Below are 57,671 nucleotides of genomic sequence, written 5' to 3'. Positions count from 1 at the left end.
CTTTTAACTTTACGTCTATTGCTGCTAATTTACCAGCTTCAGCAGCATTAATGGGTAATGTTGTTGTTTGGAAACCTTCTGATCATCAAGCCTATTCTGCTCAAGTAATTGTAGATTTATTTAAAGAAGCTGGTTTACCAGATGGGGTTATTAATGTTGTTTATGGTGACCCTGTAATGATTACAGATACAGTTTTAAGTTCTCCTGATTTCTCAGGATTACACTTTACTGGTTCTACTTTTGTTTTTAAAGAATTATGGAAACAAATAGGTAATAATATTCATACCTATAAAACCTATCCAAGAATTGTAGGAGAAACTGGAGGTAAGGATTTTATTTGGGCACACAATTCCGCAAACCCTTTACAAGTTGCGACTGCTATTACTAGAGGTGCTTTTGAATACCAAGGTCAAAAATGTTCTGCTGCTTCTAGAGCTTATATTCCTGTTTCAATTTGGACTGATGTTCGAAAACATCTAGAAGTTCAAACATCTGAATTAAAAATGGGATCTCCAGAAGATCCCAGTAATTTTGTAAATGCGGTTATTCATGAAGGCTCTTTTGATAAAATCTCAAAATATATTGATGCTGCAAAAGCAGATTCTGATGCAGAAGTTATTATAGGTGGAAATCATGATAAATCTAAAGGATATTTTATTGAACCCACTGTAATTTTAGCAAAATCTGCTACATATGCAACCATGACAACTGAGTTGTTTGGGCCAGTAATTACAATTTACATTTACGAAGATGCAGAATGGGAATCTTCATTAAAATTAGTGGATGAATCTACAGAATATGCTTTAACTGGTGCTATTTTCTCAACTGACAGGTATATCGTGGAGCAAGCATCTAAAGCTTTAGAAAATGCAGCAGGAAACTTTTATATTAATGATAAACCTACAGGAGCAGTTGTTGGTCAACAACCTTTTGGAGGCGCAAGATCATCTGGAACTAACGACAAGGCAGGTTCTGCTCAAAATTTATTACGTTGGACATCAGTAAGGTTAATTAAAGAAACTTTTGTAAGTCCTCAAGATTACAAATATCCTTTTTTAGGATAAAAAAATCTTAAAAAAAAGCCTCAATATCAACTATTGAGGCTTTTTTAATAGTAAAACTCATTAATCAATAATTAGTTTTCTTGTAGTCTGTTTATTTCCATTAATAACTTTTAACAAATACAATCCGCTAGAAGCTTTTTGAAAGAAAATTTTCTTTGAAAAATTAGTTACAGTATTTACATAGTTTTTCTCATCTATCAACCTTCCTCTTACATCAAATAATTGAACAGAAACTTTATCAGTATTTATGACTTTTAGATTTAAAGTAAACTCTCCTTTTGTTGGGTTCGGAAATAAATTAAACCCCTGAAAAACAACATCTTCTATAGAAGCAGTATTATCAACAATTATCGAGTAATCTTCTGTCTCTCCCCACTCTGTCAAGTGATCTGCATCACAAGGCCCGTCGCCAAAATTATCAGTTGGGTCATCATATTCAACAACTACTCTCATTCTCGTTCTTCCGAATGCAGCATCATTAGGCACATTAATTGAAAATGTTATTGTACTTTCATCTGTTGTACTTGTATTTCCATCTTTATCAAATCTAGAACCCAAATCGTAACGTTCTTCATCTTTATCAAAGATGTAATCTTGATTCCAATCAATAAAAACATAGCAATGATCTTGATACCCTCCTGTATTAAAAGTTACACTAACTTGATGTGCATCTCCTCTTTTTACATTAGTAGTTATCGAAGAAAAGTCTTGATATCCATCAACAGTATCATTTCCTGAATCATTATTGATTGTATTAAAAGTAACATTTGTAATATGTTCTGAACCACCTGCTTCATCTGTAAAAGTTGACACACAATATGATGGGGTTAAAGTTTTATAACTAAAAACATTAGAAAAAGTACCTTCTCCACAACTGTTCTTAGGTTTTACTCTCCAATAATAAGTAGTGTTGCCAGATAGCCCAGAAGCTTTATAAGAATTTGTCGTAACATTAGTACTAATTAAAATAGTAGAAAAACCACTATCTGAAGCTACTTGAATATCATAAGAAGAAGCATTAGAGTCAGCTTCCCAATTAAATTCTGTACTTAAATTTACATTTTGAGCTCCATTAACAGGTGCAGTAAGTTTAACTTGGGTAAATGTACTGGATGTTAAATTAAACCCTAAATTAATACTTCGACTCAAACTATTTGCACTAGCCAAAACATTTATAATGTAGGCTTGAGGAGATTGCCCATTAAAATTAGAAACTTCCATCGTTACGTTTCCATCACTACTTATTGTGCTAGGATTAAAAGTTACATTAACCCCATTAGGATGACCTGTTGCAGATAATGTTACGGTTTCTGAAAAACCATTAATAAAATCAAAATTTAGGCTATAAGTTGCTTTTTCATTACCTGTATTACATGCATATTGAGTTCCACTATTTTCCACTAGTAAAAATGTAGGTTCAGAAGAATTTATAGTAATGTTTACAGTATTAACATTATAAAAAATGTTATCTGCCGCTTCTACCATAATTCTAACTTGAGTGGAAGGGGTATTAGGTATTAAAACATTTTCTGATCCATCATTTGGGGTGTTTGCTTTTAATGTAATTGGAAAAGTCATTCCACCATCGGTAGACATCTTAATATTTACATTGTTACAATTAATAGGCGCTGTATCGGTTGTTCCTTTATTCCAAGAAATAGTTTGAGAAGTTCCTACATCCCAAGAAACAGGAATATTAGGTGCAGTAACAGTAAATGGATTTGCATCAACAACCGTTACTTTCATATCATCTCTTGCTACAGATCCTCCTCCCACATGATTATCTCTTACTAAGAAAGAAAAATTCATATCTCTTGCTATAGAAGGAACCACCTCCCAAGTAGATGATGTACTTCCTCCAATTACCGTATTTAATGCAGGCATATATCTGTTAGGCGTTGTTTGAGAGGCAAACGATCTAAACATTGGTCCTCCAATACTAGTTTCTAATGGCGGCATAGTAGCAATTTGAGTATCTATTTGTTCCCAATTATAGGTTAGTCCAGAAGTTCCATCTGCATCCGTTGCTGAACCTCTTAATATAAATGGTGTAGATTTTGGGATTGAATAATCTAAACCAGCATTAGCCGTTGGAGCGCTATTACCAGTATTTGTTGTTGTATAACATGTAGCTGATGTTTGAATAAAGTTAAGCATTTCAGTAACACTTATGGAATGAAAATGATCATCACTACCACTTTGAACGTTAGGGTTACAGATACCTGCATACCCCATAATTGTAGAACCACTTCCAGGTTCTACTGCCGTACTTGACTCTCTATTATCTCCACACGAATTATTAAATGTATGATTTGCACCAAATTGATGCCCTAGTTCGTGTATTACAAAATCGATATCATAAGCATCACCTATTGGTGATGTTCTTCCGGTAACCCCTTGAGCTTTACTGGATGAACTACATGCTGATCTAAATACAGCAATACCTGCATTATCTCCAGTGCTAAAAACATGCCCTAAATCATAACTTCCGTTACCTACCTTACTATCAATCACCGACTGAATTTCATTAATCAAAACACCTTCATTTGAATTGGTAAGGTTATCTGTATTCGGGTCTAAAAAAATGAGCTGATCATTATTATCAATAATTTTTAAATTTACTGATAAGTCTTTTTCAAAAACCCCATTAACTCTAGTTATAGAGGTGTTCATTGCTGATAGTACTGCTGCTTTTTTTACTTCTGAAGTTGCAGTATTTGGTACATTTTGTCGAGTTAAATGAAATTGAGCATACTCTCCTGTACAGGCCAAAGCTAAACGAAAAGTTCTTAAAACCCCGTTGTTTGAAGTCCTTGAAAACAAAGAACTTTGAACTCTATTTTCTTCAGATTGTTCAACCCTACAAGCAAACTGTTTGTTTTCTGGGCTCAAATCTTTTCTTGAATAAGAAATATATTTTTTTCTATCTTTCGAATAAGGGTCAACATATAAAGTTTCTTTTCCTGGAGAAAAAACAACTGCATGAAAGCCATCTGTTCCAATACTTATTTTAGCTATAGAAGTAGGATTGTCCACTCCATAAGCCGTATAAGATTTAATCATAGGAAATTTTCTTGATAACTCTGATGATAAATTAGATGTTTCTACTATTTGATATCTAGAAAAACCCCCTTCTGAATTGGGAAGCAACAATAAAGGTTTCTTTGCGCTTTTTATCTTTTTAGAAAAAATATTTGAGTCAAAAGATAACAAATCAAATTGTTTAGGGAAATTTTGCTTTTCTAAAATTTCATTTTCATTAAGATGGTACACTTCCTTATTGACTTTTTTCCAAACTTCTTGTGCCAATAAAGCACCATTATTGAGTATCGAAATTGCAATAACAAAAAGAAAGTATAATCTAATTTTCATAGGTCTTAGTATTAAAATCGAACAATTTGAATCTTTCAAATATAAGGAAATATTTATCTTTGCAATTGGAATTATGAATAGAAACATTTTACTAGAGGACTTATCTGCAAAAGATTATAAAGAAACTTGGGATTATCAAACGAATTTACTTCAAGAAATAGTTGATGTAAAGATTAATAATCGAAGAAATAATCTGAAAAACTTAACAAAAAATCATTTTTTGTTTGTCGAACATCCACATGTTTACACTTTAGGTAAAAGTGGAGATATGAGTAATTTGTTATTAAACGAAGAACAATTATCTGAAAAAGGAGCAACTTTTTACAAAATAAATCGTGGTGGAGACATTACTTATCACGGTCCTGGGCAAATTGTAGGTTATCCTATTTTAGATTTAGAAAATTTTTTTACAGATATTCATAAATACCTTAGACTTTTAGAAGAAACGATTATTCTAACTATTGCTGAATATGGAATAAAAGGAACTAGAAGCGAAGGAGAAACAGGAGTTTGGCTAGATGTTGGCACTCCATTTGCTCGCAAAATTTGCGCTATGGGAATTCGTTCTTCACGTTGGGTAACCATGCATGGTTTTGCACTGAACACCAATGTGAATTTAGGTTATTTTGACAATATTATTCCTTGCGGAATAAAAGGGAAAGCAGTCACTTCTATGGAAGCTGAACTTAATCAAAAAGTAGATTTAGACGAAGTGAAAGGTAAAATTTTAAAGCATTTTAAAACTTTATTTGAAGTAGAAGAATTTATTATTTCTCCTCATTAAAATACACTTTGTAGTACTTCATTTTCTTTTCTTCATCATATCCTCTTTCTAAATATTCTGAAGCCGCTTCTGGTGCATCTACATCTAACTTAATATTGATGTTGGTATCTAACTTAATCTCTGTTTTTAACTTACTTTTTTCTTTTTTTAAAACAACTCCAGAAACATCAAAATTATTTCTGATTAAAACATCGTTTAAGGTTTCGAAATGTTTTTTATAGTCGTCAAACAATTCTTTATGCTTGTCTTCTTCAAAAACTTCATCTTTAAAATTATGATAGTCTAAAGCTTCGTGTTCTTTAAAATAATCTACCGTATTTGCTAAGAAATTACCTTGTTCGTGCATTCCTAATTCTGGTTTAATTACTTCTTCGGAAAATTCTTTACACAACTCTAAATAATTCTGAGTGTGTGAATTATAATCGTCTGCTAATTTTACCGATAAGAAATTTTTAATCCAATATTGTGCATCGTAATTGTTATTATCTACAGAAAAAACAACTGTTCCTTCTGTATCTGATGTATTTAAAATTAAACAACCTTTGTCTATCTTTTTTGTGGAGATTCCTTTTTGAACCACAACATCCCAACTTTCATTGTCGTCTAAATAGGTCTGAAAAAAATCGACTTTATTTTCTATTTTAAAAACACCGATTCCTTCTGTTAATACATCTTTATACTCCAAACCTTCTATAAAAACAACAATAACATCTCCTGTTTTTATTTGTGCCGAATTGGATTGTTCGTACAAATGATTGACAATGTTTTTAGAATATTCTATAAATGTATTTTCTTCCTTAAAAACTTCTGAAGCATAATTATTTAGTTCGTTTAAACGCACATCTGCATGATGTGTAAAACGATAACTTTGTGTTAAACTTCCAAATGGCTTTAACAAAAAACTTTTCATTAAATCATAGCTTTCTTGGTCGAAACGAATTAAATCTTCAGAAAAAACATTGTGTCCGCTATTGAATTTATTCGCAACTTTATGAAGGATACATTTGGTAATTTCTGCTCTTGTTTTTTTAATCATCATTTGAAAAATTTGGAAGGTAAAAATAGTAGAAGTTTTTTAATTTTATTGAAATAAATTAGTGAGATTCTAAAAGTTTATGAACAGGTTTAGCCCTGATTGAATGGCGTGTTTGAGCTCTTTTTTGAGGAACGAAAAAAAAGCGAGTAATGAAAGCAGGAAATAGCTTCTAAAAAAAGCTACAATGCTAACTTTAATTGTTCTGGCAGTAATTTAAAGGATTTTCTATGATAATCTGTAGCCCCAAACTCACGAATTGCATCTCTGTGTTCTTTGGTTGGATATCCTTTGTTTTTTTGCCAATTATACATTGGAAATTCTTGATGAATTTTGGTCATATATTCATCTCTATAGGTTTTTGCCAACACGGATGCTGCAGCAATACTCAGGTATTTTGCATCGCCCTTTACAATGGTTTCGTGAGGAATTTCTTTATAATTTCTAAATTTATTACCATCTACAATGATAAATTCTGGTTGGATTTTCAGAATCTCTATAGAACGATGCATTCCTGTAATTGAAGCCTGTAAAACATTGATTTTATCTACCTCTTCTTGCCACACAAAAGAAACTCCAAAAGCAATCGCGTTTTCTTCTATAAAAGGTCTTAACTCATCTCTTCTTTTTTCTGATAATTGTTTAGAATCATTTAAAAAAGGATGCGAAAAATCTTTTGGCAAAATTACAGCTGCTGCCACAACTGGACCCGACAAACAGCCTCTACCTGCTTCATCTGTGCCTGCTTCTAAAGAAAATCCGCTATGATTTGATTTTAACATACTACAAATTAACAGATTTCATCATAATTATTAACGATTATTTTCGTTTAATTATTTTACATTTGCCTTTGCAGATTTGTAACATGAATAAACGTTTAATATTCACTTTCTTATTTTTTATTTTTTCTTTGAGTATTACATATTCTCAGAGAATATTGCAATCGACAAATGGAAATTCTTTTCAAGATATTGGAAATGATACCATAAGAAACTCAGAAGCTATCAATGTTAAACTCTCAGGAAAAACAAAATACACAGATTACAAAGTATTTAGTCATAAAAGAGATACAACATACATAGACACTACATTATCTATAAAGAAAGAATATAAATTTAATTTTTTAAGGAGGGATAACTTTGAATTACTGTCTTTTCACAACCAAGGGCAAACTTTTAATAATTTAGGATACACTTTTGAAGACCTCTCTTTTTTTCCGGATATCGGTTTTAAAGCAAAGCAAGTAAGTTATTTAGGCATTGAAGATATTAAATATTACGAAGTACCCACTCCGACTACAGAAATATTATACAGAACAGGATTAGAACAAGGACAAGTTTTAGATGCCCTATTTACTTTAAATTTTTCGAAAAGATTAAATGTATCTTTATCTTACAAAGGAATTCGTTCTTTAGGTGCCTACAGAAGATCTTTAGTAAGTAACGGAAATTTTAGAGGAACTTTTACTTATAGAACCAAAGAAAATCAATACGAAATTCGAGGGCATTTAACAACACAAGATTTCTTTCATCAAGAAAGTGGTGGTTTAGATGCCAACTCTTTAAATAATTTTATTATTGATGATGAAAACTTTCAAAATCGTGGACGTTTAGATGTTAACCTTACAGACGCTGAAAATCAATTTGATGGAAATCGAATATACATAGAACATAGTTACAAACTAATATCAAGTAAAGATTCTATCAACAAAAAAGATTTTTCAAATTTAAAAATTGGTCATGTTTTAACTAACGAAAGTAAATCTTATAGTTTTACACAACCTAGTTCTTCAGCAATTTTTGGAACAACTAGTGACGCTAAAGCTAGAAATAATACTGCAAAAAGCATAATTACCAATAACGAGTTTAATTTAGAATTTAACTCTAAATATGTTTTAGGAAAATTTAAAGCAAAAACAGTATTAACATCTTACACTTATGGTTATGACTCTATTTTAAATAGTAGTAGCAAAATTAACAAAACACAACTTAAAGGGAATGCAATTTCTATCGGAGCAGATTGGAATGCAAAAATTAAAAATTTTCAATTAAATGCAACTAGTCTTTTAACACCTGGAAATAGTAGGTTGTCTGGAAGCTTCATTAAAGGAGAAGCTGTCTATAAAAAAGATAGTGTCTTTAGTATAAAAGGAAGCTTGGTACTCAGTTCTAAATCTCCAAATTTTAATACACTTTTACATCAAAGCAAATTCGATGATTACAATTGGCAAAATGATGTTTTTAGTAATGTAAACACTAGAGATTTAGGCTTTGATTTACAATCCAAATGGCTAAATGGCTCTTTAAACCTTACCAATATAGACAACTACACCTACTTTGACGAAAACAATACGCCTCAACAATTTGCAAATCAAATAGTATATCTAAAAGCAAGAGTAAATAAAGAGTTCAAATACTGGAAACTAGCCTTGGACAATACTTTAATGTATCAAAATGTGAGTAGCGGAAGTTCTGTTTTTCGAGTTCCTGAACTAGTTACTAGAAACACTTTCTACTACACCGATTATTGGTTTAAAGGAAAGCCAATGTTAGTAAACATTGGTACTACGTTTAAGTATTTTACAAAATATAAGGTAAATGCTTACAATCCTTTATTATCTGAATTCACACTTCAAAACACCCAAGAAATTGGATTTCCAACTATTGATGTCTTTTTTAATGCACAAGTAAGAAGAACACGCTTATATTTTAAAATTGACAATGTAACTTCTAGCTTTTCAAAGAAAAATTATTTTTCTTCGCCAAATTATCCATACAGAGATTTTACCATTCGTTTTGGATTGGTTTGGAATTGGTTTATATAGTTTATGGATTTAAGATATCTATCATTCGTTTTTATTATGTTATGGGCAATTTTCATTATATATTTTACCTCGTGGAAAAAATTTTTAAGTTTAATCCTTTTTAATATATCAATAAGTGTTGTTTATTTTTCAATAATATTATTAATTAAAAACTTATTTTTAAGTGACAATAAATATGATTTTTATTTTGTCTTTGGATTGATAACATGCTTAAGTTTACACCTGATTATTTTATTTACCCTTTCAACCTTTGGAGTTTTTAAGAATAAAAAATATGAAAAATAACTGGAAACTTTTTTTAGTAGCAAGCCTAACTTTAGGGTTGGCACCTTTTAATCCTCCGCATATTCTAGGTAAAATTCAATGGGTTTTGGGTGGAAATGCTTTTTCAGGAGAAAATGCGATGCAAACACAAGATTGGTTTGATGTTGTATTGCACGGAACTCCTTGGCTATTATTAATTATCTCTTTATTTCTAAATTTTTTCAAGAAGAAATAATTACATATTCTCAAGAATTTCAAACTCCATTTCTGGTAAAAAACGACCAGGGATTGAACTCTCTCTTTCTGCAACAACTTTAAAACCATGTTTTGCATAAAAGTTCTTTGCATTAGGGTCTGATAAGACATTTAAGATTGTAGAACTTCCTTCAATACAATATTCAATGGCATGATTTAGTAATGCTGAACCAATTCCTAGTTTTATAAATTTTGGTGATATAAATAAAAACTCTAAAAAACTTGTTCTAATATTCACTCTATTTAAAATATAGAATCCTGCAATTTCTTCATCAATCACATATTTATGTATGTTCCATTCTTCGATCATTTTAGGAGTAACCGTTAAATCTTCTCGCCAACTTGCAATCAATTCATCAGAATATCCCCAAAAGGCCTTGGATTGTAAAGCTATCTCTGTAAGTTTTTTTACATCAGAAATATCTGCAGAAACAATCATTATTTTTTAACCAATTGTCTAATTTTAATATTTAACGCAGCAAATAACAAGGTTGTAAACGGACTTAAATAGTTAAAAATAGCATATATAAAATAGTCAGCTACAGAAACTCCTAAAACTCCTGACTGATAAGCTCCACAAGTATTCCATGGTATTAGAACAGAGGTTACTGTCCCTGAATCTTCTAAAGTTCTACTTAAATTTTCTGGCGCTAAACCTCTATCTTCATAAGCTTTTTTAAACATTTTCCCAGGAATTACCAATGCCAAATATTGGTCTGAAGCAATCACATTTAATCCCAAACAACTTATTACAGTACTTGCAAACAACCCGAATATTGATGTTGCTACCGCTAATAAACTTTTAGTGATTTTAGCTAATGCACCAATTGCATCCATTACACCACCAAAAACCATGGCACAAATAATTAAAAAGATAGTCCATAACATTCCGTTCATTCCTCCTGATGCAAATAATTCAGTTAACTTTTCATTATCCGTTTGAATTTGAGTATCCGTTAATACAGAATTTATAACAGTTCCTATTTTAGAATCTGACAAACTTGCTAAAACATCACTTTGAAAAATAAACGCAAATACTCCTGCCAAAACAACTCCAACACCTAAAGCTATTAAGGGTTTGGTTTTCTTTAAAATCATTGCAATCACCACTAATGGAACTACAAACAACCAAGGAGTAATGTTAAACGTATTATCAATAGAAACTAATAAACTACTTACATCTGCGCTACCTGTAGTATCTATTGTTCCACTTAAAATGGCAAACACAATTAAAGTTACTAAAATGGTGGGTACAGTTGTAAATGCCATATATTTTATGTGCGTAAATAAATCTGTTCCTGCCATTGCTGGTGCTAAGTTTGTTGTATCTGATAGTGGAGACATTTTATCTCCAAAATACGCTCCAGAAATTACTGCTCCTGCTATCATTCCTGTTGGGATTCCTAGTGCACTTCCAATACCAACTAAAGCAATTCCTACTGTTGCAGAAGTTGTCCAAGAACTTCCAGTTGCAATCGAAATGATGGCTGCTATAATAACTGATGCTGGTAAAAATATTTCTGGACTCAAAACTTGTAATCCATAATAAACCATTGCTGGGATAATTCCGCTCACCAACCAAGTACCTGCTAAAGCACCCACTAAAAAAAGAATCATAATAGGCACAAAAACACTTTTCCAGTTTTCCCAAACCTCAGCAATCATTGTTTTTAGAGATACTTTATTAAAAAAACCAACAGCACCAGCCACAACACCACCCAACAATAAGGTATATTGATTGGTATAGGCTCCAAACCACTCTTGCCCTTCAACGAAAAAGATATTGTAAGCTAATAATCCCATCAAAATAACAACCGGAATTAAAGATTCCAAAAGGTTTAGTTCTTTATTATCGATAATTTTTTGATTCTCAATATCTATTTCTGAAAGATTTTTTTGGTCTTGCATTCCTTTAATTTTTGTCTTGTAATGTTACGATTTTACAAGATGTTATGCAAATTGATTCTGTTAACTTACATTTGCCATAATGGATTCATTAACTCAAATTGTTTTGGGTGCTGCTTGTGGTGAGATTGCACTTGGTAAAAAAATTGGAAACAAAGCTTTATTGTTTGGTGCTATTGGAGGAACCATACCAGATTTAGATGTTTTTATTGGAAGATGGTTGTACAGCAATGAAATTGAAGCTATGGCTTTTCATCGTGGATTTATGCACTCCTTTCTATTTGCTATTCTAGGTTCTTTTCTCTTTGGATGGATTACTCATAAAATTTATAATTGGGGAAAAAGAAAAGATTCAACTACAGTAAAAGATTGGATTTGGCTCTTCTTTTTATCCATTTTTACGCATCCACTTTTAGATTGTTTTACGCCTTATGGCACACAACTTTTTGCACCATTTTGGGATTACAGAGTGGCTTTTAACAACATTTCTGTTGCTGATCCTTTATATACAGTTCCTTTTTTATTGTGTTTAATTGTCATGATGTTTTTCAAAAGAACAAGAACGCGAAGAACTTGGTGGTTAAAAGCAGGAATTTATATAAGTTCTGCATATATGATTTTTACGATTATCAATAAATTCTATATCGATAGCGTTTTTAAAGAATCCTTTAAAAAAGCAAACATTTCTTATCAACGTTTTTCTGCACAACCAACTATTTTGAACAATATTTTATGGTATGCAGTAGCAGAAACTAAAACCCAATATCACTTGGCGTTTTATTCTTTGCTTGATAAAAGTGCCACTTCAGAGAAGGTTATTACTGTTGATAAAAATCATGATTTGATTGATATGTCTGACAAAAATTTAAAAACTTTAGCTTGGTTTAGCAATCACTATTACAATCTTTCTAAAAAGGAAAAAGTGGGTACTTATAAGTATGTAGATTTACGCTACCCAATGTTAAATCCTGAAGACCCAAGTACATCCGTTTTTAATTTTACAATCTTTTTTGAAAATGGAAAATGGGATATTTTGCCTTTTGATGGAAGTCCACCAAACAAAGAAGATTTTAGCAAATTTGTTGAGCGAATTAAGGGAATTTAGTTAAATATGTCATTTCGACCTTATGGAGAAATCTAAAAATAGATTTTTAGACTTCATTTCATTTCGCTCAAAATGACAAACCTCCAACTTCAATTTTCATCCTTCAACCTTCATTCTTCTTACTTCCCACTTCAAACTTCATTATTCAAACTTCAACACTACAATACTCCAACCTCAATCATACATTTTTTCATCATTTGGTAGGTTCTTTCAATGTTATTATCCAAACCAATAGAAAAACGAATTAACCCATCACTTAAACCCATTTCTTTTTGTTCATCTTCTGGAATTTCTGATGAAGTAGAGCTTCCTGGAGCAGAAAATAATGTTTTATAAAACCCTAAACTTACTGCCAAATAACCTAAATTATTGTGCTGCATTAATTCCATTAATTCATTGGCTTTTTCTAAAGAACCAACATCAATAGTTAGCATTCCACCAAAACCATATTCTTTGTTCATCATACTTTTAAAAAGTTTGTGAGATGGATGAGATGCTAATCCTGGATAAACCGTTTTTAATCCCTCTTTTTCAAATTTATCTGCTAAATAAGCTGCATTAAAACTATGTTGTTTCATTCTAATATGTAAGGTTCTCATATTTTTTAAAACGGATGCAGCTCTTAAACTATCCATTGTAGAACCTAGCAACATACTAGCTCCATCATTAACATTTCGTAAATCATTGATGAATTCTTGAGTTCCGCAAACTACGCCACCAACACTATCTGAAGAACCATTGATGAACTTGGTTAAACTATGACAAACCACGTTCGCACCTAGTTTTGCAGGAGAAATTGACAATGGCGAAAAGGTATTATCTACAACTAACTTTAGCTTGTATTTTTTTGCTAAAGCTGATAAACCTTGAATATCTGCCACTTCCAAAAGCGGATTACTCACAGATTCGCAATACAGAACTTTGGTGTTTTTTGTGATGGCTTTTTCTACAACAGCTAATTTTGTAATGTCTACAAAACTGGTTTCTATACCAAACTTTGGAGTAAAATTCTTTAAAAATGCATACGTTCCTCCATAAATAGTTCTACTAGAAACGATATGATCTCCAGCTCTACACAATTGCACTAAAACTGGAGTAATTGCACCCATTCCAGAAGCTGTAACATTGGCGGTTTGTGTACCCTCCATAGCCGCTAATGCTTCACCTAAATATAAATTTGAAGGTGATGAATGACGAGAATACAAATAACAACCATCTGCATTTCCTTCGAAAGTATCGAACATGGTTTTTGCTGATAAGAATGTATAAGTTGATGAATCTGATATAGATGGATTTACACCTCCAAATTCTCCAAAATATTGTAAATCTTGAATACTCTCTGCTGGATTGAATTTCATAATTTTAGATTTTTATTATACAAATTGACGACTATTTAGAAATAATATCAATATAAACTATAAAATATAGATTATTTTTCTAAATTTGAATTGATTCATAATTTAAAAAACTAAAAAAAGTCTTTTAATTTTCAATTTTTAGAAATTTCATCATGTTAGATTCTACAGATAAAAAACTCATCAATTTATTGCAAACCGATAGTAAACAAACTACAAAACAGCTGTCTTTACAGTTAAATTTATCGGTAACCGCTGTTTATGAACGTATTAAAAAGCTAGAAAAGGAAAAAATTATAGAAAAGTATGTGGCCATCATCAATAAAAATAAAATTGAGAAATCATTTTTGGTGTTTTGCCACATCAAACTGATTCAACATTCTAAAGAATACGTAACTACTTTTGAACGTGAAGTATTAAAACTAGAGGAAGTTTCTGAATGTTTCCACGTAAGTGGAGATTACGATTATATTCTAAAAATCTACGTAAAAGACATGGAATCCTACAGAGATTTTATGGTAAAAAAGCTCACCGCAATTAAATATATTGGCAGCACACATAGTACTTTTGCTATTGAAGAAGTAAAAAATACTACCGAAATTACAGTATAAAAAAACCTCAAAACTTTTGTTTTGAGGTTTTAATATTCTACATTTTTACTAAAACAATTTTCTCGGACTGTTTTTTAACTAGTTGAGAGTAAAATTCTTTTAAATTATTATAATTTTCAGGAATTATTTTTGCTTTGTTAAATTGCAAAGTAGAAACCGTATTGATTTTTGACCCTTTTTGGATTATATCATATTTAAACGCAGCTAAATTATTAGGCAAACTTATAAATATACTTTCAGGAAGCTTTTCAACTTTATACCCTTTGGGAATTTGAATAGAAACAATATTTCTATCTTTCCATGGAGTAGCAAAATCTACAGGAAAATTTCTAGATTTTAATTTAAATGGATTATTATATTGTGTTAAAAACAATAATGGTTCTATATATAATTTACCATTAATTCCTTCAACAAAATTTTCACTTGAAAATTTTATACTTCTCACAATGGGTTTACCCAAATTAACTTTATTTTCAACCTTAAAATTATCTACTTCAATATTATAGTCTTCTTCAATTTTACTTAATACATTATCATCTTTTACATGGTTGTACCTCTTTCTATAATTCAGAGCATTTAAATTACTGTACTTAGTTCTTATCATACCATGTAGCATTAAATCTTCAGAAACTTTGACTATTAAATTATTTTCTTCTAATGCATGACTCGGAGCATCTAACCTTACCCAAGAAGAAATCCCTTCTTTAGTTACCTTTCTACCATTCCAATTTAAGGCTCTTGCTGGTAATATATTTGGAGGACTATAAGGCTCAGTAGCGTCCAATAAAACATATCCACCAGAGGGAAACTCTACCATAGAAATCACATAGTCAAAACCATCTAATGTTGGGAATAGCGGTATACCATTACCCTTGGAACTAACTAATACTGGATTCGAATTTAAACCTGCTGAACGTAACATTGAAATAAGAATAAGATTAATATCTGCTACATTACCTACTTTTTCTTTATAAGCTTTTACAACTCCTTTATCTGTATATTTTCCATATTTTCCATTCCATTTCATTCTAAACTTAACAAAATTGAAAATTAAAGCAACTTTTTCTAAATCTGAGTTTGTACTCTTTAAAAGGTTCTGCAAATCATTATTATAATATTTATTTTTAATTATTTCTCTACCAAAAAGTGAAGATTTAAATATTTGTTTACTCACTTTGCCCCATGAAGTAGAATAATATTTTATGGGAGAATTAGGAAACTTAACATAAGATAATTCAAATTTTGCCCCAGCTTGATATTGATTTATATTATAAACAAAAGGTTCTTTATCATCTAATGGTTGAATATCTTTTTCTCTAATTTCGAAAGTATTTTCATTTAAATCAACAGTTTCAGTATAGGAAGTTGTTTTTAACCTCCTTTTATTTGATTGCTCTCTGTAAGAATACTTTATTGACCTACCTACTTTACCTTTTTTAAAATATTTACCCAAATGTCCTTTATAGTGATTTTTAAAAAAGAAATACTCAGGAATCCTCACTTTTACTTCTAAGTTTTTTATAGGTATGGTACTTTGAAATTCGATATCATCAATATAATAGTAAAATGGGGATACCTTCTTATATTTCCATTCTATTATTGAACCTTTTTTAAGGTTTGGCATTGTGAACTTTTCTAAAATATAACTCTCTGTTAAACTTTCTTTAAAAACATCTTTACTTTTTAATTTAGTTTTTACAATTTTACTTCCTTCTAAATTATAAGTAGTTGCTTTTAAACCTACTAAAGTTTCTTTATTGCCTCTATTTTGATATAAACTTACTTTTTCAGTAGCAAATTCAATATCTTTTAAAGTGTATAATTTAATCCTTTCATGTACACTTTTAACAACAGTCCAACCTAATGTTCCATCATATTGAAACATAACATATTCTTTTTTATACAAATAAGCAGCATCAGCTGTAGAATCTAAAGGATAAAACTTCTCTTTTAATTCTTCTTTAGAAACTTTACCAAATTTATAATCTTGAGCTATTAAAGAGATTTGACTCAATAATAACGTAATAACTAATATCTTTTTCATAATTGATATTTCTACATTTTTACTAAAACAATTTTCTCGGATTCTTTAGACACCAATTGTCCGAAAAAATCTTTTAAAGCAGTATAGTGTTTTGGTCCAATAATCGATCTATTAATTTCAATCGAAGCAGTAGTATTAATATTATCACCCATTTGAACAACCTTAAACCTAAAAACACCCATGCTGTTTGGTAAACCTATTGCAATACTTTTTGGTATAGATTCTACTTTATACCCTTTAGGAATTGAAATAATTACTACATGTTTATCTTTCCATGGAGTAGCAAAATCTACTGGAAATTTTCGCTCTTCCAATTTAAAAGGGTTTTGATGCTCTGATAAAAATAATAATGGTTCTAAATAAAGTTTACCATTAATTTCTTCAATTAAATCTTCGCTAGTAAAACGAATATTTCTAATAATGGGCTTACCAATATTATCTTGATTCTGAATTTTAAAATCTTCAATTTCAAGGTTTTTATTTTCTTCTAAATTGGTTATTAAATCTTCATCTTTTTTATGATTGTTTCTTTTTCTAAAATTTAAAGCTTTTAAATTCGAGTATCTTGTTCTCATCATTCCCTCAACAACCTTATCCTCAGAAATTTTAACCATTACTGTATTTTCTTCTGTTGCAGGTTTAGAAGAACCTAACTTTACCCATGAAGAATAACCACTTTTTTCAATCTTTCTTCCATTCCAGTTTAAATCTCTTACAGGAAGTAAATTTGGCAAACTATAGGGTTCAGTTGCATCTAATAATACATAACTTCCATCTCTAAATTCTACAATAGAAATCACATAATTAAAACCATCCATTGTTGGAAATAAAGGAACTCCATTATCTCTAGTACTTACTAAAACAGGATTCGCATTTAACCCTGCAGAACGTAACATAGAAGTAAGCAATAAATTTACATCTGCTACATTTCCAAGTCTTTCTTTATAAGCTTTTTTAACCCCTTTTTCTGTATATAAACCATAAACTCCATCCCATTTTACTCTCTTTTTTACAAACTGAAAAATAGCACCCACTTTTTGAGCTGGAGTTTTTGCTACAGCTAATATTTGTTCTATATCTTTCTCATAAAAATTACTTTTATTTAATTCTGATCCAAACTTAGAAGATTTATAAATACTTTTACTAACATTATTCCAACTTGTAGAATAAGTTTTCAAATCACCTCCAATACCTATCATGTCTATATGCCTCAATTCTAATTTCAATCCAGCTCTATAATTTCTAACACTACTAACAAAGGGTTCGTCATCTCGAATTGCTGGAATATTATCGGCATTAAATTTAAAAATATCGATTACGTAAGTAAAATCACTTCCAATGGTTCCTGTTTTTGATTTTTCTTCCATTTTTACATAAAAATAACCTGTCGACCTCTTGTTAAAGCCATAGTATTCAGGTATTTCAATTTGATAATCTATTTTTTTTACAGGAATATTAAACTGAAATTTTAAATCATCTACCGACCAAAAACGTGGAGATATTAATTTATACTTTATTTCTAATACAACACCCTCCTTAACGTTTGGCATTGCAATTTTTTTGATGCTATAATATTGATTTCTTTTTTCTCTAAAAACAGATTTTTTAGAAAGTTTCTCTTTAACTACTTTTCCTTTTTCCAATGAAAAAGTATAACCTTTAATATTATTTACAGATTCTTTACTTCCTGAGCTTGGGGAATAGTAGGGAATTATTTTTGTAGCCAGTTCATAACCTTTTTTGGTATAAATTTTAATTCTCTCGTGATATTCATTTACAACATGAAAATTCCCTTCAGATAGTATAAAATCAAAATAAGTTCTTCTACTTCTATACAGGTATGCTGCATCTGCAGTAGAATCTAAAGGGTAAAACTTTTCTTCTAATTCTTGTTTTGATACTTTACCAAATTTATAATTTTGAGCAACTATAGAAAATTGACTTATTAGTAATAGTGTAATTAATATTCTTTTCATATTATGATTTTTTAATGATTGCAATTCTTAAATTTTCATATTTAGCAATACTTCTTCTAAAGCTTCTGTATGCTTTATAATCTTCTTTTGGATATACTCCTTCTTTAATCAAAATACTTTTTTTGTATTTAAAAGTAGTTTCATTAACTTTCTCAAAGTTCACTTTATATATTCCAAATTTTGAAGTAATTTCTTTTAACTGAGGTAAAAGAGGCAAGGTGTATCCTTTAGGAATCTTAAATACATACTCATCTATATCTTTGTAGCCTCTAGCTATTTTTAATGGCAATTTTCTTTTTCTATATCTCTTGGGGACAAAACTCTCTTTATTAAAAACATTAACTCTAAAAAGATATTCTGCTTCAGAAACAGTTGCATAATTACTTATATTTACTTTTAAATCTTCATTAAAAATGATGCTATCTTTATTGTTTTTAATACTAACAGACTCTATTTCTAGATTATTATTATAATTCCAAACTTTAGATTTATAATGTTTTATAAGTTCTTTTTCTCCTTGCTTTTCATAACCAAATTTATCATCATATTGAAGCCCTTTAGATACTCTTTCTAATTTTGCTTTTAAATCTCCATTCTCTAAAAGTTGAATTTTAGCAGATACATTTTGTAGATTTGTTTCATCTTTGTAAGACGCTGTTCTTTTTACCACACCTCCTTCTGGTGTAATTACCACAACATTTCTATCGTCAGTAAAATCACCTAAAAAACCAAAAGGCATACTCTGACTTGTGCACTCTAACCAAATATCTTTCCCTTTATTGGGTAAATTTAAAATAACGTGGTTTCCTTGCATTGAAGCAAAATCTTTATCAATATCTCTTTTTTCATCGGCATAAACTACAGTATAATAAGATGTTACACCTACCGCATCTAATAGAGCTTTTGTGTAATTTGTTAAACCTTTACAATCTCCATACCCAACATCATCTACTCTATTTGCTGCTATTGGTTCCCAACCACCAATTCCAACTTGTACACTTATATATCTGGTTTTCTCTTGCATATATTTGTAAACAATCTTAGCTTTTTCAATTGGGTCGGTTTCACCTTTGACCAACTCTTTCATTTTTAAAACTGTTTCTTCATCTAATTGATCTCTACCTGTTAGTAGTTTTTGGTACATCCATTTTCCAAACCCTTTCCAATTAGTATATTCACCTACTACCCCTTTTAATTTAAATCTATTTAAAGTTAAAGCTAGTTTAGGTAATATCTTTCTAGATGAAATCGCATTTCTTTCATATTTATATGCAAGTTGATTTTTTAATTGATAACTGAGTTTTACGTTAGATTCTGTTGTTGTAATATCAAAATTTTTAAAGTTTGTTTTTTTTATTCTCCAAGGGATTTTGTTACTGTTATGAATTTTATAAGTACTACTTTCTACTGAAACATAATAACCATTTACTGGAAACCACCCAGGTACAAAACCAGTTGTAGAAGTCTTGTATTCAGATTCAAAAACTACAGTATAAGGATATGAAATTGGAGTATAGTCTACATATTTCACTCTAGAATCAGAATATAAAGTACCTCCATTAACGGCACTTACATCTAAAAAATCTCTTTCTTTATATTTTTTTATTTGTTTTCCAAATGCGTTATATATATAAGCTGATAAATTGGTGATTTTAGTATCATTATCATAACTTTCTCCCATTCTCGCATCTACGTTTCCTAATTTATTAAGAACCGTAACTACCATTTTTTTTCGAACTATCATTTTATCTATAGATTCTATAGTAATTTCGATAGAATTATCTCTTACAACTGCATTAGCATCTTGCTTAAGTTCTGGTGGAATTAATAGTGAGGAGTAATTTCCTTTCTGACTAAAAATAATAGTAGCAGAAAAAAAATTAATGAATAGAGTGATATATATTAACTTTTTCATAACATAAATTTGATAGCTTTACAAAGTTAAAAAAAAGTTAAAAAAAAGAAGCCTAAAACATATAGTTTTAGACTTCAGTAATAGAATTTGAATTGATTCTAAATTAACATTTAGTTTTTATTTTTTTTTGAGTGAGATCCATCACAATATCCTTGTTTATCTGCTGTGTTTCCACAACCACATTTTGGTCTATCTGCTTTCATAATTATATTGTTTTAACTATGATTTTGTTTTAACTTCAAATGACAACTCCATATTATCATCAATAAATTTATCTTTTAAATTATCAAAGAAAGACTTTGAACCATATTTTACATTAAAATCTGCTCTGTTTACTACAAACGTTTCACTTTTAAAAGTTGTAACTCCATTTTCTGTTGATATTGTTGCAGGAATTGTAATACTTTTTGTTACATCTTTAATGTTTAAATTTCCCGTAACGTGAATTATATCTCCTTTGTCCTCTACTTTTGTAATCACAAATTTAGAAGTAGGATATACTGCAACGTCAAAGAAATCTGCACTTGTTAAATGTCCAACTAACTTTCCATTTCCTTTTTTATCGGCAGGAATATCCAATACTTTAATTGAAGCCATATCTATAATAAACTGACCTTTAGTTAATTTACCATCTTCTAATAAAATACTTCCACTTTTTATAGCTACCGTACCGTTATGACTTCCAGTAGGTTTTGTTCCTTTCCAATTTAATATTGAAGAAGAAGTATCTACATTGTTTAGTGTTTCAACATTTACAGCTACTTTTACAGCTTCTTTAGTTTCTACTTTTTCCTTTTTTTCTTTACAAGCAGTTAATACAGATGCAAAAACAATTAATGATAATACTAATTTTTTCATTTTATTTAAATTTGATTTGTTTTAAAAATTATTTTCCTAGGCAAATATAAGATTAAAATATTTTCCACGGAAAGTATTTCAACTCTTTTTAATAGAACTTTAACAAAAGTGAATTTATTCTTTGTTTTTAGAATCTATTATAATAGTTACTGGACCATCATTTAAGATCTCTACTTTCATATCTGCACCAAACTCACCAGTTTGTACTTTTTTGCTAATTTCTTTTTCTAAGGTTGATATAAAAGTTTCATACAAAGGAATAGCAACTTCAGGTTTTGCAGCTTTTATATAACTTGGTCTATTTCCTTTTTTAGTTGAAGCGTGTAAGGTAAATTGACTCACAACAATTACTTCTCCTTTGATATCTAACAGTGATGTATTCATCACTCCGTTTTCATCATTAAAAATTCGAAGGTTTGTAATTTTTCTGACCAACCAATTAATATCTTCTAGCGTATCTTCGTTTACAATTCCTATTAGAATGAGTAAACCTTTTTTAATATTTGCTACTATATTATTGTCTATAGTTACACTTGCTTTAGAAACTCTTTGAATAACTACTTTCATAACTTATTCATTATCATCTTCATTCCAAACATCAGTTCTGTAATGCTCTGTTTCTTCTTCGCCTTCTAAAATTTGCAAATAACTTCTGTATCTTGACCAAGAAATTTCTTCGTCTTCTAAAGCTTCTTTTACAGCACATTGTGGTTCTTTTAAATGCAGACAATCATTAAATTTACAATGTTGTTTTAACTCGAAAAACTCTGGAAAATAATCTCCTAATTCGTATTTATCCATATCTACAACACCAAAACCTTTTATTCCCGGAGTGTCAATAATTCTAGCATCGAAACTTAAATCGAACATTTCTGCAAAAGTAGTTGTATGCTGCCCTTGTTTATGTTGGTCTGAAATTGCTTTGGTTTTTAAATCTAAAGAAGGTTCAATAGCGTTTACTAAAGTTGTTTTTCCTACTCCAGAATGTCCAACAAACATTGATGTTTTGTCTAACATCATCTCTTTGATTATATCTACATTCTTATTTTGCGTTGCAGATACTTCTATACATGTATAGCCAATAGCTTCATAGATGTCTTTAAGGTATAAAATTTCTGCTCGCTCTTCTATTTCATAAGAATCAATTTTATTAAAGACCAAGACAGTATCTACTCTATACGCTCTAGATGTTACCAAAAAACGGTCTATAAAAGCGGTAAAAGTTGGTGGATTATTTATGGTGATTAACAAAAAAACCTGATCTACGTTTGCAGCAATGATATGAGTTTGCTTGGAAAGGTTTACAGATTTTCTGACGATAAAATTTTCTCTATCTAAAATGGTTTTAATTACACCAATTTCTTCATCACCTTTCTTTTCTAAATCGAAAACAACTTTATCTCCAACTGCAATTGGATTGGTACTTTTTATCCCTTTAATTCTGAATTTCCCTTTTATTCTACATTGATAAAAAGCTCCATCTTCAGATTTTATGTGATACCAACTCCCTGTAGATTTATATACGATTCCTGTCATTATTACAAAGATGAGAATAAAAAACCTTTTTAAAAAGAAAAGCCACGAATTCACTAATTATTAGAGAATTCGTGGCTAAAATATTATTGAGAAAATTCTATCCGTTAATAATCTTTTCTTGATGATTTATAGATTCTTGATGAATTGCTTTAAACATTTTTAAAACAAACTCTTCGCTTAAACCTTTACCGGTTCCTTCTATAACCATATTTCCAAGAATCTCGTTCCAACGTCTAGATTGAAGAACTGCAACATTTTGCTCTTTTTTTAAGGCACCGATTTTATCTGCAACTTCCATTCGTTTTCCTAACAACTCTATCAATTGGTCATCTACCACATTAATTTGAGCCCTTAAGTTTTCTAGTGGTTCTCTGTAACTAGATGCTGTTTCTGTTTCTTTCTTAATTTTTAACTCCTCCATAATTGATTTCAATTTTGTAGGTGTTACTTGTTGTGCTGCATCTGACCAAGCTTTATCTGGAGTATGATGTGTTTCTATCATTAAACCGTCAAAATTTAAATCTAAAGCAACTTGAGAAACATCTTGAATCATTTCTCTGTTACCTGTAATGTGAGATGGATCACAAATTAATGGTAAATCTGGAAACTTATTTTGGAATTCAATAGCCAATTGCCAGTTTGGATTGTTTCTGTATTTAGATTTATCATACGTAGAAAATCCTCTGTGAATTGCTCCTAAATTTTTAATTCCTGCTGTGTATAATCTTTCAATTCCACCCAACCATAAAGCTAAATCTGGATTTACTGGATTTTTTACTAAAACAATTTTATCTGTACCTTCTAAAGCATCTGCAATTTCTTGCATAATAAATGGAGATACTGTAGAACGAGCACCAATCCAAAGTAAATCTACATCATTCTCAAGTGCTAATTTGCAGTGTGCAGCATTGGCAACTTCTGTACAGGTTTTCATACCTGTTTCTTCTTTTACTTTCTTTAACCAACCTAATCCTAAAGCTCCAACACCTTCAAAATTTCCTGGTCTAGTTCTAGGTTTCCAAATTCCTGCTCTATAATAGTTTACATCAGAATCTTTTAATTCGTGTGCAATTTTTAAAACCTGCTCTTCGGTTTCTGCACTACAAGGCCCTGCTATTACTAGTGGATGTGGCAAATTCATATCATCCAACCATGTTCTCAATTCTTTTGTATTCTTCATTTTTAATAATAATTGTGTTGCGATTTCTGGACTATTCCAAAAATAACAACGATTGTGGCTTCTTATTTTATGCCGTTTAATATTTGTTTTATATAATTTGTGTTCTCCATTTCGTTAAAAATTTCAGAGAAATTATCTTGTTGCATCAGCTCTTTAAAATGTTGTAAATTGCTGATGTATTCTTCTAACGTTTCTATTACGTTATCTTTATTTTGTTTAAAAATAGGCGTCCACATTGCTGGCGAACTTTTTGCCAAACGCACAGTAGATGCAAATCCTGAACCTGCCATATCAAAAATATCGCGCTCGTTTTTTTCTTTGTTAATGACCGTTTTTCCCAACATAAATGCACTAATGTGAGATAAGTGCGAAACATACGCAATATGCTTATCATGTGAAACTGGATCCATATAACGAATACGCATTCCAATGGCTCTAAAAAGGTCTAAAGCTTTTTCTTGTAGCTTAAAAGTTGTTTTTTCAACTTCGCAAATAATGTTCGTTTTCCCTTTATACAAGCCAGAAATTGCAGCCGTTGGTCCAGAATTTTCTGTACCCGCAATTGGATGACACGCTAAAAAGTTTCGTCTATTTTTATGATGTTCAACAACTTTACAAATTGCTTTTTTTGTAGAACCCGCATCAACAACTAAAGTGTTGTCTGATATTTTATCCAAAATTGTGGGTAGTAATTTTACGGTGGCATCAACAGGAATTGATACAATTACCAAATCTGCATTCTCTAAATCGTCTAAAGTGGCTTTTTTATCAATTAAGCCTAACTCTAAAGCTTTCTCTAAAGTTGTCTCTTTTCTACTAATTCCGTGGATGATCACTTCTGGATTGTGCTCTTTAATATCGATAGCAAAACTACCTCCAATTAAACCAATACCAATCATATAAATATTTTTCATAATCTTGATATTGCTTCTTTAATGATTTCTGAGGTAACACATAGTGAAAAACGGATATAACCTTCTCCTTGACTTCCAAAAATTGTTCCAGGTGTAATAAAAATATCGTTTTCATACAATACTTTATCTGTAACTTCTTCAGACTTTTTTCCTTTAGGAATTTTTGCCCAAACAAATAACCCTGTTGCATTCTTGCTATATGTTGCGTCTAATTTATCTGCCAATTGCCAGATTAATTTTCTGCGTTCTTCGTAAATTTTATTTTGCTCTGAAAACCAATTGTCTGATAATTTTAAAGCTTCTATGGCTCCTTTTTGAATTCCGTAAAACATACCAGAATCCATATTAGATTTTACTTTTAAAACTTCGTTGATAAATGTTGCGTTTCCTAACAACATTCCTACTCTCCAACCAGCCATATTAAAAGTTTTGCTCAAAGAATTTAATTCTAAAGCAATTTCTTTTGCACCATCAACTTGTAAAATACTGATAGGATTATCATTTAAAATAAAACTATAAGGATTGTCATTGATGATTAAAATGTTGTACTTTTTTCCAAACGCAACTAATTTTTCGAACGTTTCTAAAGTTGCATCTGTTCCTGTTGGCATATGTGGATAATTAACCCACATAATTTTTACATCTGATAAATCTAATTGTTCTAATTCTTCAAAATTAGGTTGCCAATTTGATGCGTCATTTAAATTATAAAAAAGGGGTTCTGCACCAACTAATTTTGTTACGGATGTATATGTTGGATATCCAGGATTGGGAATCAACACTTTATCACCTTCATTTAAAAAAGCCATAGAAATATGCATAATTCCTTCTTTACTACCCATTAAAGGCAATATTTCATTTTCTGGATTAGCATCTACAGAAAACTTGTTTTTATAGAAATTGGCAATTGCTTCTCTTAACTCTGGTAAACCTTGATAAGATTGATATTTATGAGCAGTTGCATCACCCAAACTATTAGAAATTGCTTCTAAAACTTTTGCAGGTGGTTGTAAATCTGGAGAACCAATTCCCATATTAATAATTGGTTTTCCGGCAGCAACTAAGCCTCTAACTTCTCTTAATTTTTTAGAGAAATAGTATTCTTGAACTGTATCTAATCTTTTGGCAGGTTGTATCATTTTCTACCGTTTTTGTAGGTTCCTAATATCTTGAATTCTTCAGCCATAATTTCAATAATTGATTCGGCTTTTTTATAGTCTTGATAATCATCAAAAGTAACATCAACAAAAAATGAATACTTCCAAGGAGTTTCTATTACTGGTAAAGATTGAATCTTGGTTAAATTCATTTTACAATCGCTCAACACGTTTAAAATAGCTGCCAAACTTCCTCTTTTATGATTTAATTGAAATTTTAATGAAGCTTTGTTTATTTGATCAATTCCATTTTTTGGTTGATCAGTCTGTACAATTACAAATCTTGTTGAGTTATCTTTTATGGTTTGAATCTCGTCTTCAAGAATGTCTAAACCAAAAATTTCAGCAGCAATTTTTGGAGCAATTGCAGCAATACCTTTTAAATTTTCTTTTGAAATTCTTTTAGCAACTTCTGCAGTATCTACATCTTCTACTAATTTTATTTGAGGATAATTTTTAAAAAACTCTTTACATTGCAACAAAGCCATTGGGTGTGACCAAACTTCTTTAATATCTTCAATTTGTTGACCTTTTAAAGCCATTAAATGATGATGAATATTTAAGTATTCTTCGTTAGTAATATGTAAATTGTGTTTATCAATTAAAGCATAATTAGGAATAATTGAACCTGCGATGGTGTTCTCTAAAGCCATGACACCTAAATCTGCAGAACCATCCAACAAACTATCTACCAAAATATCAAAAGACATACATTCTTTTAACTTGATAGATGTTCCGTAAAAGTCACGAGCAACTTTATGATGATTTGAGCCTTCTGCTCCTTGTATGGCTATTATTTTATCCATTTTAATTTCAAAAAAAAAGCCTCGAAGTAAATTCGAGACTTTATATTTTATGAATGTTTCCTAACAACATACAAAGTCTCTCCTCTTATTGTAAAAATAAAAGTAAAAAAAGAAACGAGTATAATTGTTATTTAACATTTGTGTTCTCTTGTTTGAGGGACAAATCTAAAGATTATATTGTAACAAACAAATAATATCCTATTTTTTATAAAAGAATTGACAGATTATTAAAAACTGTTTAAAAAAAAACAATGATATTATGATATTCATTAATGAAAAAGAAATCTAAAAGAATATTCTAAAATTTAAACCACTCTTTCACCAATTCTTTCTCAATAGGCTCTATAGTTTTATGGAAATAATCGTTTTTAATAGCATTATATTGATAATCTTTTGACCAATCTTCAATATGAATTGAAAGTTCTTTTAAAGAATTACATATAAATTCTAATTCTTCTGAAGTGATTGTAGGATGAATAGACAAACGCACCCAACCTGGTTTATCTGTATTGCATCCGTGTAAAATTTCATCTTTAATTCTGTTGGATGTTTCTTGATCTACATTTAGTAAAAAATGTCCGTAAGTTCCTGCACAAGAACAACCGCCTCTTGTTTGAATTCCAAATCGGTCGTTTAATAATTTTACAACCAAGTTAAAATGATGTTTTTCAAAATAAAATGAAAAAATACTTAAACGCTCTTTATGATTAGGCGCTAAAATTTTTACATCTGGTAAACTTTCTAATGTTTTAAAAAGAATTTTATTGACTTCGTCTTCTCTCTTTTTGATGTTTTTTGTGCCCATTTTTTCTTTCAACTGAATGGACAGTGCAATTCGTATCGTTTGTAAAAAACCTGGTGTTCCACCATCTTCTCTTGTTTCAACATCATCAAAATAATCATGCTCTCCCCAAGGATTTGTATAACTTACTGTACCACCTCCTGGATTATCAGGTACTGTATTTTTGTACAAACTCTTATTAAAAACTAAGACACCTGAACTTCCTGGACCACCTAAAAATTTATGAGGAGAAAAGAAAATTGCATCTAACATTGCATCTTTATCTTCTGGATGCATATCAATATCTACATAAGGCGCACAACATGCAAAATCCACAAAACACAATCCGTTGTATTTATGAATTAGTTTTGCCACATCATGATAAGGAGTTTTAATACCTGTAACATTAGAACAAGAAGTAATTGACGTTATTTTAATGGTTCTATGTTGATGCTTTTGAATGCATTTTTCAAACTCTTTTAAACAAACCAAACCCGCGTGGTCACAAGGAACCACTTCTACATCTGCAATGGTTTCTAACCAAGAAGTTTGATTAGAGTGATGCTCCATATGAGAGACAAAAACAATGGGTTTTATTTCTTCAGGAACTACAGTGTGCTCTTTTAAATTCTCAGAAACCTTTAAACCTAAAATTCTTTGAAATTTATTGACAACACCCGTCATACCAGAACCGGTAGTTATTAAAACATCATCATCATTTGCATTTACATGTTTTTTGATAATCTTACGTGCTTCGTGATAGGCTAATGTCATAGCTGCCCCAGAAGTAGATGTTTCTGTATGAGTGTTTGCAACAAAAGGACCAAATTGATTTGAAAGTTTATCCTCAATAGGCGCAAACAATCTACCGCTTGCAGTCCAATCTGTATATATCAACTTTTGTTCTCCATAAGGAGATTGAAATGTTTGATTGATTCCTACAATATTTTCTCTAAACTGATTAAAATATTGTTCTAAATCTGATTTTATATTCGTTTCATTAGTTGAAATCATACCTCTTAAAAGTTTGATATTTACTTATCAAAAATAGGGATTTAAAATTACTCTTTTTTATTGCTTTTAAATACTTCTAATCCACATTCTAAAAACTGAGCATAATTGTTTTCATCAGGTGTATACCCAACTGCTTTATTTAAGATTTTTGTCCCATCAGAATTTAATAAAACATAATAGGGCTGAGAGTTTGTTTGAAAAAACTGTGTTTGAAAATTTGCCCATTTATGTCCGTAATTTTTTAATTTTCTTGTTCCTCCATTGGCACGATTCACTAAAATTTGTTCTTCTTCTGGTAAGAGCTTTTTATCATCAACATAGAGAGAAATTAATACGTAATTGTTTCTTAAATAATTATCTATCTTTTTAATTGGCCAAACATGTTCTTCCATCTTTCTACAATTTACACATGCATATCCCGTAAAATCGAGCAATATTGGTTTGTTTACTTTTTTGGCATATTCAACGCCCGTTTTTAAATCTTTAAAGCAATCTAAATTATTGGGGCAATCATTTGGATACATAAAACTATACCCTACAGGCGGTGCTAAACCACTTAATAATGTTAAAGGCGTAAACGTTTTTGTTTCTTGATTTACTCTAAACCCAGAAGCCAAATAAATAACAAAAGATGCAACTAGAATACCACCTGCAATTCTTGAGAAAGATAATTTCTTAATTGGCGAATCGTGTGGAAATTTTAATTTACCAAATAAATACAAGGTTAAACCTGCAAAAATTAATATCCATAAAATTAAAAAAGGCTCAATTTTTAAGAGATTCCAGTGTGCAACTAAATCTGCATTTGATAAAAACTTGAATGCTAATGCTAATTCTAAAAAACCTAAAATTACCTTTGTCGTATTTAACCATCCTCCAGATTTTGGCAAAGCATTCATCATATTAGGAAACATTGCAAATAATGCAAATGGCAAACCTAATGACACTCCAAATCCTGCCATACCTGCTGTAAGTTGCCACGCACCTCCATCAGCAGTTAATGAGCCCGCTAGTAATGAACCTAAAATAGGTCCTGTACAAGAAAATGACACAATTGCTAAGGTTAATGCCATAAAAAAGATTCCTATAAATCCTCCAGAACTTTCTCCTTCTGTAGTTTTAGACGTCCAACTAGAAGGAAGCGTTAACTCATAATATCCGAAGAATGAAAAGGCAAAAAACACAAAAATGGCGAAGAAAATAATGTTGAGCCAAATATTGGTTGATATTTCATTTAATATATCTGGATTTACAGAATCTAGCAAATGAAATGGCACACTTAAAATTACATACACAGCAAAAATAAAGAAGCCATATAGTAAGGCTTTAGAAATTCCTGCGCTTCTATTCTGCCCACTTTTTTTGGTAAAAAAACTAACAGTTAAAGGTATCATTGGAAAAACACAAGGTGTTAACAGTGCTAACAATCCTCCTAAAAAACCTAAACCAAAAATACTCCATAAGGAATTTCCTTTATCTTTAATTTCTGATGTAGTGGTAATTAATTCGTCTTTACATTTTTTCATTGATAAAGACATATCACTTTTCCTCATTCCGTAGAGTAAGTTATTTGTCTCGTTATTATTTATGATTATTGATTTGTTTGAATTGTTAGTATTTCCTTTTTTTAAATTGAAAACTAAATCAATTTCTGTTGGCGCTAAGCATTTGGTATCATCGCAAACCATAAACTCTACAGAAGCATTTATACTTGTAACTTCGCCCAAGACTTTGATTCTTTGTTCAAATATTGCTAAGTTTTCGAAAAATTTGATCTTCATTCCAAATACTGGATCATCAACGGTATGTCCTTTTTCTTCTGTTGTTTTATCGATTAGAGAGAAATCTCCTTTTGATACATCATAAAAAAAAGTAGTTGGAATTGGACCATCATCGGGTACAGATTGAGAGTACAAGTGCCAACCTTTATCAATTGTAGCGGTAGTAATTAAAGTGTACTCTTTCTTTGATTTCTTTTGAACTGATGTCTCCCATTTAATTGGATCTTCTATTTGAGAAAAGAGAACAATAGTAAAAAGAAAAAAAAAGACAGTAAGAATATTTTTCATACTCGATAATTTCAAAATTAAAAAGACGAATATAGTAGCCTTTTTTTATTAGTACGAAATTATTGATTATTTATGATTTTTTTAATTAAAAATTTCATAAATAATTATGGTTCAAAATGTAAGTAATTCCAAAACTACAAATTATTTCTATTTTACATAAAAGAGCCGATAACTAGATATATCGGCTCTTCTTTATTTAGATAATTTCTTGGTATTCTATTTTAGAATTATTTTTTTATTCATTTTACCATATTTAGAAGAAACCTTTACTACGTATACTCCTTTTGATAATTTTGGAATAAAAATATCTTTAACATTTTTGTTTTTAAAATTTAAATCCATCATTTTTTGTCCAAATACATTAAACATTTTAACATTCGCATTTCCTGATTGTAAACCCACAATCCTCAAAGTATGGTTATTCACTTTAAAAACACTTATATCTTTCAATAAATCATCTACAGAACTTAAAGTAAAAGATGGTTTTGTATGTAGAAAAAATCGACCTATACCATTTATAGATTCTGAAAGTGTAATTTTGTATGATGCGTTTGTTTCATCTAAACGAGTAATAGTATTGGTTAATTTATCTTCTAAAAAAACTTTTATTCCTTGAGGCAGATTTAACGCCTGAACAGAAAAAGTGATTTCTTTACCATTTCCTGCTATTACTCCTACTGGTAACACCATAGATTCTAAGTCTGAATTTGGTAATGATTGAATTTGATAATTTACTCCTTGATTATTTTCTAATAACTGCGTAAAAACATCCAAAGAATTTGAAGCTCCCGCAAATGTTTCACCATCATAACCATTATCAAAACCTCTTGTAGCATTCTCTAAATAAAAAACTTTTGTAAATCTCTCTAAGTTACCATCGGTTATATTTAATTGTATTTCTGGTATAGCCTTTGACTTTAAGAAAGTATCTGAATTTTGATGACTCTGTATTTCCTCTTTAAATTTTAAATCTCCTGCAACTGCACATTTAACAAAAAAAGCTTGACCTGGTGCCACCTTAAAAGCATTTAGAGTAATCTTACTCTCATAATTTTTAGATGTTGGATTCCAAATCCATATCGTTTGACTTGTTAATTTATTAGAATTTTCTGTCAAACTTAAAAATGCACCACTATTAATAAACGTAGTAAAAGGGTTGCTAATTAAATTATATGCAGACCCAGCTCCAATAGTGATACCTTTATTTACTTCATTGGTATTTAATGAGCCTGTGAATGAAATATCTGTTGTTTTACTCGTTTTAATAGAATAGCCTGTTCCTACTCCAAAAGTTCCACTATTACTGTCATTATTTTCAAGATAAGACCAATGATTAGTTAAAGATTCATTGTTATGGGTTGCTATACCTCTTTTAGTCCCAGCAGACGCTATAGAATTAGTTGTTGCAAAAGCATTATTATATACCTGACCTGATACTGGAGATCCTACTAAATGCCATCCTTCTCCATTACCTGCCATATAAGAAAGGTTTCTATTGTAGGTTACATTACCTGTAACTGTAGCACTACCATCTGCTTTAAAGGTTGCCCCAGAAGCGATAGAAATACTATTTACGTTCAAATTTGTTCCACTAGTTAGTGTTGGATAATTTGTTAAACCAGCAGGAATCGCTATGTTATTTGCATTACCTACAGGTGCTGCTTTGGTATCCCAATTTGCAGGTTCACTAAAATTAGAATCAGTACTACCATCCCAGGTATTTGACAGAGGTTTATTTTGGGCTGTAAATTTTAAATCTGAAAAATAAAAAGTACCATTTACTTGATTAGCATCACCATCTGCAGCGTTTCCAACGTAGTGCAAAGCAAGAGTTACTGTAGTACTATTATTGTAAGAGCTAAGATCTACAATTCCTTTGACATATTTTAGGTGATCTACTTCATTACCAAACTTGCCTGAGTGTAGAGGTATTGGAGACCAAGTTGCTGTAGCTACATCTCCAGAATAATCTGTAGAGACTTTAAGTGAAATATTTGCTCCAGCATCTTTACCATATCTTAATTGCGACCAAAAACTTGCATATATATAATCATCGTCAGCTCCAATAAGTCCGTTAGAACTCGTTAAATCTAATGTTGTAAAAACTGCATACGAATCAATACCAAAATTATCGGTACCATTATTACCAACTACAGCCAGAGCTCTAAGAGAAGTTGGGTTGGAACCTGAAACCGCTAAAGGTGTTCCATTAGGAATTCTATTTAATTCTCTATCAGTATTTACATCAAAAAGGTTATTGCTATCTTCATTTGCATTTCCGTAGCTAACGCCAACAATATCATTAATTCTTTTAAATACATTACCACTTGTTTGACCTCCTAGATTAACTGTTTTAATTTCGAAACCTCTTCCAGTATTTGCATACCTAAAGTCCTCAAAATAAATGGTTCTTTTTGTTAATGGTGTTTCTGTTACTGCACCTGTAATCCAATTTGGTAATGCTCCTAATCTATAAGCAAGTTGCGATTCGTATAAAGAGGTTTCATCTACATGAGTTCCTTGAGATTCATTAACTTGATACTGATTTGCATCTGTAGACATGGTAAATCCTTTTAACCCAGAAATAATAGGCATTATAAACTTTGCATATCTTGTTTCAGAGTTAGGCCTAAACGATTTTACATCAGTGCTTTGATAAGAAACTCCTTCAAAGTTCCATAAAACAAGGTTTTTTAAATGATTTGGTAATGATCCTGTGGCACCACCTTGATTAAAAAAGAAACCACCCTTAGAAACATCTACTAAAGTAGATCTTGGTTGACTTGCATGAATTTCTGTTCCAGACTCGCCATTCTGTGGACTTTCATTTCTCCAAAGCACATTCCCTATTGATAACGCATTAACACCACAACTATGCCATACCCCAGTTGTATTATCTATATTCTTACCTATTAAACAACCTGTTGCAGAGTTAGTTGTTATAAAATTATGACCAGGATTACCTGTATATGTATTACTTAACGCTGTAGAATAGGCAGAAAACTTAAATTGAGCTACTTGAGACATGTTAGAAAATTCTACATTCGTTATCCATCCATTTACAACGTGGTTAAATTGAATTCCACTCCAACCAGATGAACTTAAAAAAGCATGAGGTCCTCCGACTGCTTCTCCTGGATATTGATCAGCTTCTTGAGGCGCTCTATGATGAATGTGATCCCAGATAAAACCTCCTGTATATTTTAAGTCTTGAACTCCAACTCCTTCTAATGCTTTAAAATTGTTTATTTTCCAACCATATGCAGCATTTACAGCTCTATGAATGGGTTCTTTAAAAGTTATGGTAGTTGCTGTTTTACTTACAACCTTATGAATTTCTCTAACTTCTACCCCATCATTTACAATTTTTAAGCTATTAGGTTGATAAAAATCTGCTGTAGTATGAGGCGACAGCTCTTCATTTACAAAATTAGAATCTGTATTTTTCACATACAATTCTACCCACTGTCCAACAGCAATATTTGTTGTACTAGCAACAGTAACAGTATGTGTTTCTCTATCTGAATTTCCAGTAACGTTAGTAATAAATGTATTGGCTGAATCTTCTCCATTCCAAAACAAAATCATATACGGACACACATAATCTTTGGTTGCTTTATCAACGTGATCTGTATAACTCTTTTGGTATAATTCTGTACCTCCAACTCCAGACCCACTACCTTTAATTACTATATTACTTTTAGAAATTCTAATTACTTCAAAACCATTATCTGCAGCCACCCCAGATTCTTCTGGATTTGTATCATGAACAATAAATCTCCCTGGTGGAAAGAAAATAATTCCTCCATTTGGGTTTGCTTCGGCAGCTGCTATAGCAGCTTTTATAGCCTCTTTGTCAGATTTATTATCATTGGGTACTGCATTAAATGGACTTTGAGTAACATCATAAACCGTCTGGGTGAATGAGCTTGGTAAGCCAATTTCGCCATTATAATAGCCTGCATAACTAAAAGTAGGTAATATAGGTGTAGTACTATTAACTTGTGCATTTACCCAATTTTGATATAAAGTACTTGGGTTTTGAGATTGAATATTATTGCTCATAATAAAAAGCAAAACAAAAACAATAGGATGGGTAATTCTTAGGGACATATTATTATTTTAATAAATTCTAGTTATTTCAAGATTATTTTCTTGTTTATCTCTCCTTTATCAGAGTTAATTTTTACAATATAAACTCCTGTAGAAAGTTCTTTGTTAATTCTTAATTTATAAGATTTAAGATTTTCATTAATTTTCCAATGATTTAATTTTTTTCCTAAAATATTAAAAACTTCTATTTTATCAATTTCTAATTCAGAATAGTTATTAATAATTAAATCATTTGTATTAGTAAAAACTAAAATATTATTTTCTAATATTTCATTTGTATTGGTACTAGTAGATAAAACTGTTCCTTTAAAGGCTAAAGTAAATCTATTGGAATGCAATCCTTTATTTAATTGTAAGGCTACAGTTTTATTGTTTAACAAGTAAGTTTTTTCGGTAATTTTATCTTTAATAAACACTTCTCTATCTATAGCTTCAATGTCATCAATTTTTATTACAACACTACCATCGTAGTTCATAACAATATCAAAAGGCACCTCTAAATCGTCAGAGATATCTTGTACACCAGCAATTATATATTTTGATTCGTTGTTTGGAAATTTCCAAAAAACATCAGTTAATCCAAGATCATAGAGTTCACTATCGTATCCTTTATCAAAAGCAAATGAATTATTTTCTTTAAAAGACACTCCCATTCGTCTATGAATACTTATTCCGTTTTCATTTAAAAAATCCATACCTAATTTAAGAATAGGCAATTTATATTCTTTTTCGAATTTAGAATTTGTTTTCGATGCTTTAAAAAATTGAGAATCTGAACCTTCTATTTTATATTCCCTTTGACTATTATTAAATACAATAGGTCCGCCATCTACATCATCTCCTTGTATAAAGAAGCCTTGTCCTATCGGAATATAAGCTTTCGGGATTAAATCTGCATTAGAACTTACAGGAGACCAAGAACAACCAATTTTCCCGTCATCGTCTTGTAGGCGAATATTATTAATATAAGCTAAATTTAAATCATCAGATTCTATAACTACATCACTACCTGCTTCTATACATAAAACTATATCAAATGTTGACAGAGCTACTGAACTTGGTAACGTGTAATTACCTTGAACAATACCATTGACTTTAATAATTATTTTTTTTGATAAAGTTGATGAATAGTTTATAGATAAAGTGTCAACTCCTTTAATGATATTTTTAAATTCTATTACATCATCTAAACTATTAATTAATACTGTACTTGCTCCTTGAACAGATGCTATAGTACCACTTATAGAAGCATCTTCTGCCTCAAGGGTAACATCATATGCTCCTACTTTAGAAGGATCATTTGCAGATAAACCCATGGCTATATTTCTTGTCGCATAACCACCAATATAGCCAGAATAATTATGACCCCCTATCCCTGAACCACTATTATCTACTTCGCTTACGTGTTGCCAAAAATACAGGGTACCTGTTATAGAATTGATATTATCTTCAATAAATTTCTTACTACTTAATGATGATGCATAGGGATTACCAATCAAATAAGATTGATTAGCACCGATATCTATTGGAGCATCTAAATCACCATCTTTTGGAGTTCCAACAAAGGTATAGTTCTGAGCTTTATTTGGTCCTTTTAGTATAAATCCATCGGTTTCAGAAATTAAACCACTTTTACCTTTTTGAACCCAATTAGAAACTCTACCTGAAGAAGGTTTAAATGTAAAAATCCAATAATCTGCTAGAGAAATAGGATCTGTTGCAGCTCCATCATAACCACTTACAAATGTTATATCTTTTGCAATTGTTCCAATTGAACTGTTGGCATCTAATGGAGTGGTACCATCTTTTAAAATGGTTTCTACAGAAAATGTAGTATCTCCAGAAGCATTATTTACTGGTGAACTAAAATAGTTAAATCTATATAAACTAGAGACTGTTGAGTTTTGATCTACTAATAATTTACCATTACCCGAAACTTGTTTATCACCAGTATGAGTTTGTATCATCTGAGAATTGCCTACTAAACGAATCTGATCACTAGTATTTGTAAGTACCACTTCATCAGTTACAACTAATAAATTATTAGTTACCGCAAATTTACTATTATTGTTGACAGATAATTTTCTTGCTTCTAATTTAGTTTGTAACAAATTATGATTGTAGTTTTCATTTATTTCTACATGTCTAGACCTATCTGGAAATCCATTATCCCAGACACCTCCTACTCTTTTTGTTGACCCAAAATTATGTAAACCTAATAAAGCATTTGCCTCGGCATTCACTCCTGAAGTAATTTCTGAGAGTAATGGAGCGTGAGGATGTCTTTCTGGCCCACCTAAATCTAGATCCCTGTAAGGATTTAAATTATCATCAACAAAAGAAACCCATTCAGTTGCTGTGTAGGTTGTATTAGCTTCTAAAACCTCATCTTTTCTTACCAATGCAGTATTATCTGTTAAACCACTTACTTGATCAATTCTTGAGTTATAGGCAACAACATCACTAGCTTTACCACTTCTAGAAATTGTAATAATGTCATCTATATTATCAAAAGCAATTGCGTCAGAACTTGTTAAAACTGTAGCTCCATTTGTTTGTGCTGTGATTGAACCAGCAGAAACTAAAATTGAAGAACCTGCAGTAATTTCAGAAGTATTTGCGGTAGTAGCTGTTCTTGATGTTGTTGTACCTTCATTAAAGAAATTCACATTTACAGCATAAGGAACTACTATTTTTGCAGGTTCTTTATTTGTAACTTCGATTATTTTTTCAGTTCCTTTCCAATACACTTGCGTTATCATTGGCACACCACAACCATTTACATTATTTTCTGTTGCATATGTTGTGTAATTCGAAGCTACAAAAGCATTAAGGGCGGTGGCAGAACTTGTGTCTGCATTCTCTAAAATATTGGCATATCCATTTGTACCAACTGGTATTAGTGCTGTGTTAATTATTGCATTTTCTGTATTGATAGAAGTATTGGTTATTCCATCTCCATTAACAATATCTGCACTTGTTAATAAAGCTGGTACAGCAGTTTCTAAAACATCTGGACAACCATCACCATCAGAATCTAAATCTTTATAATCTGCTATTGCATCACCATCAGTATCACTACATGTAGAAACTACATTTACAAATTCAACTTGTATTTTATCACCTGATTGATTTGGTATGTCCGTAGCAGTAAATTTCATCCTTTTAATCAACTCTCCAGAAGCAGAAGAAAGAATAAATCTCGTATTATGATTACTGCTTACTGAAGATATCGTGTATTGAAATACACCACTTCCTAAGTCTGTAGCTGCTGATAGGGTTCCTGAACCACCACTAACTACCAAATTAATATCTGTTGGAACGTTATATAAACCAGAAACTGACCAAACTTGTAGCGTAAATGTAAAAATATCTGCGTCGAAATCTATAAATTCTATTGAATTTGAAGCAACGTGAGAATTTGCTAAAGTAGTTTCTGACACTTTACCCATATCTACATCAATAGTTCCTAAACCACCTGAACTAATTTGATTATTTCTAAAGAATGTAGCTTTAATCCAAGTTGAGGAGACTTCCGTTTCTCTAACATCTGTATAAGAATAGGTACCATTAAGCGAAATAGGTGAAGATGGAAATGAAAGATTATGTACAACTCCAGATTTTTGATCAAACGTACTACCAGTAGAAGCTAAAAGGCCTCCTAATTTTTCATTAGTAAGGGTACCATTACATTCTGTAGCATCTAAAACACCATCATTGTCATCATCTAAATCACAACGATTTCCTATTCCATCTAAATCTGTATCTACAAATTGAGTACTTAAAGGATTACAAGAATCACATTCTGCCGATTGTACTGCTGCATTTGTTGAACTAACATCAGACTGACCTGTAGTACCAGCGCCTGCAGTTCCTGGCAAAACAGGAATTCCATTGTCATTTACTGGATTATCTATTCTACCATTAGTATCTAAATCTGCATACACAAAACCTCCATTACCTTCTAAAGCATCAGGACAACCATCATTATCTGAGTCTGTATCTAATGAGTTTAGGGTTCCGTCATCATCTTCATCAGTACAGGTAGAAATACTATTTATAAAATCAACTTGTATCCTATCTCCCGAGGTATTTGGAATATCTGTAGCTGTAAATACAAATCTTTTAATCAATTCTCCTGAAGTGGAAGAAAGGGTAAACTTAGTATTATGACCACTACTAGCTGAAGATACTGTACATTGAAACACGCCTCCGCCGAGATCTGTTAATGCAGATAAAGTACCAGAGCCTCCAGTTTTAGTCAGAGTTATATCAGATGAATTCGTATAGAGACCAGAAACGGACCATACTTGTAGTGTAAAGGTAAATACATCTGCATCTATATCTATAAATTCTACATAGTTTGAAGCTACATAAGAATTGATTAATGTAGTTTCAGAGACGCTGCCTGCATCTACGTCTAACGTTCCAATACCACCAGAACTAACTTGATTATTTCTAAAAAAGGTTGCCTTAATTGAGTTTGAAGTTACTTCTGTTTCTCTAATATCCGTATAAGTATAAGTACTATTTAGTGGAGTTGGAGAAGAAGGAAATGAAAGATCATTTACAACTCCAGATTTCTGAACAAAAGTACTACCTGTAGTAGCTAAAAGACCTCCTAATTTTTCTGTACTGATAGTACCATTACATTCGTCTACATCTAAAATACCGTCATTATCATCATCTAAATCTTCTACATCATCGATAGAGTCTCTATCGGTATCTAATCGATCTCTAAAATCGACATCACCAGAGCCTGGATTAAAATCGCTATCTTCATCTCCAAATGCAGTTTCTAAATTAGCAATATCTGTAACTTTATGGTTGGTTCCTAATCCGTCGTTTACAGTAAAACCATTAATACTAGAGTCGTTATTATCATCAAAATTATTATCTAAACCATCTCCATCAGTATCAGAATTACTTAGAGTATTATTAGTATCTCTATTTTCAGAAATATCGTCGTATCCATCATTATCAGAATCTGCATCCAAATAATCTGGATTATCAGTTAAATCAGTATTTACAGGATCAAAACCAATATTACCACTAATTTCATAATCATCATCAACACCATTATTATTTGCATCATTCATAGAAGTAGCAATTCCACTAGGTGGAATGTAAGCTAAAGATGTTTGTGCTTCTATATTATCTGGAATACCATCATTATCTGAATCAATATCTAAATAATCGGGTATTGCATCACTATCTGAATTTACTAGAGAAAGACCAGTAGTTGCTGTACTAGGAATACCATAGGTTGTAGTTAATGCACCAACTATACCATCTGCTCTACCATCTCTATCTGAATCTGTTCCTCCAGATTCTACAACATCAGGTATACCATCGTTATCAGAATCTAGGTCTAAGTAATCCGCTATACCATCTTTATCAGTGTCTATAGCAGTTTCGATATTGTTTTGAAAATCGAACTGTATTCTATCTCCAGATCTATTTGGCATTGCAATACCAGTAAAAATAAAGCGCTGTATTAATTCGCCAGATGCTGAAGATAATCTAAGTTTTGAATTATTCTCTAAAGTACCGGTTAGGGTATATTCAAAAACTCCACCACCTAAATCTGTTGCAGCAGATAAAGTAGCTGTTCCATCATAAACTACAAAATTGATATCAGATGGAGAGGTATATAAACCTGTAGTAGACCATGTTTGTATTGTAAATGTAAAGATGTCGGTATCAAAATCTATCATATTTATATAGTTTGATGCTATATAAGAGTCTGCTATAGTAGTTTCACTTACTCTATCTGCATCTACATCTACAACTCCTAGACTTGTCCCAGATGTACCACCTGTTCCTTGTCCATCTTGAAAAAAAGTTGCTTTAATAAAACCTGCACCTACTTCTGTTTCTTTAATATCTGTATAAATATAAGTACCATCTTGTCCTACAGGTGAAGATGTAAACGTAAGATTATTTACAACTCCAGATTTTCGATCAAAAGTACCTGTACCTGTAGAAGCTAAAAGACCTCCTAAATCCTGGCTTCCGTATGTTGTTCCATTATATTCATCTGTATCTATGACACCATCGTTATCATCATCTAAATCACAAATATCAGAAACACCATCTCCATCTGAATCTGTGTTACCAGAAGCTGCCGGATCGCATTGATCTATAACTACAACACCTCCAAAAGCTAAAGTAACCGCTACCCATTCTTGACTAGAATTTCCCCATGTACTTGGATTAATTGAACCTGCAACTGATTGCTGCTCATCTGCAATACCTAAACGATGAGCGTCACTTTGATTATTGACTCTTTCGGTTGTTCCAGATGGTATTGACATTGAACCTGTATCATCTACAGCAACAATATTTATTACTGTAGAAGAATTATTATTTGTTGTTATAGCTGGAGGGTTTGCCGATCCAGTATTGGCTCTTGCAAGAGCAGAAACGTCTATTGGATTTGGCAAGTTATCAACATCATCATATCTTATAATTGCCCCACAAAGTTCGTCATTTAGACCTACAGTAAATGCCTGAGTTGCTCCTTCTGAACCATCTGCAACTCGATAATACACTGCTAATGAAGCATTGGTATTAGGAGCAATATTAGATTGAATTAAAGTCCAACCAGAAGGAGTGTTAAAGGTTTGAGTATTTCTTTCATCAGAACTTATTGCAGCAATAAGTAAATCATTAACATTACCTGAAGGGATATTAATTGTAATAGAATTCACATTAGTATTAATACAATTAGAATTACTCCCAACAAAGGTTGCCTGAGAAAAAGTAAACAAAGGAAATAATAATGCTAAAACTAATATTGAAAGAGCAGTCTTATTATATGAATAAATTATTTCTTTGAATAATTTCTTTTTATTTAAAATCATAAGGGGAGGGGATTTTTAATTTTTTAAATAAAAAACGATTACAAGTTACTCATATTAAGCAACCTAACAATTATTCTTTTTGGAAAATAAATTTTTAATTGCATAAAGCAATGAGAGAAGCGAAGTGTTTTTTTATTCATTATATAGGGATTTAATGACATTATTTAAGAAACAAACTTAAATAAAAAAAAATTAAAAATCAATATTTATCTTAAAAACAAGTGTTTATAAACAAAAAAGCAAAAATTTTAAGGAAAAGAAAACAAAATTTCAAGTATAAAAAAAGGGAAGTAAAACTTCCCTTTTCTGCGGTCTGGACGGGACTCGAACCCGCGACCCCCTGCGTGACAGGCAGGTATTCTAACCAGCTGAACTACCAGACCGTTGCTTATAGCGGGTGCAAATATATAATAGATTTTAATATTTGCAAACAAAAAAGATAAATTTTATTTAAAATTTCTTCTACTCACCAAATATTTAGTTAATACAGGATTAAACCCAGATTTAATATCCACAGAAACATAGTCTATCTTATACTGTAAGCATTTATTTTTCAAATTATTAAAGTAATTATTTATCAATTTCATATATTGATCTTGAACATTTTCTGAATGAATATTTATTTCTATTCCAGATTCTAGATCTACCATTTTCTTAGGAGAATTGTCAAAATCAAAGTTAAATTCGGTTTCAGCATCGTATGTATGGAACAAAACCACCTCGTGTTTGTTATATTTTAAATGCCTTAAAGCTTCGAATAACGCTTCATCTTCTTTAGTCGTTTGAAACATATCTGTAAACAAAAAAATCAAAGAACGCCTGTGTATTTTTTCTGCAATTTCGTGAAGGTATTTATAGGTTTCTGTACTTGCTTTCGATTTTGAAAGTAATAACTGTTCTAATTGATGTAACAACATTTTTCTGTGACGCTCACTCCCCTTTTCTGGAGCATAATATTCATATATATTAGAGTAAATACTTAAGCCCACAGCATCTCTTTGTCTTTTTAAAATTTCCATTAAAGCAGCCGCTGCCACTGTAGAAAAACCAATTTTATTTAAGCTATCAACAGATTGTTTTTTTACAATGGGATAATGCATTGATGCAGAATTATCGATAATAATATGGCATCTTAAATTGGTTTCTTCTTCATATTTTTTGGTGTATAGTTTTTCAGTTTTTGCAAACAATTTCCAATCGATATGACGTGTACTCTCTCCTTTATTATACAATTTATGCTCTGAAAACTCAACAGAAAACCCATGAAATGGGCTCTTATGCATACCCGTTATAAAACCCTCTACCACTTGTTTTGCTAACAAGTCTAAGTTTTTTATTTCTGCTGATTTAACTTCTGATAAATTCATGTTACTTTTTAATGTTTTGTGCTCGCTTTAAATTATCAGTTGTTTGTAATAATTTCTTTAACAAAATAGGATTGTAATTTGGATTATCATCTAAAAACGTATTTAAAATATTTTTGGCTTCTTTTGAAGAATAATTTCCAATAGAACTAGCTAACCATCCTTTAGGAAAGAAAATATCACCTGTTAGTTGTACCTCATCTAATTTATCTAAAATTGATTTTAAATGTTTAGAGGATGATTTTTGTCTCAATGGATGATGCATATTATTCAAAGCTGTTTGCACCCAAGATTCTTTTTCTCTGTTCTCTTTTTCTAAAAGTGATTTCATAAAATTATCTCTCACATTTTCATCTGAGGATAAAGAGGGTAATAACCATTTAAAACGTTTTAATCGATCTGAATTTGAAATTCGTGATTGTTGTTGCTCTAAAATTTCCTTTGCTTTTGGATGCTTAAAAATAGCCAATCGCATTGCTAAAGAACTAAAATCATTTTCATTTAAAAAGAGGTTTTTAATGGTTTTCTCCTTATTCCAAATATCATATAAATTATTGACCCCAACTTTAGAAAAAGCAATAGATTGATACAAACCAAAAAGTGTTCTTTTTATATTTTTTGGTAATTCACTTTCTAACAAATTATATATTTTAATTTCAGTTTCATTCTGAATATTTTTTTGTTCTTTATCATTTAAAAAAGTCCAAAATACATTCTGAAGTCTCCCAGATAAATAATTAGTTATCAACTCATTTTTTTCAGATTGAATTGCATCTAAATAGACTTTATAGGTTTCTAAAGGAGAAACTTCTCCATTCAGCATATTTTCATATAAATTGATAAACTGATATCCTCTTGAAACCTCGTCCTTAATATCTTTATAAGTATTGATTTTATCTTTATAAATGGGAAAAACACCATAACCAAATCCGTTGGTATTGTATAAAACTTGACCTGGTTTAAAATCTTTGGTAGCTGAAGTAATATCAAAAGATTTTCCCATATTTTTAATTCCAATAATTTTTTGATATCCTCTTTCATCTATCAATTTGATTTTAAAAGATTGTGTCCAAATCTTATTAGAACCATCTTCTGCTTTTTGATGGATTACAAACTTAATGACATTGCCCTTTTCATTGGTTTCAATTTCTTCATAAAAAATAGGTCTTCCAGAAGAATTCACCCATACATCACTCCACCTTTTAATATCTCCTGCAGATTTTTTATCTAAAATTGAAACGAGCTCATTCCAATCTGCATTGGAGTTTTGGTAAGTTTTAATGTATTCTTGAATTCCTTGTTGAAACGCTTCTTCGCCTAACAAATACTCTAATTGACGCATCATAATGGGCGCTTTGTTGTAGATGATTCTTCCGTATAAAGAACCTGCATTTTTTAGATTGCCCAAATATTGACGAATTGCATTAGTGCCTTTTGTTCTGTCTTCTGAATACGCACTTGGGTAATGAGACATCATAAAACTTAATCTATGATTAACTTCTGGATATACTGGATTCACAATTTTATCTGCCATAAAATTGGCGAAAACCTCTTTCATCCAAACATCATTAAACCAACGCATTGTTACCAAATCTCCAAACCACATATGAGAGGTTTCGTGTGCAATTAATTTTGCTCTTCTTAACTTTCTGTTTTGAGTAGCATTTTTATCTAAAAACAAAGAAGATTGTCTGTATTGAATTGCGCCAACATGTTCCATTCCTCCATATTGAAAAGGGGGAATTGCTGCAAAATCCATTTTTTGAAACGGGAATTTCACAACTGTATAATCCTCTAAAAAATCTATAGAATTTTGGTGAATTTTAAACACTTCATCTACACTTTCATTTATTTTTTCTTTATTGTTTTCTCTGTATAAAAAGCGCATATCAAACGTCCCAGGGTTTTTAGTTTCTTCTGTAAATTTACCAGCCACAAAAGAAAATAAATAGGTACTCATTACATCTGATGTTGCAAAAGTATGCTCTACAAAACCATCAATTTCTATTGCACTTTCTTCGAAAGCGCCAGCTAAAACCTTCCAATCCTTAGGTGCTGTAATTCTTAAATTGTATTTCGCTTTTATATCCGGTTGGTCAAAACAAGGAAACAACGTACTTGCTCTATCTGGAACTAATAATGTGTATAAAAACTCATCATTTCTATTGAGAGAAACTTCGCCTGCATCAAAAAATATTTCTACTGAATTTTTACCTAAATTCAGTTTAGTTTTATCAATAATTACGTGTTCTTTCTGATGTTTAATCTCTGATATTTCTCCGTTAATTTTAATCGATTTTATTTTTGAAGCATCTTCATTAAAATCTAGAAAAACATCATTTTTTAAGTCGTTAATTGTGAAATTGAGTTCTAATCTTGAAGCTATTGGAGCTTTTTTCTCTTTAGGAATTTTAAAGTGCACATCATAAACAACATCAGAAATTTGTTGTTTTCTATATTTTGCTAATTCGAAAGAAATTCCTTTTTCTAAGGTTAATTTTTCCTGTTTATTATCACAAGAAAAAAAAGACAAGAGAATTAAAAAACATAGTAAATTCTTCATTGATTTAGTTTTAGGCTTTAAACTTTAAAAACAAAATAACATACAGAAAAAAATAGAATATAATTTCTAAAAATTAATGAAGTGAAATTGTTTGAATTGTAAAGTTCTAAAATAAAAAAAGGTTTGACGTTAGCCAAACCTTTGTGATATTATAAAATGTTAAACTATTAAATAGCTGCATCAATTTTACCTGTATATACATTTTTAGGCGCAACACCTACTTGCTTGTCTACTACTTCTCCGTTTTTAAAAATTAAAACCGTTGGTATATTTCTTACACCATATTTAGCAGCAAATTCTTGGTTAGCATCTACATCAACTTTACCAACTACAGCTTTACCTTCATATTCAGCGTGAATTTCATCAACAATTGGCCCTACCATTCTACAAGGTCCACACCAAGCAGCCCAAAAATCTACTAATACTGGTTTGTCTGATTTTAATACTACTTCATCAAAAGTTGCGTCTGTGATTTCTAATGCCATTTTATTTATATTTTTTAATGTTACTTTAATTTTAGATATACAAAAGTAATCATTTTATTTACTTTCAATATTTAAAAAAAATTGCTTTTTACTATTTATCTATCAATAGTCTTTATTCTTTTGAATTCGTTGAGTGAGCGCGTTAGGGATTGAAACGACATCCTTTTTTGAGGAACGAAAAAAAGATATAGTGTAAAGCCCGTTAAAACGCCCAAAAAAAATTAAAACAATTCTGATGCAATTGCTTGAATATTATCACTTTTACCCATAGAATAATAGTGCAAAACAGGAACTCCTGCTGCCAATAATTCTTTGGATTGTTGTATAGCAAACTCAATTCCTACCTGACGAACTTCTTTGTTTGTTTTACACTTTTCTACCTCAGAGATTAAGGTTTCTGGTAAGTCGATTCTAAATACTTGAGGTAATAATTGCAAGTGGCGTTTTACAGCAATTGGTTTTATACCGGGAATAATTGGCACATTAATTCCTGCTTTTTTTGCTGCATCTACAAAAGCAAAATACTTATTGTTATCAAAAAACATCTGAGTTACCACATAATCTGCACCCGCATCTACCTTTTCTTTTAAACGTTTTAAATCTGTTTGCAAAGAAGGAGCTTCTAAGTGTTTTTCAGGATATCCAGCAACTCCAATACAAAAATCTGCTTTGTTGGTAGACTCAATCACATCGTGTAAATATTTACCACAATTTAAATCTTGAATCTGTTTTACCAAATCTGTAGCATAATGATTTCCTCCTTCATTTGGAATAAAATATTTTTGATGACTCATAGCATCACCTCTTAAAGCCATTACATTATCTATTCCTAAATAATGACAATCTACCAAAACGTACTCTGTTTCTTCTTTGGTGAAGCCACCACACAACACGTGAGGCACAGTATCTACATCATATTTATGCTTAATTGCTGCACAAATACCCACAGTTCCTGGGCGCATTCTGGTAATTTTTCTATCTAATAAACCATTGCCTTTATCTATGTAAACATACTCTTCTCTAGATGTGGTTACGTCTATAAAAGGCGGTTTAAACTCCATTAACGGATCTATATTATTATATAAATCTTGAATGTTATTCCCTTTTTTTGGCGGAATTATTTCAAACGAAAACAATGTTTTTCCGTTCGCGTTTTTTATGTGATCTGTAATCTTCATTTTATATTTCTTGGGCGTTACCTTTCAGGTCGCGCTTTACGTTTTATCTTTTTTGCTTTGTTCTCGGTACAAATTTTTTCGTTCCTCAAAAATTTACTCGAACTGACAGCCAAAAAGGATGTCACTTCAATCGCTAACGCTACTTATTTAGCAGCTTTTTTACATCTTCGAAATTCTCTTGATATTCCCAATATATCCATCTTCCTTCTACATAATCTGTCAAAATATATTTTTCACTTAACGACTTAATTCTAGAAATTGCTATTAGTTTCTTACCGAATTTATCTGCTGGAATATGCACAACAATTTCTTTATTATTCTTATCAAAACCGTGAGAAATAATATAACTTCCTAAATGTAATTCTATAAACTCCATTTTATTGACTTGCTAAATTAGGATGTAACCATTTTCTTGCTTTCTCTTTTTTAATCCCTTTTCTTTCTGAATAATCAGTAAGTTGATCGTCAGTAATTTTACCCAAACCAAAGTATTTTGCTTCTTTGTTGGCAAAGTAATATCCAGAAACTGCTGCTGCCGGCCACATTGCTAAACTTTCTGTAAGCTTCACTCCAATTTGATTTTCCACATCTAATAAATCCCAAATCGTTTCTTTTTCTAAATGATCGGGGCAAGCAGGATAACCAGGTGCAGGACGAATTCCTTTGTAACTTTCTTTTATTAAATCATCATTAGACAAATCTTCATCTGCTGCATAACCCCAGTGTTTGATTCTTATTTGTTTGTGCAAATACTCAGCAAAAGCCTCAGCAAACCTGTCTGCAATGGCTTGTGCCATAATTGCATTGTAATCGTCTTCTTTGGCTTTGTATGAATCTGCCAATTCTTGTGCTCCAAAAATAGCCACACAAAATGCACCAACATAATCTGTTTTATTCCTTTCTTTAGGAGCAACAAAATCTGCTAAAGAAATATTAGGAATTCCTTCGCGTTTTTTTAATTGCTGACGTAAGGTTCTAAAAATGGCAACTTCTTTGCCTTTTTTCTGAACAGAAATATCATCTTCATTGATTGAGTTTGCTTCAAACAACCCAAAAATTGCTTTTGGTTTTAAAGATTGATTTGCAATAATTTCTGCGATCATTTGTTGGGCTTCTTCATACATTATGGAAGCTTGTTCACCTACAACTTTATCTGTTAGAATATCTGGAAATTTACCGTGTAAATCCCAACTTCTAAAAAACGGACTCCAATCTATAAACGGAACCAATTCTTTTAAACTTAATTGTTCTAAAGTTTGAATACCTAATTCTTTTGGTTTAACAATTTCTGAAGTTTCCCAATCAATTTTATATTTACGTTTGCGAGCTTCATCAATAGAAATGTATGACTTTTCTTTACCTCGTTTTAAAAACTTAGTTCTAAATTCATCGTAATCTTTCTTTAATTTTGCAACGTATGCATTAGCGGTTTTTTTGTTTAATAAATCACCCACAACTGTTACTGCTCTTGATGCATCATTTACGTGCACTACTGCATTTTTATATTGCGTATCAATCTTAACAGCTGTATGCGCTTTAGATGTTGTTGCACCACCAATTAACAAAGGAACTTCGAAATTTTGACGCTGCATTTCTTTCGCCAAATACACCATTTCATCTAAAGATGGTGTAATTAATCCACTTAAACCAATAGCATCAACGCGTTCATCAATTGCAGTTTTAATGATTTTTTCTGGTGGAACCATCACTCCTAAATCTACAATCTCGTAGTTGTTACAAGCCAATACCACACTAACAATATTTTTACCAATATCGTGCACATCACCTTTAACAGTTGCCATTAATATTTTTCCAACAGGTTCTGATTTATCGGATTTTGCTGCCTCAATAAACGGATTTAAATACGCAACTGCTTTTTTCATTACACGTGCAGATTTTACCACTTGTGGCAAGAACATTTTACCTGCTCCAAACAAATCGCCAACCACGTTCATCCCAATCATTAAATGCCCTTCAATCACTTCAATAGGAGCTGTAGCTTCTTGTCTTGCTTGCTCTACATCTTCTATAATAAACGCATCAATTCCTTTTACCAAAGCGTGAGTAATTCTGTCTTGTAACGGATTTTCTCTCCAAGATAAATCTGCTGTTTTCTCTTTTGAAGTTCCTTTTACAGTTTCTGCAAAATCAAGTAAACGTTCTGTAGCATCATCACGTCTATCTAAAATTACATCTTCTACGTGGTCTAATAAATCCTTTGGAATATCATCATACACCTCTAACATTGCAGGATTTACAATTCCCATATTCATTCCATTTTGAATGGCATAATACAAGAAAACTGAGTGCATTGCTTCTCTTACAGTATTATTTCCTCTAAATGAAAACGACACGTTACTCACACCTCCACTTACAGAAACGTTGGGTAAATTTTCTCTTACCCATTTCGTAGCTTCAATAAAATCAATGGCATTTTTTTTATGCTCATCCATTCCTGTTGCTACAGGAAATATGTTTAAATCGAAAATAATGTCTTCTGAAGCAAAACCTACTTTGTTTACTAAAACATCATAAGAACGTTTTGCAATTTCTATTCTGCGTTCGTAATTATCTGCTTGCCCAACTTCATCAAAAGCCATTACAATTACAGCTGCTCCATAACGTTTTATTTGAGTAGCTTCCCATATGAATTTTTCTTCACCTTCTTTTAAAGAAATTGAATTCACCACACATTTACCTTGCACCACTTGTAAACCAGCTTCTATGATTTCCCATTTTGAGGAATCAATCATAATAGGCACTCTACAAATATCTGGTTCTGCAGCAATTAAGTTTAAAAAACGAACCATTGCTTCTTTACCATCAATCAAACCATCATCCATATTAATGTCGATAATTTGTGCACCACCATCTACTTGATGCCTTGCAATATCTAAGGCTTCATCAAATTTTTCTTCTTTAATTAAGCGTAAAAACTTACGAGAGCCTGCTACGTTTGTACGTTCTCCAACATTGATAAAGTTGCTGTTTTCATTCAAGATTAGCGGTTCTAATCCTGATAAACGCATAAATTTGGTTTGTTTCACTTTCATCTTCTTTCTTTCCTTTTAATAAGACCTTTCTACTGCGCTCAAAGTGGCAGCTTCTCTTGGTTTATATTTAGCAGCAATATTTGCTATTACTTTTATATGCTCTGGACTTGTACCGCAACAACCTCCAATAATATTGATTAAATTTTTCTTTAAATATTCTTCAATTTGCTCTCCCATTTCTTCTGGAGTTTCATCATATTCACCAAAAGCATTTGGTAATCCTGCATTTGGGTGCGCAGAAATTGCAAACTCAGTTTTATTGGCAATTGCCTCTAAATGCGGTTGTAATAAATTAGCACCTAAAGCACAATTGAATCCTACTGATAATAATGGAATATGGGAAACAGAAATTAAAAAAGCTTCTGCTGTTTGCCCTGATAATGTTCTTCCTGAAGCATCTGTAATGGTTCCACTTAACATCACAGGAACTTCAATATTACGCTCTTCTTTTACTTGCTCAATGGCAAATAAAGCCGCTTTTGCATTCAAAGTATCAAAAACCGTTTCTACCAGTAATAAATCTGCACCTCCATCTAATAAAGCTTCAGTTTGTTGTTTGTAGGCAATTCTTAATTCATCAAAAGTTACTGCTCTATAACCAGGATCATTTACATCTGGAGACATACTTGCAGTTCTATTTGTAGGACCTATAGAACCCGCTACAAAACGTGGCTTATGAGGTTCTTTAGCTGTAAATTCATTGGCAACTTCTTTGGCTATTTTAGCTGATTGATAATTTAGTTCGTATACCAAATCTTCCATTTGATAATCTGCCATAGCAATTGTAGTTCCAGAAAACGTATTGGTTTCAACAATATCTGCACCCGCTTCAAAATACTTTCCGTGAATGGTTTTGATAGCTTCTGGTTGCGTAATTGACAACAAATCGTTATTGCCCTGTAAAGGTGTTGGATAGTCTTTAAAGCGTTCTCCTCTAAAATCTTCTTCAGTGAATTTATACGCTTGTAGCATAGTACCCATAGCACCATCTAAAACTAAAATTCGTTCTTGTAAAGCTTTGTAAATATTTGACATATTTTGATGTTTCTATCAATATGTCATCAGGAAAAGTGAAGTTTTTCGCTGTTATCTGTCTTAGTTACTGAAACAAGTTCAGTATAAAGTAGAATGTAGCACCTTTCTCAAAATTTGAGAGGTTGCCAAAGCTTCATAGGGTCTAATCCCTCTGCCTTTCGTGATAACGTATCAATAAGTTTATGAACTAAATTCGAGACAAAGTAACGAACTTTTTTCTTCTTTTTATAATTTATTCGAAGATATCTGATGATAAGTATCTGTCTCCTCTATCACAAATAATGGCAACCACAACACCTTTGTCAATAGAATTTGCAATTTTTAAAGCAGTTGCCACAGAACCTCCACTACTCATTCCTGCAAAAATCCCTTCTTCTTTTGCCAAACGAATGGTCATTTCTCTTGCTTCTTCTTCTGAAACTTCTAAAATTTTATCAATCTTATTTGCTTTGAAGATAGCAGGCAAATATTCTTCTCTCCATTTTCTAATTCCAGGGATTCTTGCTCCGTCTTTAGGTTGCGCTCCAATTATTTGAATATTTTTATTTTTTCCTTTTAAGAAATCTGAGACTCCAGTTATGGTTCCTGTTGTTCCCATAGCAGAAACAAAATGGGTAACTTGCCCCTCTGTATCTCTCCAGATTTCTGGACCTGTTGTATTATAATGTGCTTTAGGGTTATCTAAATTATCAAATTGATTTAAACGAAAATAGCCCTTTTTATATTTCAATTTTAATGCGTGATCAATTGCACCTTCCATTCCTTTTTCAGCAGGAGTTAAAATTACTTTTGCACCATAGGCACGCATTGTTTTTACTCTTTCTATTGTGGAATTTTCTGGCATTGTAATGACCATATTTACACCCAAAACTTTAGCCATTAATGCTAAAGCAATACCTGTATTTCCACTTGTAGCTTCAACTAATGTATCTCCTTTTTTTATATTTTTCCTTTTGATAGCCTCAGAAATCATATAATACGCAGCTCTATCTTTTACGCTTCCTCCTGGATTATTTCCCTCTAACTTTAACAATAATGTTACGCCTTCTTTTTTAAAAATATTTTGAGCCTCCACCAAAGGTGTATTTCCTACAAAATCTATGATGCTTTTTGTCTGCATTCTTTAATTTCTTTTTTGAAAAATATTATTTTCTGATTGTACTGTAACTACCGAATTTTCTGGAATAGATTCTGTAATGCATACATTTGCTCCAATTACTGAATTTGCTCCAATAACTACATCTCCTCCTAAAATAGTTGCATTCGCATAAATAACTACGCCATTTTCTATAGTTGGATGTCTCTTTGTTGATGCTAAACTCTTTTTTACTTGAATTCCACCTAAAGTAACACCTTGAAAAATCTGCACATTATCTCTAATTACAGTGGTTTCTCCTATGACAATTCCTGTTGCGTGATCTATAAAAAAAGATTCTCCAATTTCTGCCCCTGGATGAATATCTGTACCTGTTGTACTGTGCGCAAATTCGCTCATTACTCTTGGTAAAACTGGAACACCTAATTTTAACAATTGATGACTTAATCTATGCACTGCAATTGCATAAAAACCTGGATATGCTAAATAAACTTCATTTAAACTTTTTGCAGCAGGGTCATTTTTATGAGCCGCTTCTGCATCTAAATCTAATTTCTTTCTTATCGTAATAAAAGAACTTTCAAAATCATTCCAAATTTCTTCTCCGTTTTCAACGGATAATCTTTCTAAAATTTTTAAGAATTGTATTCTTGTTTTTGGACCACTTTCAGCTAAATGATTTACATCAAACAAATTATTAATCAATTGCTTTGTAAAAACTCCTACTGCATCTTTTAAACACATTCTGTAGTTTTTAAAACCAACTAATTTTTCTGTTGCTTTTATTTGTTCTGTTTGTTCCATTATAGATTTAACTTTCTGGTGCTAATTCTACTTCTAAACCTTCCATTTCTGGAGTCATTTGGATTTGACAACCTAACCTACTGTTATCTTCCACATTAAACGCTTCTGCTAACATTGCGTCTTCATCATCCGTCATTTCAGGTAATTCGTGATCTGACTTTACATAACATTGACAAGAAGCACACATTGCCATTCCTCCACAAATACCAATGGTTCCTTCTTCAGCTAATTCGTAAGAACGAACAACTTCCATTAAGTTCATTGCCATATCTGTTGGTGCTACAACATCGTGTGTTACACCGTTTCTGTCTGTTATTTTTATATTGATGTCTTGCATCATTCTAGGTATTAGTTTTTAGTAATTAGGTACTAGTAGTTCGTTTATTTTAATGACTTTATTAAACCCGATAGCATTTTCGCAATTTCATTAGATTTCTCGATTAAATCTTCAGAAATTTCATCGGAAATAAATTTTAATCTTACTGCTAAATACAACATTGATCTAGTTTCACTATTTGACGCCAAAGATATGTATAAAAATCTTTTAAAATCAAGATTTGAGCTTCTATCAAAGCCTTCTGCAATATTATTTGAGATAGAAACAGAAGCTCTTTTTATTTGATCTGAAAAAGAAAAGTCTTTATTATTTTTAAAATTAGCATAAATTATCACAGAAAAATCTTGTGCTTTTTGCCATACTTTTAAATCTTCAAATCTTTGAACTCCCATAGCATTCGTATTTTACAATTAAATTTTAGAAAGCTAATTTAAAATTAAATTGAGCATTCTAAAACCTAATTACTAACACCTATCTACTTTTTTTATTGTATTGCTTTTACAACTGCTTTTGGCGCTTCTTTTTTGGTTCCGTCAAAACCTTGAACACCTCCAACTGTTGTGTATTTCATTACGTATTTTTTATCTGGAAAGATTCTCTTATACGCACTCTGGCACATTAAAGTTGCTTCGTGGAAACCACATAAAATCAGTTTTAATTTCCCTGGATACGTATTTACGTCACCAATTGCGTAAATTCCTGGAATGTTGGTTTGATAATCTAAAGCGTTGTTTACTTTGATGGCATTTTTCTCGATTTCTAATCCCCAGTTACCTATTGGCCCTAATTTTGGTGATAACCCAAATAGTGGAATAAAGTGGTCTGTATCAATAATAAAAGCGTCTTCGCCTTTTTTCTCAACAGCCACACCTGTAACTTTATCTGTACCAATAATTCCTTTTACTTCTGCAGGAGTTATGATATTTATTTTTCCTAAATTCTTTAACTCTTGCGCTTTTTCAACAGAATCTAAAGCGCCTCTAAATTCATTTCTTCTATGAATTAAAGTTACTTCTGAAGCTACATCTGACAAGAAAATTGCCCAGTCTAAAGCTGAATCTCCACCACCAGAAATCACTACTTTTTTATCTCTGTATAATTCTGGTTCTTTAATAATGTACTCAACACCCTTATCTTCGAAATCTGCAATATTTGGAATTAATGGTTTTCTTGGTTCAAAAGAACCTAAACCTCCTGCAATTGCAACTATTTTTGCGTGATGTTTTGTTCCTTTATTAGTCGTTACAATAAAAGTACCATCATCTTGCTTATCTATAGTATCTGCTCTTTCACCCAAAGTAAAACCAGGTTCAAATTGCTTGATTTGCTCCATTAATTTATGCGTTAAATCTCCTGCTAAAATCTCTGGATATGCAGGAATGTCATAAATAGGTTTCTTTGGATAAATCTCTGAACATTGTCCACCAGGTTGTGGCAAAGCATCAATTAAATGACACTTTAATTTTAATAATCCAGCTTCAAAAACTGTGAATAATCCTGTTGGTCCTGCCCCGATAATTAGTATGTCTGTTGTAATCATATTGCTTAAAATTTGTCAATTTGAGATTTCTCGATACATTTTTTTCATTTTTCAAAAAACACTCGAAATGACAGTTTCTCTTTTATTTTTTTTCAACTAAACTCTTGGTAAATTCGTTTAGTTTTTCCACTTTTTCTTCAAAGTTTCCTTTGATGGTTTTTCTATATTCGTTTAAATTCTTTACCAAATCATCAATGTTTTCTGGAATAACCTCTTCGAAAAATTGACGTAATCTTTTAGCTGTTGTTGGCGATTTTCCGTTTGTAGAAATTGCCACTTTTACATTTCCTTTGGTAACTATACCTCCCATATAAAAATCGCAATATGGAGGATTGTCAGCTACATTTACCAATTTTGCTTCTGCTCTACAATCTTTGTAAACATCTACGTTTACTTCTGGAATATCTGTAGTTGCTACAACAATGTGTTTCCCTTGGATGAAATCTTTTTTATAAATATCTTCTATTAAGGTTACATTTCCTTTTTTAGCCAAAGCAATTGTACCCTCTCTAAACATAGGAGAAACGATAGTTACATTAGCATCTGGACTCGATTTTAATAAGAAAGTCAATTTTTCTTCAGCAACAAAACCACCTCCAACAATTAAAACTTGAAGGTTTTTTGTTTTCAAAAAAATTGGATATAAATTATTTCTTTCCATTATACTAATCCTCTTAAATCGTTTGCATAAAATTCGTGCAACTCTAAAATACTTTGACGATGATTTACCACCTCACCTAACAAAATAATTGCTGGATTTTTCAATTCTATTTCTGTAACAATATTCTCAATGGTATCAACTGTTCCAATTCCTATTTTTTCATCAGGTCTTGTTCCGTTTTGAATAATCGCAACTGGTAAATCGTTTTTACCTTCAGCTTGAAATAATTTTACAATTTGAGGCAATTTACTCATCCCCATTAACACAACTACAGTTGCATTTGATTTTGCTGCGAGTTTAATATCTTCAGATATTTTATGCTCCTTAGTTGTACCAGTAATTACCCAAAAACTTTCTGAACTTCCTCTTTTTGTAACAGGTATATTCTGACTAGCAGCTACTGCCATTGATGATGAAATACCTGGAACAACTGCTACTTCTACTCCAAAATTTGCTGCATATTCCATTTCTTCTGCACCTCTACCAAAAATAAAAGGATCTCCACCTTTTAAACGAACAACGTGCCCATTTGATTTTGCACGAGACACAATCAACTCGTTGATTTGTTCTTGTTGGTATTTGTAGCAACCTCTTCGTTTTCCTACAAAAATTTGTTCTGCTTCTGGATTGATATAGTCTAACAACTCTTCGTTTACCAAAGCATCGTATAAAACAACATCTGCATTTTTTAAAACCTTAATTGCTTTTACCGTGATTAAATCTACATCACCAGGACCAGCACCAACAACCGTTAATTTAGGAGTTTTGAATATCATAATTTTTAGATTACACTTTCAGCAAAAGTATTAGATAACTCTCTAAATCTTTTCACTTTTTGTAACAAATCTTCAGAATCATTGATATATTGCGAACAAAACTCTTTATTAGGTGCATTTTTATTAATTTGATAAATTAACTCACTAAAAGTTGTATTTAACTCAATTTTACCTGAAGCAACAAATAACTCGTCAAATTGTGCAATGATACCCGCGTGTGTATTGGTCTTTTTATTCTCTGCCAACAACATTGCTTTCGCTGTATTTACTAAAGATTGATATGCATAATAAATTGCCCCTGAATACACTCCATTTTCAGATGCTTCTCTTGCATTTTCAATTTTTTCTTCACTTTCTAAAAACAACGTCGCAATTAAATCAATTACTACACCTGCACATTCTCCAACTCCAATTGCTTTTACATATTTTTCTTCTTCTCCCCAATCAATGAAATCTTCTTGAGTTAAATTGGTAACATCTTGCAAATCGTTTAAGAAATCATAGAAATACTTTTCTCCTTTTTCTTTATAGTAATGCACAAACTCTTTTCCGTTTGCATTTGCTTCAAAATCATTTAAGATTCTACGCAACGCTTCTGGACCTCTTCTACTTGGTACTTTTACAACTTTATCTGCGAAAAGTGCATTTCCATTTCCTAAATTTCCTCCACCTAACAATACTTGTAATGCTGGAGCTACTAACTTATCCTTCGTTCTAACAGTCATCCCTTGGAAACCAATATTTGCCATATTGTGTTGTCCACAAGCATTCATACAACCGCTAATTTTAATGACTAAATCTTCGTTTTGTAAATACTGAGGATATTCTGCTGCAATAACTCTTTCTAACTCTTCTGCAATTCCTGTACTACTTGCAATCCCCAAATTACACGTATCTGTACCTGGACAAGCTGTAATATCTACTGCTTTATTATAACCAGCTTCTACAAATCCTAATTTTTCTAATTCTTGATAGAAA

The 57,671-nt window shown here is 31.2% G+C and carries 41 protein-coding genes, 1 tRNA gene and 1 riboswitch (2 of these 43 only partly in view); of the genes, 6 read left to right on the top strand and 36 right to left on the bottom strand.

What is annotated here, in order from left to right:
- Positions 1–1,064: the 3' portion of an L-glutamate gamma-semialdehyde dehydrogenase gene (gene pruA, locus DIS07_RS12335; RefSeq protein WP_109405560.1), read on the top strand. Its footprint begins 562 nt before the window's first position; 1,064 of the gene's 1,626 nt are visible here — the last part of the coding sequence; the start codon falls outside the window, past its left edge; it ends in the stop codon at positions 1,062–1,064.
- A gap of 60 nt (positions 1,065–1,124) precedes the next feature.
- On the opposite strand, the gene DIS07_RS12330 is transcribed toward pruA, so the two are convergent.
- Entirely contained in the window at positions 1,125–4,436 is a 3,312-nt protein-coding gene (locus DIS07_RS12330; RefSeq protein ID WP_109405559.1) for a zinc-dependent metalloprotease, read from the bottom strand.
- Positions 4,437–4,509: 73 nt separating this feature from the next.
- Between DIS07_RS12330 and lipB the strand changes: the two genes are divergently transcribed.
- Positions 4,510–5,220: a lipoyl(octanoyl) transferase LipB gene (lipB, locus tag DIS07_RS12325; RefSeq protein WP_109405587.1), complete on the top strand. Its 711-nt coding sequence runs from the start codon at positions 4,510–4,512 to the stop codon at positions 5,218–5,220.
- Here the strand turns inward: lipB and DIS07_RS12320 are convergent.
- Both DIS07_RS12320 and DIS07_RS12315 read right to left on the bottom strand, forming a co-directional pair.
- Positions 5,204–6,256, bottom strand: a complete 1,053-nt coding sequence (locus DIS07_RS12320; RefSeq protein ID WP_109405558.1) for a nucleoid-associated protein — start codon at positions 6,254–6,256, stop codon at positions 5,204–5,206. The genes lipB and DIS07_RS12320 overlap by 17 nt on opposite strands.
- Positions 6,257–6,435: 179 nt before the next feature.
- On the bottom strand, positions 6,436–7,035 hold the full coding sequence (locus DIS07_RS12315) for a ribonuclease HII (protein ID WP_109405557.1): 600 nt from the start codon (positions 7,033–7,035) through the stop codon (positions 6,436–6,438).
- 155 nt (positions 7,036–7,190) lie between these two features.
- Here DIS07_RS12315 and DIS07_RS12310 point away from each other — a divergent pair, with 155 nt between their 5' ends.
- Both DIS07_RS12310 and DIS07_RS12305 read left to right on the top strand, forming a co-directional pair.
- On the top strand, positions 7,191–9,077 hold the full coding sequence (locus DIS07_RS12310) for a putative porin (protein WP_235869137.1): 1,887 nt from the start codon (positions 7,191–7,193) through the stop codon (positions 9,075–9,077).
- Between the two features lie 274 nt (positions 9,078–9,351).
- Positions 9,352–9,576: a hypothetical protein gene (locus DIS07_RS12305; RefSeq protein WP_235869136.1), complete on the top strand. Its 225-nt coding sequence runs from the start codon at positions 9,352–9,354 to the stop codon at positions 9,574–9,576.
- Here the strand turns inward: DIS07_RS12305 and DIS07_RS12300 are convergent, their stop codons facing one another.
- Positions 9,577–10,035, bottom strand: coding sequence for a GNAT family N-acetyltransferase (locus DIS07_RS12300; protein WP_109405555.1), 459 nt, complete (start codon positions 10,033–10,035; stop codon positions 9,577–9,579).
- On the bottom strand, positions 10,035–11,504 hold the full coding sequence (gene nhaC / locus DIS07_RS12295; RefSeq protein WP_109405554.1) for a Na+/H+ antiporter NhaC: 1,470 nt from the start codon (positions 11,502–11,504) through the stop codon (positions 10,035–10,037). The genes DIS07_RS12300 and nhaC overlap by 1 nt, the downstream gene beginning before the upstream one ends.
- A 79-nt stretch (positions 11,505–11,583) precedes the next feature.
- Between nhaC and DIS07_RS12290 the strand changes: the two genes are divergently transcribed.
- Positions 11,584–12,606, top strand: coding sequence for a metal-dependent hydrolase (locus tag DIS07_RS12290; protein ID WP_109405553.1), 1,023 nt, complete (start codon positions 11,584–11,586; stop codon positions 12,604–12,606).
- A gap of 158 nt (positions 12,607–12,764) precedes the next feature.
- Here the strand turns inward: DIS07_RS12290 and DIS07_RS12285 are convergent, their stop codons facing one another.
- Positions 12,765–13,964 carry an aminotransferase class I/II-fold pyridoxal phosphate-dependent enzyme gene (locus DIS07_RS12285; RefSeq protein ID WP_109405552.1) on the bottom strand — a complete coding sequence of 400 codons (1,200 nt, stop codon included), beginning with the start codon at positions 13,962–13,964 and terminating at the stop codon, positions 12,765–12,767.
- Between the two features lie 149 nt (positions 13,965–14,113).
- Here DIS07_RS12285 and DIS07_RS12280 point away from each other — a divergent pair, with 149 nt between their 5' ends.
- Positions 14,114–14,572: an Lrp/AsnC family transcriptional regulator gene (locus DIS07_RS12280; protein WP_181374594.1), complete on the top strand. Its 459-nt coding sequence runs from the start codon at positions 14,114–14,116 to the stop codon at positions 14,570–14,572.
- A gap of 37 nt (positions 14,573–14,609) precedes the next feature.
- On the opposite strand, the gene DIS07_RS12275 is transcribed toward DIS07_RS12280, so the two are convergent.
- The 30 genes from DIS07_RS12275 to DIS07_RS12130 all read right to left on the bottom strand — a co-directional run.
- Positions 14,610–16,616: a transglutaminase domain-containing protein gene (locus DIS07_RS12275; RefSeq protein ID WP_109405550.1), complete on the bottom strand. Its 2,007-nt coding sequence runs from the start codon at positions 16,614–16,616 to the stop codon at positions 14,610–14,612.
- A gap of 11 nt (positions 16,617–16,627) precedes the next feature.
- Positions 16,628–18,592, bottom strand: coding sequence for a DUF3857 domain-containing protein (locus DIS07_RS12270; RefSeq protein WP_109405585.1), 1,965 nt, complete (start codon positions 18,590–18,592; stop codon positions 16,628–16,630).
- A 1-nt stretch (position 18,593) separates the two neighbouring features.
- Positions 18,594–20,507, bottom strand: coding sequence for a DUF3857 domain-containing protein (locus tag DIS07_RS12265; protein WP_109405549.1), 1,914 nt, complete (start codon positions 20,505–20,507; stop codon positions 18,594–18,596).
- Between the two features lie 219 nt (positions 20,508–20,726).
- Complete coding sequence (locus tag DIS07_RS12260) at positions 20,727–21,365, bottom strand: YceI family protein (protein ID WP_109405548.1); 639 nt, start codon at positions 21,363–21,365, stop codon at positions 20,727–20,729.
- 114 nt (positions 21,366–21,479) lie between these two features.
- The gene (gene dtd, locus DIS07_RS12255) at positions 21,480–21,932 is read right to left on the bottom strand and encodes a D-aminoacyl-tRNA deacylase (protein ID WP_109405547.1); all 453 of its coding nucleotides are present in this window, start codon (positions 21,930–21,932) and stop codon (positions 21,480–21,482) included.
- A 3-nt stretch (positions 21,933–21,935) separates the two neighbouring features.
- Positions 21,936–22,901 carry a ribosome small subunit-dependent GTPase A gene (gene rsgA, locus DIS07_RS12250; protein WP_109405546.1) on the bottom strand — a complete coding sequence of 322 codons (966 nt, stop codon included), beginning with the start codon at positions 22,899–22,901 and terminating at the stop codon, positions 21,936–21,938.
- Positions 22,902–22,998: 97 nt separating this feature from the next.
- Positions 22,999–24,081 carry a bifunctional 3-deoxy-7-phosphoheptulonate synthase/chorismate mutase type II gene (locus tag DIS07_RS12245; RefSeq protein ID WP_109405545.1) on the bottom strand — a complete coding sequence of 361 codons (1,083 nt, stop codon included), beginning with the start codon at positions 24,079–24,081 and terminating at the stop codon, positions 22,999–23,001.
- Between the two features lie 62 nt (positions 24,082–24,143).
- Positions 24,144–24,995, bottom strand: coding sequence for a prephenate dehydrogenase (locus DIS07_RS12240; protein ID WP_109405544.1), 852 nt, complete (start codon positions 24,993–24,995; stop codon positions 24,144–24,146).
- Positions 24,992–26,134, bottom strand: coding sequence for a pyridoxal phosphate-dependent aminotransferase (locus tag DIS07_RS12235; RefSeq protein WP_109405543.1), 1,143 nt, complete (start codon positions 26,132–26,134; stop codon positions 24,992–24,994). The genes DIS07_RS12240 and DIS07_RS12235 overlap by 4 nt, the downstream gene beginning before the upstream one ends.
- Positions 26,131–26,958 carry a prephenate dehydratase gene (locus tag DIS07_RS12230; protein ID WP_109405542.1) on the bottom strand — a complete coding sequence of 276 codons (828 nt, stop codon included), beginning with the start codon at positions 26,956–26,958 and terminating at the stop codon, positions 26,131–26,133. The genes DIS07_RS12235 and DIS07_RS12230 overlap by 4 nt, the downstream gene beginning before the upstream one ends.
- A 298-nt stretch (positions 26,959–27,256) precedes the next feature.
- Positions 27,257–28,753 (bottom strand): aminotransferase class V-fold PLP-dependent enzyme, encoded by a 1,497-nt coding sequence (locus tag DIS07_RS12225; protein WP_109405541.1) that lies wholly within the window; start codon positions 28,751–28,753, stop codon positions 27,257–27,259.
- 47 nt (positions 28,754–28,800) lie between these two features.
- Positions 28,801–30,822, bottom strand: a complete 2,022-nt coding sequence (locus DIS07_RS12220; protein WP_109405540.1) for a protein-disulfide reductase DsbD family protein — start codon at positions 30,820–30,822, stop codon at positions 28,801–28,803.
- A gap of 216 nt (positions 30,823–31,038) precedes the next feature.
- On the bottom strand, positions 31,039–34,935 hold the full coding sequence (locus DIS07_RS12215; protein WP_109405539.1) for a DUF4955 domain-containing protein: 3,897 nt from the start codon (positions 34,933–34,935) through the stop codon (positions 31,039–31,041).
- 23 nt (positions 34,936–34,958) lie between these two features.
- Positions 34,959–41,801: a T9SS type A sorting domain-containing protein gene (locus tag DIS07_RS12210; RefSeq protein ID WP_109405538.1), complete on the bottom strand. Its 6,843-nt coding sequence runs from the start codon at positions 41,799–41,801 to the stop codon at positions 34,959–34,961.
- A 309-nt stretch (positions 41,802–42,110) separates the two neighbouring features.
- Positions 42,111–42,184 (bottom strand) — tRNA-Asp (locus tag DIS07_RS12205).
- Positions 42,185–42,247: 63 nt separating this feature from the next.
- Positions 42,248–43,168 carry a DUF58 domain-containing protein gene (locus DIS07_RS12200; RefSeq protein ID WP_109405537.1) on the bottom strand — a complete coding sequence of 307 codons (921 nt, stop codon included), beginning with the start codon at positions 43,166–43,168 and terminating at the stop codon, positions 42,248–42,250.
- Position 43,169: 1 nt separating this feature from the next.
- Positions 43,170–45,728, bottom strand: coding sequence for a M1 family metallopeptidase (locus DIS07_RS12195; RefSeq protein ID WP_109405536.1), 2,559 nt, complete (start codon positions 45,726–45,728; stop codon positions 43,170–43,172).
- A gap of 167 nt (positions 45,729–45,895) precedes the next feature.
- On the bottom strand, positions 45,896–46,213 hold the full coding sequence (gene trxA / locus DIS07_RS12190) for a thioredoxin (RefSeq protein WP_109405535.1): 318 nt from the start codon (positions 46,211–46,213) through the stop codon (positions 45,896–45,898).
- Positions 46,214–46,434: 221 nt separating this feature from the next.
- A complete protein-coding gene (gene metF / locus DIS07_RS12185) occupies positions 46,435–47,391 on the bottom strand; it encodes a methylenetetrahydrofolate reductase [NAD(P)H] (RefSeq protein WP_109405534.1) in 957 nt (318 codons plus the stop codon).
- Between the two features lie 139 nt (positions 47,392–47,530).
- The gene (locus DIS07_RS12180) at positions 47,531–47,767 is read right to left on the bottom strand and encodes a hypothetical protein (RefSeq protein ID WP_109405533.1); all 237 of its coding nucleotides are present in this window, start codon (positions 47,765–47,767) and stop codon (positions 47,531–47,533) included.
- Position 47,768: 1 nt separating this feature from the next.
- Complete coding sequence (metH, locus tag DIS07_RS12175) at positions 47,769–50,444, bottom strand: methionine synthase (RefSeq protein WP_109405532.1); 2,676 nt, start codon at positions 50,442–50,444, stop codon at positions 47,769–47,771.
- A 15-nt stretch (positions 50,445–50,459) separates the two neighbouring features.
- A complete protein-coding gene (locus DIS07_RS12170; RefSeq protein WP_109405531.1) occupies positions 50,460–51,479 on the bottom strand; it encodes a homocysteine S-methyltransferase family protein in 1,020 nt (339 codons plus the stop codon).
- A gap of 48 nt (positions 51,480–51,527) precedes the next feature.
- A riboswitch (SAM riboswitch) is annotated at positions 51,528–51,649 on the bottom strand.
- Between the two features lie 62 nt (positions 51,650–51,711).
- Positions 51,712–52,599: a cysteine synthase CysM gene (cysM, locus tag DIS07_RS12165; RefSeq protein WP_109405530.1), complete on the bottom strand. Its 888-nt coding sequence runs from the start codon at positions 52,597–52,599 to the stop codon at positions 51,712–51,714.
- A 3-nt stretch (positions 52,600–52,602) separates the two neighbouring features.
- Positions 52,603–53,379, bottom strand: coding sequence for a serine O-acetyltransferase EpsC (epsC, locus tag DIS07_RS12160; RefSeq protein WP_109405529.1), 777 nt, complete (start codon positions 53,377–53,379; stop codon positions 52,603–52,605).
- Between the two features lie 7 nt (positions 53,380–53,386).
- A complete protein-coding gene (locus DIS07_RS12155) occupies positions 53,387–53,716 on the bottom strand; it encodes a 2Fe-2S iron-sulfur cluster-binding protein (RefSeq protein ID WP_109405584.1) in 330 nt (109 codons plus the stop codon).
- 44 nt (positions 53,717–53,760) lie between these two features.
- Positions 53,761–54,108: a four helix bundle protein gene (locus DIS07_RS12150; RefSeq protein WP_109405528.1), complete on the bottom strand. Its 348-nt coding sequence runs from the start codon at positions 54,106–54,108 to the stop codon at positions 53,761–53,763.
- 92 nt (positions 54,109–54,200) lie between these two features.
- Positions 54,201–55,256 (bottom strand): NAD(P)/FAD-dependent oxidoreductase, encoded by a 1,056-nt coding sequence (locus DIS07_RS12145; protein WP_109405527.1) that lies wholly within the window; start codon positions 55,254–55,256, stop codon positions 54,201–54,203.
- Positions 55,257–55,338: 82 nt separating this feature from the next.
- Positions 55,339–55,917 (bottom strand): precorrin-2 dehydrogenase/sirohydrochlorin ferrochelatase family protein, encoded by a 579-nt coding sequence (locus tag DIS07_RS12140; RefSeq protein ID WP_109405526.1) that lies wholly within the window; start codon positions 55,915–55,917, stop codon positions 55,339–55,341.
- Complete coding sequence (gene cobA / locus DIS07_RS12135; RefSeq protein WP_109405525.1) at positions 55,917–56,693, bottom strand: uroporphyrinogen-III C-methyltransferase; 777 nt, start codon at positions 56,691–56,693, stop codon at positions 55,917–55,919. The genes DIS07_RS12140 and cobA overlap by 1 nt, the downstream gene beginning before the upstream one ends.
- Positions 56,694–56,698: 5 nt before the next feature.
- Positions 56,699–57,671 carry the 3' end of a HEPN domain-containing protein gene (locus tag DIS07_RS12130; protein ID WP_109405583.1) on the bottom strand. 1,130 nt of this gene lie beyond the right edge of the window, so 973 of the gene's 2,103 nt are visible here — the last part of the coding sequence; its start codon lies beyond the right edge, outside the window; the stop codon is at positions 56,699–56,701.

This window comes from Polaribacter aquimarinus (assembly GCF_003129485.1).
Classification (GTDB): Bacteria; Bacteroidota; Bacteroidia; order Flavobacteriales; family Flavobacteriaceae; genus Polaribacter; species Polaribacter aquimarinus.
This window is presented reverse-complemented; position numbering and strand designations above follow the sequence as displayed.

Bases quoted from the DNA above. Each gene is read 5' to 3' on its own strand.
- DIS07_RS12145 (WP_109405527.1), bottom strand. From the start codon at position 55,256: ATGATTACAACAGACATACTAATTATCGGGGCAGGACCAACAGGATTA.
- metF (WP_109405534.1), bottom strand. From the start codon at position 47,391: ATGAAGATTACAGATCACATAAAAAACGCGAACGGAAAAACATTGTTT.
- DIS07_RS12220 (WP_109405540.1), bottom strand. From the start codon at position 30,822: ATGAAAAATATTCTTACTGTCTTTTTTTTTCTTTTTACTATTGTTCTC.
- DIS07_RS12260 (WP_109405548.1), bottom strand. From the start codon at position 21,365: ATGAAAAAATTAGTATTATCATTAATTGTTTTTGCATCTGTATTAACT.
- DIS07_RS12225 (WP_109405541.1), bottom strand. From the start codon at position 28,753: ATGATTTCAACTAATGAAACGAATATAAAATCAGATTTAGAACAATAT.
- cysM (WP_109405530.1), bottom strand. From the start codon at position 52,599: ATGCAGACAAAAAGCATCATAGATTTTGTAGGAAATACACCTTTGGTG.
- DIS07_RS12245 (WP_109405545.1), bottom strand. From the start codon at position 24,081: ATGAAGAATACAAAAGAATTGAGAACATGGTTGGATGATATGAATTTG.
- DIS07_RS12170 (WP_109405531.1), bottom strand. From the start codon at position 51,479: ATGTCAAATATTTACAAAGCTTTACAAGAACGAATTTTAGTTTTAGAT.
- trxA (WP_109405535.1), bottom strand. From the start codon at position 46,213: ATGGCATTAGAAATCACAGACGCAACTTTTGATGAAGTAGTATTAAAA.
- nhaC (WP_109405554.1), bottom strand. From the start codon at position 11,504: ATGCAAGACCAAAAAAATCTTTCAGAAATAGATATTGAGAATCAAAAA.
- DIS07_RS12320 (WP_109405558.1), bottom strand. From the start codon at position 6,256: ATGATTAAAAAAACAAGAGCAGAAATTACCAAATGTATCCTTCATAAA.
- DIS07_RS12140 (WP_109405526.1), bottom strand. From the start codon at position 55,917: ATGGAAAGAAATAATTTATATCCAATTTTTTTGAAAACAAAAAACCTT.
- DIS07_RS12290 (WP_109405553.1), top strand. From the start codon at position 11,584: ATGGATTCATTAACTCAAATTGTTTTGGGTGCTGCTTGTGGTGAGATT.
- DIS07_RS12330 (WP_109405559.1), bottom strand. From the start codon at position 4,436: ATGAAAATTAGATTATACTTTCTTTTTGTTATTGCAATTTCGATACTC.
- DIS07_RS12150 (WP_109405528.1), bottom strand. From the start codon at position 54,108: ATGGGAGTTCAAAGATTTGAAGATTTAAAAGTATGGCAAAAAGCACAA.
- dtd (WP_109405547.1), bottom strand. From the start codon at position 21,932: ATGAAAGTAGTTATTCAAAGAGTTTCTAAAGCAAGTGTAACTATAGAC.
- cobA (WP_109405525.1), bottom strand. From the start codon at position 56,693: ATGATATTCAAAACTCCTAAATTAACGGTTGTTGGTGCTGGTCCTGGT.
- DIS07_RS12315 (WP_109405557.1), bottom strand. From the start codon at position 7,035: ATGTTAAAATCAAATCATAGCGGATTTTCTTTAGAAGCAGGCACAGAT.
- lipB (WP_109405587.1), top strand. From the start codon at position 4,510: ATGAATAGAAACATTTTACTAGAGGACTTATCTGCAAAAGATTATAAA.
- rsgA (WP_109405546.1), bottom strand. From the start codon at position 22,901: ATGACAGGAATCGTATATAAATCTACAGGGAGTTGGTATCACATAAAA.
- metH (WP_109405532.1), bottom strand. From the start codon at position 50,444: ATGAAAGTGAAACAAACCAAATTTATGCGTTTATCAGGATTAGAACCG.
- DIS07_RS12180 (WP_109405533.1), bottom strand. From the start codon at position 47,767: ATGGAGTTTATAGAATTACATTTAGGAAGTTATATTATTTCTCACGGT.
- DIS07_RS12285 (WP_109405552.1), bottom strand. From the start codon at position 13,964: ATGAAATTCAATCCAGCAGAGAGTATTCAAGATTTACAATATTTTGGA.
- DIS07_RS12265 (WP_109405549.1), bottom strand. From the start codon at position 20,507: ATGAAAAAGTTAATATATATCACTCTATTCATTAATTTTTTTTCTGCT.
- DIS07_RS12200 (WP_109405537.1), bottom strand. From the start codon at position 43,168: ATGAATTTATCAGAAGTTAAATCAGCAGAAATAAAAAACTTAGACTTG.
- DIS07_RS12270 (WP_109405585.1), bottom strand. From the start codon at position 18,592: ATGAAAAGAATATTAATTACACTATTACTAATAAGTCAATTTTCTATA.
- DIS07_RS12195 (WP_109405536.1), bottom strand. From the start codon at position 45,728: ATGAAGAATTTACTATGTTTTTTAATTCTCTTGTCTTTTTTTTCTTGT.
- DIS07_RS12155 (WP_109405584.1), bottom strand. From the start codon at position 53,716: ATGCAAGACATCAATATAAAAATAACAGACAGAAACGGTGTAACACAC.
- DIS07_RS12235 (WP_109405543.1), bottom strand. From the start codon at position 26,134: ATGATACAACCTGCCAAAAGATTAGATACAGTTCAAGAATACTATTTC.
- epsC (WP_109405529.1), bottom strand. From the start codon at position 53,379: ATGGAACAAACAGAACAAATAAAAGCAACAGAAAAATTAGTTGGTTTT.
- DIS07_RS12305 (WP_235869136.1), top strand. From the start codon at position 9,352: ATGAAAAATAACTGGAAACTTTTTTTAGTAGCAAGCCTAACTTTAGGG.
- DIS07_RS12300 (WP_109405555.1), bottom strand. From the start codon at position 10,035: ATGATTGTTTCTGCAGATATTTCTGATGTAAAAAAACTTACAGAGATA.
- DIS07_RS12230 (WP_109405542.1), bottom strand. From the start codon at position 26,958: ATGGATAAAATAATAGCCATACAAGGAGCAGAAGGCTCAAATCATCAT.
- DIS07_RS12275 (WP_109405550.1), bottom strand. From the start codon at position 16,616: ATGAAAAAGATATTAGTTATTACGTTATTATTGAGTCAAATCTCTTTA.
- DIS07_RS12240 (WP_109405544.1), bottom strand. From the start codon at position 24,995: ATGAAAAATATTTATATGATTGGTATTGGTTTAATTGGAGGTAGTTTT.
- DIS07_RS12210 (WP_109405538.1), bottom strand. From the start codon at position 41,801: ATGATTTTAAATAAAAAGAAATTATTCAAAGAAATAATTTATTCATAT.
- DIS07_RS12215 (WP_109405539.1), bottom strand. From the start codon at position 34,935: ATGTCCCTAAGAATTACCCATCCTATTGTTTTTGTTTTGCTTTTTATT.